Annotated in this window: 35 protein-coding genes, 1 tRNA gene and 2 riboswitches (1 of these 38 running past the window's edge); of the genes, 33 read left to right on the top strand and 3 right to left on the bottom strand. The window is 37.4% G+C overall.

Features of this window, described 5'->3' with window-relative positions; translation table 11 throughout:
• Positions 1 to 318: 318 nt before the first annotated feature.
• The gene (locus tag LD272_RS07780; RefSeq protein WP_226036037.1) at positions 319 to 3,537 is read right to left on the bottom strand and encodes a DEAD/DEAH box helicase; all 3,219 of its coding nucleotides are present in this window, start codon (positions 3,535 to 3,537) and stop codon (positions 319 to 321) included.
• 563 nt (positions 3,538 to 4,100) lie between these two features.
• On the opposite strand from LD272_RS07780, the gene LD272_RS07775 reads away from it, so the two are divergent.
• Positions 4,101 to 5,693: a peptide chain release factor 3 gene (locus LD272_RS07775; RefSeq protein ID WP_226036036.1), complete on the top strand. Its 1,593-nt coding sequence runs from the start codon at positions 4,101 to 4,103 to the stop codon at positions 5,691 to 5,693.
• Between the two features lie 71 nt (positions 5,694 to 5,764).
• Here LD272_RS07775 and LD272_RS07770 read toward each other — a convergent pair whose 3' ends face one another.
• Positions 5,765 to 6,517 carry a FixH family protein gene (locus tag LD272_RS07770; RefSeq protein ID WP_226036035.1) on the bottom strand — a complete coding sequence of 251 codons (753 nt, stop codon included), beginning with the start codon at positions 6,515 to 6,517 and terminating at the stop codon, positions 5,765 to 5,767.
• 384 nt (positions 6,518 to 6,901) lie between these two features.
• On the opposite strand from LD272_RS07770, the gene uvrB reads away from it, so the two are divergent.
• The 20 genes from uvrB (at position 6,902) to LD272_RS07670 (ending at position 26,987) form a co-directional block, all read left to right on the top strand.
• On the top strand, positions 6,902 to 8,884 hold the full coding sequence (gene uvrB / locus LD272_RS07765; protein ID WP_226036034.1) for an excinuclease ABC subunit UvrB: 1,983 nt from the start codon (positions 6,902 to 6,904) through the stop codon (positions 8,882 to 8,884).
• Between the two features lie 7 nt (positions 8,885 to 8,891).
• Positions 8,892 to 11,768: an excinuclease ABC subunit UvrA gene (gene uvrA, locus LD272_RS07760; protein ID WP_226036033.1), complete on the top strand. Its 2,877-nt coding sequence runs from the start codon at positions 8,892 to 8,894 to the stop codon at positions 11,766 to 11,768.
• Positions 11,769 to 11,909: 141 nt separating this feature from the next.
• Positions 11,910 to 12,263 carry a YojF family protein gene (locus tag LD272_RS07755; protein WP_226036045.1) on the top strand — a complete coding sequence of 118 codons (354 nt, stop codon included), beginning with the start codon at positions 11,910 to 11,912 and terminating at the stop codon, positions 12,261 to 12,263.
• A gap of 19 nt (positions 12,264 to 12,282) precedes the next feature.
• The gene (gene bshB2 / locus LD272_RS07750) at positions 12,283 to 12,939 is read left to right on the top strand and encodes a bacillithiol biosynthesis deacetylase BshB2 (protein ID WP_226036032.1); all 657 of its coding nucleotides are present in this window, start codon (positions 12,283 to 12,285) and stop codon (positions 12,937 to 12,939) included.
• 41 nt (positions 12,940 to 12,980) lie between these two features.
• Positions 12,981 to 14,069 carry a DUF4097 family beta strand repeat-containing protein gene (locus LD272_RS07745; RefSeq protein WP_226036031.1) on the top strand — a complete coding sequence of 363 codons (1,089 nt, stop codon included), beginning with the start codon at positions 12,981 to 12,983 and terminating at the stop codon, positions 14,067 to 14,069.
• Between the two features lie 16 nt (positions 14,070 to 14,085).
• Entirely contained in the window at positions 14,086 to 14,289 is a 204-nt protein-coding gene (locus tag LD272_RS07740; protein ID WP_226036030.1) for a PspC domain-containing protein, read from the top strand.
• Positions 14,286 to 14,648: a phage holin family protein gene (locus LD272_RS07735; protein ID WP_226036029.1), complete on the top strand. Its 363-nt coding sequence runs from the start codon at positions 14,286 to 14,288 to the stop codon at positions 14,646 to 14,648. Before LD272_RS07740 ends, LD272_RS07735 begins: the two co-directional genes overlap by 4 nt.
• Before the next feature lie 126 nt (positions 14,649 to 14,774).
• Positions 14,775 to 15,722, top strand: coding sequence for an HPr(Ser) kinase/phosphatase (gene hprK, locus LD272_RS07730; RefSeq protein ID WP_226036028.1), 948 nt, complete (start codon positions 14,775 to 14,777; stop codon positions 15,720 to 15,722).
• 12 nt (positions 15,723 to 15,734) lie between these two features.
• Positions 15,735 to 16,562, top strand: a complete 828-nt coding sequence (gene lgt, locus LD272_RS07725; protein ID WP_226036027.1) for a prolipoprotein diacylglyceryl transferase — start codon at positions 15,735 to 15,737, stop codon at positions 16,560 to 16,562.
• A 16-nt stretch (positions 16,563 to 16,578) separates the two neighbouring features.
• Complete coding sequence (locus LD272_RS07720; protein ID WP_226036026.1) at positions 16,579 to 17,538, top strand: nucleoside recognition domain-containing protein; 960 nt, start codon at positions 16,579 to 16,581, stop codon at positions 17,536 to 17,538.
• On the top strand, positions 17,513 to 18,151 hold the full coding sequence (gene ppaX, locus LD272_RS07715; protein WP_226036025.1) for a pyrophosphatase PpaX: 639 nt from the start codon (positions 17,513 to 17,515) through the stop codon (positions 18,149 to 18,151). Before LD272_RS07720 ends, ppaX begins: the two co-directional genes overlap by 26 nt.
• Before the next feature lie 4 nt (positions 18,152 to 18,155).
• The gene (locus LD272_RS07710; protein ID WP_226036024.1) at positions 18,156 to 18,674 is read left to right on the top strand and encodes an acyltransferase; all 519 of its coding nucleotides are present in this window, start codon (positions 18,156 to 18,158) and stop codon (positions 18,672 to 18,674) included.
• Between the two features lie 134 nt (positions 18,675 to 18,808).
• On the top strand, positions 18,809 to 20,470 hold the full coding sequence (locus LD272_RS07705; protein ID WP_226036023.1) for a glycerol-3-phosphate dehydrogenase/oxidase: 1,662 nt from the start codon (positions 18,809 to 18,811) through the stop codon (positions 20,468 to 20,470).
• A gap of 288 nt (positions 20,471 to 20,758) precedes the next feature.
• The gene (locus tag LD272_RS07700; RefSeq protein WP_226036022.1) at positions 20,759 to 21,763 is read left to right on the top strand and encodes a tetratricopeptide repeat protein; all 1,005 of its coding nucleotides are present in this window, start codon (positions 20,759 to 20,761) and stop codon (positions 21,761 to 21,763) included.
• Positions 21,764 to 21,888: 125 nt separating this feature from the next.
• Positions 21,889 to 22,848: a thioredoxin-disulfide reductase gene (gene trxB / locus LD272_RS07695; protein ID WP_226036021.1), complete on the top strand. Its 960-nt coding sequence runs from the start codon at positions 21,889 to 21,891 to the stop codon at positions 22,846 to 22,848.
• A 396-nt stretch (positions 22,849 to 23,244) separates the two neighbouring features.
• Positions 23,245 to 23,700 carry an NUDIX hydrolase gene (locus LD272_RS07690; RefSeq protein ID WP_369413948.1) on the top strand — a complete coding sequence of 152 codons (456 nt, stop codon included), beginning with the start codon at positions 23,245 to 23,247 and terminating at the stop codon, positions 23,698 to 23,700.
• Between the two features lie 16 nt (positions 23,701 to 23,716).
• Positions 23,717 to 24,601, top strand: coding sequence for an RNase adapter RapZ (gene rapZ / locus LD272_RS07685; protein WP_226036019.1), 885 nt, complete (start codon positions 23,717 to 23,719; stop codon positions 24,599 to 24,601).
• Between the two features lie 3 nt (positions 24,602 to 24,604).
• Complete coding sequence (mgfK, locus tag LD272_RS07680; protein ID WP_226036018.1) at positions 24,605 to 25,558, top strand: gluconeogenesis morphogenetic factor MgfK; 954 nt, start codon at positions 24,605 to 24,607, stop codon at positions 25,556 to 25,558.
• Between the two features lie 30 nt (positions 25,559 to 25,588).
• The gene (gene whiA, locus LD272_RS07675; protein ID WP_226036017.1) at positions 25,589 to 26,536 is read left to right on the top strand and encodes a DNA-binding protein WhiA; all 948 of its coding nucleotides are present in this window, start codon (positions 25,589 to 25,591) and stop codon (positions 26,534 to 26,536) included.
• Between the two features lie 199 nt (positions 26,537 to 26,735).
• Positions 26,736 to 26,987: an HPr family phosphocarrier protein gene (locus tag LD272_RS07670; RefSeq protein WP_226036016.1), complete on the top strand. Its 252-nt coding sequence runs from the start codon at positions 26,736 to 26,738 to the stop codon at positions 26,985 to 26,987.
• Between the two features lie 49 nt (positions 26,988 to 27,036).
• On the opposite strand, the gene clpP is transcribed toward LD272_RS07670, so the two are convergent.
• Positions 27,037 to 27,636 (bottom strand): ATP-dependent Clp endopeptidase proteolytic subunit ClpP, encoded by a 600-nt coding sequence (clpP, locus tag LD272_RS07665; RefSeq protein WP_226036015.1) that lies wholly within the window; start codon positions 27,634 to 27,636, stop codon positions 27,037 to 27,039.
• A 500-nt stretch (positions 27,637 to 28,136) separates the two neighbouring features.
• On the opposite strand from clpP, the gene LD272_RS07660 reads away from it, so the two are divergent.
• The 12 genes from LD272_RS07660 to LD272_RS07605 form a co-directional block, all read left to right on the top strand.
• A tRNA-Arg gene (locus LD272_RS07660) sits at positions 28,137 to 28,209 on the top strand.
• A gap of 567 nt (positions 28,210 to 28,776) precedes the next feature.
• Positions 28,777 to 28,886: riboswitch (SAM riboswitch) on the top strand.
• A gap of 223 nt (positions 28,887 to 29,109) precedes the next feature.
• Positions 29,110 to 30,207: a homoserine O-acetyltransferase MetX gene (metX, locus tag LD272_RS07655; protein WP_226036014.1), complete on the top strand. Its 1,098-nt coding sequence runs from the start codon at positions 29,110 to 29,112 to the stop codon at positions 30,205 to 30,207.
• Between the two features lie 80 nt (positions 30,208 to 30,287).
• A riboswitch (SAM riboswitch) is annotated at positions 30,288 to 30,400 on the top strand.
• An 80-nt stretch (positions 30,401 to 30,480) separates the two neighbouring features.
• Positions 30,481 to 32,277, top strand: a complete 1,797-nt coding sequence (locus tag LD272_RS07650) for a PLP-dependent aspartate aminotransferase family protein (protein WP_226036013.1) — start codon at positions 30,481 to 30,483, stop codon at positions 32,275 to 32,277.
• Between the two features lie 23 nt (positions 32,278 to 32,300).
• On the top strand, positions 32,301 to 33,305 hold the full coding sequence (locus LD272_RS07645) for an aliphatic sulfonate ABC transporter substrate-binding protein (protein WP_226036012.1): 1,005 nt from the start codon (positions 32,301 to 32,303) through the stop codon (positions 33,303 to 33,305).
• 39 nt (positions 33,306 to 33,344) lie between these two features.
• Entirely contained in the window at positions 33,345 to 34,190 is an 846-nt protein-coding gene (locus LD272_RS07640) for an ABC transporter permease (protein WP_439647386.1), read from the top strand.
• A gap of 12 nt (positions 34,191 to 34,202) precedes the next feature.
• Positions 34,203 to 34,946 (top strand): ABC transporter ATP-binding protein, encoded by a 744-nt coding sequence (locus LD272_RS07635; protein WP_226036011.1) that lies wholly within the window; start codon positions 34,203 to 34,205, stop codon positions 34,944 to 34,946.
• A 32-nt stretch (positions 34,947 to 34,978) separates the two neighbouring features.
• Complete coding sequence (acsA, locus tag LD272_RS07630; protein WP_226036010.1) at positions 34,979 to 36,661, top strand: acetate--CoA ligase; 1,683 nt, start codon at positions 34,979 to 34,981, stop codon at positions 36,659 to 36,661.
• 344 nt (positions 36,662 to 37,005) lie between these two features.
• Complete coding sequence (locus tag LD272_RS07625; RefSeq protein ID WP_226036009.1) at positions 37,006 to 38,205, top strand: MFS transporter; 1,200 nt, start codon at positions 37,006 to 37,008, stop codon at positions 38,203 to 38,205.
• 76 nt (positions 38,206 to 38,281) lie between these two features.
• Entirely contained in the window at positions 38,282 to 39,235 is a 954-nt protein-coding gene (locus tag LD272_RS07620) for an L-lactate dehydrogenase (protein WP_226036008.1), read from the top strand.
• Between the two features lie 174 nt (positions 39,236 to 39,409).
• The gene (gene rpoN, locus LD272_RS07615; RefSeq protein WP_226036007.1) at positions 39,410 to 40,708 is read left to right on the top strand and encodes an RNA polymerase factor sigma-54; all 1,299 of its coding nucleotides are present in this window, start codon (positions 39,410 to 39,412) and stop codon (positions 40,706 to 40,708) included.
• 450 nt (positions 40,709 to 41,158) lie between these two features.
• The gene (locus LD272_RS07610) at positions 41,159 to 41,410 is read left to right on the top strand and encodes a glutaredoxin family protein (RefSeq protein WP_226036006.1); all 252 of its coding nucleotides are present in this window, start codon (positions 41,159 to 41,161) and stop codon (positions 41,408 to 41,410) included.
• Positions 41,411 to 41,654: 244 nt separating this feature from the next.
• Positions 41,655 to 42,630 carry the 5' portion of a sugar-binding transcriptional regulator gene (locus LD272_RS07605; protein WP_226036005.1) on the top strand. Its footprint extends 53 nt past the window's final position, so 976 of the gene's 1,029 nt are visible here — the first part of the coding sequence; the start codon lies at positions 41,655 to 41,657; its stop codon lies beyond the right edge, outside the window.

Below are 42,630 nucleotides of genomic sequence, written 5' to 3'. Positions count from 1 at the left end.
CGCACTCACCCTGGATTTATTCTCACTCAGCGTCCCGGAATGCGCACTCACCCTGGATTTATTCTCACTCAGCGTCCCAGAATGCGCGCTCACCCTGGATTTATTCTCACTCAACGTCCCGGAATGCGCACTCCCCCCGGATATATTCTCACTCAGCGTCCCGGAATGCGCACTCATCCCGGATTTATTCTCACTCAGCGTCCCGGAATGCGCACTCACCCCGGATTTATTCTCACTAAGTTCTTTTAGAAAACAGCCTTAAAAAAACAAGACCATGACTGGTTGCAGTCAAGGTCTTAATACGGTTTGCGTTCTGTGCTAAGTTTTCATTTCCAGTAGTTCACGAATTTCTTTCTCAGATAGCTTTGATAGCATTGTCTCTCCTGGTTGAATGACCTGATCGACCAATTCACGTTTCTTCTGCTGCATTTCAAAGATTTTTTCTTCAATTGTACCTTCTGTAATTAGTCGAATCACCTGGACAACGTTCTTCTGTCCAATTCGGTGTGCTCTGCCTGCCGCTTGTTCTTCAACTGCTGGATTCCACCATAAGTCATATAGGATGACTGTATCAGCACCAGTTAAATTTAAACCAGTTCCGCCGGCTTTTAAGGAGATAAGGAAAACCGATTTTTCTCCGTCATTAAACTGCTCAGACATTTCCATTCGCTTTTCTGATGGGGTAGATCCGTCTAAATAAAAGGTTTCAATATTTTCATTTTGAAGTGTTTCGTTAATCATCGAGAGCATGCTTGAAAATTGCGAGAAAATAAGTGCGCGTTTTCCATTAGTTTGTAATTCATTAACTAGTTCTTTAAGCTGCTCGAGCTTACCTGATTTACCTGTGTAGTTTTCTAAAAAAAGTAATGGATGACAACAGATTTGTCTCAATCTAGTTAATCCAGCTAATATTTCAAGTTTGCCTTTTTCGAAGCCCTTTTCATTAATCGTTTCGGTAATTTGCTCTTGCATTTTCTCTACATATGCTAGATAGACTTCTTTTTGATTTTTGGTAAGATCGGAATAGTGAACAGATTCAATTTTGTCTGGTAGTTCATGTAACACATCTTTTTTAATGCGTCTCATAATAAAGGGTCGAGTTATTTTAGCAATGTACTGATGTTCAAATGCTAAAAATGACTTTTTATTTCCAAATAAACCAGGCGATATTGTGTGGAATAGCGACCACAGTTCGTCTAACGAATTTTCAATTGGTGTTCCACTTAGTGCGAATCGTCTACTTGTTTGTAGTGAACGAACAGCTTTAGCAGTCAGTGTTAAGTGGTTTTTGATTGCTTGAGCTTCGTCCAAAATTAATACATCAAAATGAGTCTGTTGGTACAAATCGATATCCTTACGTAATAATGGGTAGGAAGTAATATAGACATCTGCCTGCTGAGTGGACTCAACGATTTCTTTGCGCTGTTTCTTGTTCCCAATAATAATTTCAACGTTGATACTAGGAGCGAATTTCTCGAATTCCTTTTTCCAATTGTATAAAAGGGAAGCAGGTGCAACGACAAGACTTGAAAATGTACCTGGATTCATTTCTTTCTCTGAAACTAAATAACAGATTGTTTGTATCGTTTTTCCTAGCCCCATATCATCAGCTAGTATTCCACCAAGATGGTAATGGGAGAGCGTTTTGAGCCACTGAAAACCAGTATATTGATAATCTCTTAGTTCTGCCTCAATTGATTCTGGTACAGTGAAATTTAGCTTACTAGGATTTTTTAACTGTGCAAGTAAGTCGTTAAATGCATCACTGTATTGAAAGTAGGATGGACTAAGTACTTCTTCTACTTGAAAGCTTCGGGCAGCCGGAACATGTAACTGACCTTGTTCCAACTGTTTTTTATTTAATTGCAGTTGTTCAGTTAGGTCGCGAAACGAGTCAAAATCCTCGCCCTCTAACTCAAGTAGTGGGCCGTCTGGAATTCGGTAATAACGTTTTTTCTCAACCATTGCATATAGGACGTTCTGGACATCATGCATAGAAATTCCTTCGATGTCGAACTGGATATCAAGAATACCTCGCTTGTTGTCCAAATCTATAGTTGAAGTAAGCGTTGGTTGTTTTTCAATAATCATTGCTTTCATCTTGGATGACATAAATAGTTGTGCTTTTTCGCTTAGTAGGGTTATCCCCTCATGCAGGAAGGAATAGATTGAAGCATTTTTAAACAGTTGAAATTGTTTATTGATATGAAAGAAGCCAAAGCTATCGAGATCTCTTAATAGCTCCTTCTCTTTTAAAATATCGCGTTTTATTACCACGTTTTCAGGCTGCTCCGTTTGATAAGGATAGATGACTGCATCTCCGTAATGAAATTCTAGTTTCGCTGTCAATGTTCCATTATTCTCATCCAAGAAAATTTTTGGTTGAATGGCTTCAATTCTTATCGTTTCTTGCGTGCTTTTAGAATAGTTCACAGTCCCAATTTCTTCTAACTTAGGAATAACATTAGTAATAAAAGATTCAATTTTATCTTTAGATATTGGATGAGCTTGGCCAGTACGATAAGGCAGTAGACCATATAACTGATCCATTACTGATTGCTGCTTCGGGCTAATTCGATGAAATACACCTTGTTTAAAAAGATAGCCGTAGCTTTTAAAATACGTATAGTTGGAGAGTACAGAAACATCGATATTGAACGTTTGCTCATCATCTTTATCTAAATGGAACTGGAAATCTTCATTGCTGTCAATCACAGATATCCCTGGAACTGTTTCACCACTTTTGTTCTTGTAAAAGTTTGTCCTGTTACTAATTAACTCTAATAACTCATCAGCAAATCCAGGAGGGATAATAATTGTTCGCTTATCATGAAGTGGGTTAGAAAAAGAGCTTTCAAATAAGGACTCATTTTCATAAGCCATGATCAAATTTGAGATTATTTTCATGTCTTCTTCATGAAACAAATGAATGTCTGGTTCATATAAAAATGAAGGGTTAATTTTGTGTGATTTCTCCTTCTTGACATGGATGAGAAACTCTCGAATATTTTTAACTACGTACGATTTTTTCGTGCCAATTTTTAGTTCAATTTCTAAAAATGACTTGGAATTGTGTGGGTTAATTCTGCTGCCAACAATATATTCAACAGCTAATAACTGGTACTTACGAGATTGGTGGTGTTGATCTTTTGTAAATGCATCAATAATTCTAGTCGAAAAAGAATCATTTGGAACAGAAACTGGATTCGAAAAAGAAACATCCTGTAGTTTTTTATCACCCAACTTGTTCCAAGAGTCCTGGCCAATTGCCAGTAGAACAGCTGCAATATGTTTACATGTAAAGTGAGCTGCATATGCTGGACAATCGCAGCTGCCTTCAAGTTCGTCACTATCAAAAAAGAAAATCCGTACATTGTAAGTTTCTGTACCACGTACAACCCCGCGCCAAGAATTGATTGACGGATTATAGGTAAGTCCATGGACGCGGCCCTTTTTGAAGTAATCGTATCCTCTTTTATAAAAGCGTTCGCCTGTAATACGAACGATGTCTTGTTTATCTAAGAAAAAGGTTCTCATCGTTATCCCATCCTCGGGTTGATTTAAATACCATCCTATCATTATAACAAAAAAACGTTGATAGAGGGCGTATTTGCTTAGCGTTCTGTAATTAATTTTTGAACGAGAGACCTCAAAACAATTCATTTATTTCGATTTAATTCGAGTAGTTGACCAACTATTTAATCTCGGGTTTAATAGTAGCAAAAGTTGACTTTAACGCCATTCTCATGCTATCTTTTACTATCGAAGATCTATTTTTACACGTTAAATAATTTATAAAATTTGCAGTCGATAATCGGAGCTTAAAGTACGCTAATAATGGTTTTCGACGTAAAATTAATCAAACAAAGGAGAATTATTCCGATGTAATAAGAATCCCTTGGTCCTGAACACAAGTTGTTCTTCCACTTTCATTATTAACTTGAAGGATATTAGTATTTACGATTAGAATTTTATATAAATTAGTCAATTTCATACTACTGATTTTTTGCAATTGGGATAGAACATTCCCAAACTATGTGTGGACGACAATTACTGCATAAGGTAATTATGAAATTGATTGAAATGGAAGGGATTTTTTTATGAACTTAAATGAAGAAGTAAATAAACGGAAGACGTTTGCTATTATATCTCACCCTGATGCCGGTAAAACAACGTTAACTGAAAAACTGTTGTTATTCGGAAATCAAATCCGATCTGCTGGTACGGTAAAAGCAAAAAAATCTGGAAAGTTTGCGACATCTGACTGGATGGAAATAGAGAAACAGCGTGGAATTTCAGTAACCTCAAGTGTAATGAATTTCCCTTATCTGGACTACAAAGTTAATATTTTGGATACTCCAGGACACGAGGATTTTAGTGAGGATACGTACCGTACGTTAACAGCAGTCGATAGTGTTGTGATGATAATAGATGCAACAAAGGGAATCGAAGCACAAACAATTAAGTTATTTAAAGTATGTAAAATGCGTGGCATACCTATTTTCACATTCATTAATAAGATGGACCGTGAAGGAAGAGAGCCGTTTGAACTATTAGAGCAAATAGAAGAAGTGTTGGACATTGAAACGTATCCAATGAACTGGCCAGTAGGAATGGGAAAAAGGTTTTTAGGAATCTTTGACCGCCACAACAAGCAGTTTGTTAAATATAACGGTAATGAAGAAGAGTCCTATATACCTTATAACGAGTTAGACAGTCCTGAGCATCAGGAACTAGTCAATAATGCTACTTACCAGGAAACAAGTGACGAACTTGAATTACTTGATCAAGCGGGAGACCAGTACTCGCTTGACTCAATACTGAGTGGTGACCAGACGCCAGTATTTTTCGGAAGTGCACTAGCACCATTTGGAGTACAATCATTTTTTGATACATTTATTTCAATGGCACCAAGCCCGACACCAAGAAGAACGACAGAAGGCTTAGTCAGCCCTGACAATGATGAATTTTCAGGATTTGTATTTAAGATTCAAGCAAATATGAATCCCGCACACCGTGATCGTGTAGCATTCCTTCGTGTATGTTCAGGCAAGTTCGAACGAGGTATGACAGTTAAACTGGCGCGGACAGACAAACCAATCAAGCTTTCGCAGACACAACAATTTGTAGCTTCTGCTGGTGGTATTGTTGAAGAAGCATTTGCTGGGGATATAATTGGTATTTACGATCCGAACGCATACCGAATTGGTGATACCCTTATTGAAGGAAAGAACGCTTTTGAATATGATGAATTGCCACAATTCCCACCAGAATTATTCAAAAGAGTTACAGCAAAAAACGTAATGAAATCAAAGCAATATAAAAAAGGAATTGAGCAATTAGTTCAAGAAGGAGCAATCCAATTATTTAAAGGACACCCGATGGAATCTTATATTATTGGAGCAGTTGGCCAACTGCAATACGAGGTATTTGAATATCGAATGAAGCATGAATACAATGTTGAAGTTATGTTGGAATCAATCGGTGAGCGAATCCCGCGTTGGTTAAAAGCGGAACAAGTGGATACTTCTTTATTTGATGAACGGAACATGTTGGTCAAGGATAGAGAAGGAGATTTTCTTGTCCTGTTCAAAAACGATTTCGCCTTGAGATGGTTTCAGGATAAACATCCTAAGATTGAACTGATTGATTTGTTTGAAGTAAATAAATATGACCAAAGCTATGCTAAGTAAATAAATATAAAAGCGCCTTTTCAACGTGAAAAGGCGCTTTTATTCGTGTGCGTTTAAGTGTAACAGCGAATCTAGTTAACAGTTACGGGTACGTCATGGTGGTCGTGGATCTGGTCATTACGTACATGTATGGAAACTGTATATTTCCCTTTTTCTTCAAAGGTTGTTAAACCAGAGTAAACGCCCACTTCTTTTTCTTCTAGGTCTAACCAAGTGGCATCTGTTTCTCCCTCTAGCTTGATTTCCAATGATACATAGGCATCAGACAATGGTTTATCACCATTATTTATCTGTACAGTCAGCTTTTGTTCTGTGTCTTTAGTCAATTGTCCATCGGTATCTAGATTCACGGTTATCTCGTCATCGTGATGGTGATGTCCGTCAGCACTTTCTTCATTATCTTCTTCTTCTGGTGTATCCGAGTCTGGATTTCCCACGATTGTTTCGGCCTGCGGCATTGTGTGCATTCCCCGAGCGGTTACATGGGATTGAATATGATACACAGTTTCTTGGTCGAGTATTATTGACACTGAATAAACACCTAAACCTTCATTTTCTGATTCGAGTGTATCACTGCTTTCCTTTTTTCCTTCTTGCCATATCTCAAAAGCAACTTCATCTGCGTCTTCAACTGCTTCTCCGTCATGAGTAACAGTCGCCTTGAAAACAACCTGCTCACCTAATTCAGCAGTTTCAGGCGCTTGTAAATCGACCTCTATCGCCGCTAAAGCTACGTCATCCTGACTATTTGTTGAATCATCAGTTGTTTGACCACATCCGGTTAGAATCAAAGCAAAAGCGATTATGTATATCATTTTTCTCATTAAAACCCTACTTCCCAAACATGATAGTTAATTACTATTTTGTTTTCAATAATCAATTTCATAATACCTATTTACCACTATCAGGATACAAAATTAAACTCTTTCCACTATTTGTTATTAGAATATGGCTTGATATTGTAATTATGAAATAGACTCAATTATAATTATAAGTAATTACTAAATAAATCACAATGGGTAATGATTTAAGACAATGGAAATCTGAGTCAATCAAATTTCTACAAACTAGCATCCTTGTCATGATATGGTGTAGGATAAAGTTATCATAATCCAAGAAAACGAATATTTGTTCGCATTTAATTTATATATAAAGTATAATGTGGTAAACTACGTGAAATTAACCGGAACGGAGGTCTTTGAATCACTGTGGAAAATAAATTCGAACTAGTGTCAAACTATCAACCAGAAGGAGATCAACCTAAAGCAATTGCAGAATTAGTTGATGGCTTGAAACAAGGTAAAAGGCATCAAACACTACTTGGCGCAACTGGGACCGGGAAAACCTTTACGATGTCCAATGTTATTAAGGAAATAAACAAACCTACTTTAGTTATTGCTCATAACAAGACATTAGCAGGACAGCTATATAGTGAGTTTAAAGAATTTTTCCCAAATAACGCTGTTGAATATTTTGTGAGCTATTACGATTATTATCAACCAGAGGCCTATAAACCATCGACGGATACTTTTATTGAAAAAGATGCCAGTATCAACGATGAAATAGATAAACTTAGACACTCTGCAACGTCAGCGTTATTTGAACGAAGTGATGTACTGATTGTTGCCAGTGTATCGTGTATATATGGTCTTGGTTCGCCGGAAGAATATAAGAATATGGTGCTTTCTATTCGAGTAGGGATGGAAAAGGATCGAGATGAATTATTGCGTAATTTGGTCGATATTCAATACGCTAGAAATGATATTGATTTCCAGCGTGGAACATTTCGAGTGCGTGGAGATTCTGTAGAAATTATTCCAGCTTCAAGAGAAGAGCATTGTTTACGTGTTGAATTTTTCGGTGACGAGATCGATCGAATTCGAGAAGTAGATGCACTCACTGGAGAAATTATCGGCGACCGGGAACATATTGCGATTTTCCCAGCTTCTCACTTCGTAACCAGAGAAGAGAAATTAAAGGTAGCGATTAAAAATATTCAAAAAGAATTGCAGGATCGTTTAAAGGAATTTAACGATCAAAACAAGCTATTAGAAGCGCAGCGGATTGAGCAACGGACGAATTATGATTTAGAAATGATGGAAGAAATGGGATTCTGCTCAGGAATTGAAAACTATTCTAGGCATCTAACCCTGCGCGAGCCAGGTTCAACACCCTATACATTGATTGATTATTTTCCGGATGATTTTTTACTAGTTGTTGATGAATCACACGCTACATTGCCGCAAGTAAGAGGTATGTATAACGGAGACCAGGCAAGAAAGAGTGTACTAGTTGAGCATGGATTTCGGTTGCCATCAGCAATGGATAATCGTCCATTAACTTTTCCTGAATTTGAAAAAAAGGCAAATCAGATGGTGTTTGTTTCAGCGACACCAGGTCCTTATGAATTAGAGCATACACCAAAAATGACGGAGCAAATTATTCGTCCAACTGGTTTGCTAGATCCTGAAATTGATATCCGACCAATTGAAGGCCAAATAGATGATTTAATAGCAGAGATAAATAAACGCTCAGAGAGAAATGAGCGCGTATTAGTTACTACACTGACGAAAAGAATGTCTGAAGACTTAACCGATTATCTTAAGGAAATTGGGATAAAGGTTGCATACTTACATTCAGAAATTAAGACGCTAGAGCGGATTGAGGTTATTCGCGACCTGCGAGTTGGTAAGTATGATGTAATCGTAGGGATAAACCTACTAAGAGAAGGCCTTGATATACCAGAGGTTTCACTTGTCACCATTTTAGATGCAGACAAAGAAGGATTCCTACGTTCTGAGCGCTCGTTAATTCAAACAATGGGTCGTGCTGCTAGAAATGAGAATGGTCAAGTTATTATGTACGCAAATAAGATTACTGATTCGATGCAAAAAGCAATTGATGAAACATCGAGACGTCGAAAGAAACAACATAAATACAACGTAGAGCACGGGGTAACCCCGACGACAATTAAGAAGGAAGTACGAGATGTCATTCGGGCTACAATGGAAGCTGAAGACACAGAAGAATCAAGGCCAGACATGCCTAAGGTTTCAGAACTAAGTAAAAAGGAAAAAGATAAGATGATTGAGAAAATGGAACAAGAAATGAAAAAGGCAGCTCGCGAGTTGAACTTTGAGAAAGCTGCTGAACTTCGTGATCTAGTATTGGAACTAAAAGCGGAAGGATGATCCTAAAGTGGCTTCAAAGGCTATAACTATTAAAGGGGCAAGAGCCCATAACTTAAAAAATATTGATGTAGAAATACCAAAAGATAAGCTAGTTGTGATAACCGGTTTATCAGGATCTGGAAAATCTTCCTTAGCGTTTGATACGATATACGCCGAAGGACAGCGCCGTTATGTCGAGTCCTTATCTGCATATGCTAGGCAGTTTTTAGGGCAAATGGATAAGCCAGATGTCGATGCAATTGAGGGACTATCACCCGCTATTGCGATTGACCAGAAGACAACAAGTAAAAACCCCAGATCTACGGTAGGTACAGTTACTGAAATTTATGACTATTTGCGGTTGCTTTATGCAAGAATTGGCCACCCAACGTGCCCGAAGCATGGAGTTGAAATCACGTCGCAAACCATACAGCAAATGGTTGACCGTATTTTCAACTACCCAGAACGAACAAAATTACAGATTCTTGCTCCGGTTATCTCCGGTCGAAAAGGCGAGCATGTAAAAGTGTTGGAAAATCTCAAGCGTGAGGGGTATGTTCGAATTCGCGTTGATGGAGAAATGCGTGAAGTCACCGAAGAAATACAGTTAGAAAAAACGAAGAAGCATTCAATTGAAGTAGTAGTCGATCGGATCGTAGTAAAGGATGGTATTTCAGCACGATTAACCGATTCAATCGAAACGGCATTAAGGCTAGGTGAAGGAAAGGTAATTGTCGATGTAATTGGTGAGGAAGAGCTTCTTTTCAATGAACATCATGCTTGCCCAATTTGTGGTTTTTCAGTTGGCGAACTAGAGCCTAGACTGTTTTCCTTTAACAGTCCTTTTGGTGCATGTGGACGATGTGATGGGTTAGGAACAAAATTGGAAGTGGATTTAGATTTAGTCATTCCTGATTGGAACTTATCAATTAAAGAAGGTGCCATTGTTGCGTGGGAGCCTACCAGTTCTCAGTATTATCCTAAACTGTTAGAAAGTGTTTGCAATCACTATGGTATTGATAGGGAAGTGCCAATTAAGAATTTGGACAAAAGTCAACTGGACAAAATCTTATATGGGAGCGGAAAAGAGAAAATCTTTTTCCGTTATGAAAATGATTTCGGTATGCTACGAGAAAGCGATATACTTTTTGAAGGCGTACTTGCAAACATTACACGTCGTTATAAAGAGACAAGCTCTGACTTTATCCGTGAACAAATGGGAAAATACATGGGACAAAGACCATGTCCTAAGTGTAAAAGTTATCGATTGAAGGAAGAGGCAACCTCAGTATTAATTAATGGATTCCATGTTGGAAAAGTAACTGAGATGTCTGTGAAGGAAATAAGCAATTTTTTCAACTCGTTGATGTTATCCGAAAAAGAAGAAACAATTGCTAACATGATCTTAAAAGAAATTAACGATCGTTTGATGTTCTTAAATAACGTAGGATTAGATTACTTAACATTATCACGAGCTGCTGGGACACTGTCTGGGGGAGAAGCACAACGAATTCGTTTAGCTACCCAAATTGGTTCGGCGCTTACTGGTGTATTATATGTACTTGATGAACCATCAATCGGTCTGCACCAACGCGACAATGATCGATTAATTGGTACTTTACAGCGCATGCGTGATTTAGGTAATACACTAATCGTCGTCGAACATGATGAGGATACGATGTTAGCTGCTGACTGGCTGATTGATATTGGCCCCGGTCCTGGTGAACATGGTGGTGAGGTGGTTGCTAGTGGCCCGCCTGATATCGTGATGAAAAATAGTGAGTCGTTAACAGGGCAATATTTATCAGGTGAAAAGTTCATTCCCGTTCCATCAAAACGACGAAAGCATGATAAGCGGTTTATTGAAGTAATTGGTGCGGAAGAAAATAATCTTAAAAAAGTAAATGTAAAGATACCACTCGGAATTCTTAATGCGGTTACCGGTGTTTCTGGTTCTGGAAAGAGTACACTTATTAATGAAATTCTTCATAAAGGACTAGCCATGAAGCTGCAACGAAGTAAGCAAAAACCTGGTAAGCATAAACAAATTAAGGGAACAGAACACTTAGAAAAAGTAATTGATATTGACCAGTCACCAATCGGGAGAACACCAAGATCGAATCCTGCAACATATACTGGTGCGTTTGATGATATACGTGACGTATTTGCCCAAACAAATGAAGCAAAAGTGCGTGGCTATAAAAAAGGCAGATTCAGCTTTAATGTTAAAGGTGGGCGTTGCGAGGCTTGTCGAGGTGATGGCATCATAAAGATTGAGATGCATTTCTTACCTGATGTTTATGTACCATGCGAAGTATGCCACGGCAAACGATATAACCGTGAAACATTAGAAGTGAAATATAAAGGGAAAAATATCGCTGATGTATTAAATATGACGATTGAAGAATCGTTAGCGTTTTTTGAAAAAATTCCTAAAATCAAACGGAAGCTTCAGACTATTTTTGATGTCGGACTTGGTTATATTCGTCTTGGTCAACCAGCGACAACATTATCTGGAGGGGAAGCGCAGCGTGTAAAATTAGCTAGTGAACTGCACCGCAGATCGACCGGAAAAACATTTTATATTTTAGATGAACCGACAACAGGATTACATGTTGATGATATTTCTCGTTTACTTGATGTATTGCAGCGTTTAGTAGAAAATGGCGATACGGTACTTATCATTGAACATAATTTAGATATCATTAAAACTGCTGATAATATTATTGATTTAGGTCCAGAAGGTGGCGACGGTGGTGGACAGATTATTGCGACCGGAACACCAGAAAAAATAGCAGAACAAGCTGATTCTTATACAGGTAATTATTTGAAACCTGTTCTAGAGCGAGATCGTAAACGTATGGAAGAACGAATCAAAGACAGGGAAAAAGTAACACAAGAATAGGTAACTAAGATAGATAGGACTGCTGATAAGATTTTTGTATAACGCAGTCCCTATATCGCATACATATAGATTAATGCTTTATGCTTAGAACCTGTTCAAATATAATCAATATAGATCATGGTGGAAAGAAAGGTGAATGTTATGGAGGATATACAAATTGATCAAGCGCAATTGCAATTAGACAGGTTTGTAAGTAAAGAAGTTTATGTCCATTTAGAAACTACTAATGGTGCGTATGCTAGTCATTTTGATGATAAAGCATACAATGTTGGTGCATTTATTAGAAATGCAAAGGTTTCCTATACCCATGCCAAAATAGTAGGTAGTGGCAATGCTTACCGTGTCGGTTTAAAACTTGATATTGGCTGGATTTATGCAGAAGGGCTAAGTCAGTACGAATTGAATGAAGAAGGGCAATTATTAATGGCCGGTCATGACCGAGAAGGTAGATTAATGGTTGCATTACAAATAAGTGAAACACCCTTCAAATATTAAGGTAGGAGAAGTGATTGATGTGGAAAAACATGTAGTAGTAATTTATCCTCACCCAGATGACGAATCGTTTGGAGCATCTGGAACGATAACTAAATTTAGACAAGAGGGTGTGCCTGTTACCTACTTATGTGGAACACTTGGAGAAATGGGTAGAAACATGGGGAATCCGACATTTGCAAACCGTGAGACATTACCGGAATTCAGAAAAAACGAATTAATAGATGCGTGTAACGTTTTAGATGTGGAGTTACAAATGCTTGGTTATAGAGATAAAACGTTGGAATTTGAATCAAAAAATGAGGTTGCTGAGCATTTATTAGGCATTTTAGATGAGTTAAAGCCTAGTTTGGTTATTACACATTACCCAGAACACGCAGTTCATCCAGATCACAATGCATTAGGGGCTGCAGCTATTGAAGCTGTAGGTCGTATTGATGAAAATAGTAGACCAACCGTATGGGCTCAGGCAATAACTAGAACACATCAAGTTGATTTAGGAAAACCAGATGTGGAAATAGATATAGCACCATATTTTAAGAAAAAAATGGAGGCAATCTTGGCACATCAATCACAAGCACAAGGTGTGTTAGGAAGTATGAGTGATACCTCAGATGATATGGAGGAAATTGCTAAGGAACGCTTAGGAAATGAATTTTTCTACACATGGAAATATTAAAGGTAAGTTGATGGATCACGATCATAATGGAGGTGTTCCAGGTGAAGGAAGAACAAAGAAAAATTTTAAAAATGGTAGAGGACGGAATCATTAGTGCGGAAGAGGCTATTGAATTAATAGAGTCATTAGAAAAGGCTGAGCAAAAAAAGAGTCAAAACCAATTTGTTTCTAAAAAGGTGAACTGGGAACAGGGAGAGAATTATAAATCTAATGAAAGCAACCAGTCATCAAAAAAATCTAAATTCATTCATTTTATGGAGGAAGCATTTACAAAAATTAAAAATGTTGATTTAGATTTTAACTTTGGACCACACTATAACGTATCACACATTTTCCATAATCATCCTGCCTCTTTTTCGACAATGGATATCGATATTTCCAATGGTAACTTAACAATTGTTCCTTGGAATGAAGCGGATGTCAGAATTGAGTGTGATGCAAAGGTCTATCAAGCAGATGATCAAGATGCAGCTAGAAAGAAATTCTTAGAGGATGCTGAGTTTTTGATTGATGATGACCAATTACGTTTTTTAGTGCCATCAAAGTATATAAAGGCCGATATAAATATCAAAATACCTAATCGATTATATAAAAAAGTTGCAATTAAACTGTTTAATGGATCAATAAATGCGGAAAACTTATCTGTGGGACAACTAAAAGCAAAGACAACTAATGGAACCGTAACAATTGCCAATGTTGTAGGAACAGGAGCAGATTTAGAAACAGCTAATGGATCGATTAAGGTGGAGCAGTCATCTTTTGAGAAACTAGAAACAGAGACAATTAATGGCTCGATTCGAATGGATGGTCAATACGGTAAAATTGATTCTCAGGCAGTTAGTGGGAGTATTCACTGTGATTGGCAAGGTGAGAAGGCTCATACCGGATTTTTTAAAACGACAACAGGAAGTGTTCGGTTACGCTTGCCGACTAATGTTCGGATTGATGGACAATTAGAAACGAATATTGGAACGATTCATTGCGATTTGAGTGACTACGACATCGTTGAAGAAAAGAAAGAAATGATGAAACGATCATTACATTTTGAAGCATGTAAGCAGTATGAGCAGTTACTCCATCTTGAAGCTGAGACGAAGACTGGTTCTGTTTGGATTATTCCATCAGAATAGGAGGGATTAAAGAAAGATGAGTAAAAAACTAGTACGGTCGAATGAACAACGAATGGTTGCTGGTATTTTAGGAGGAATAGCTGAGTATTTCAATATAGATGTAACAATACTACGGTTAGCTCTCGTAATCTTTCTGGTATTATCAGGATTCTTTCCAGTAGCATTGATTTACTTTATTGCTATCTTTATCATTCCAAATGAAAGGGATGTTTACGGATGAAACGCTGGTTAGTTTCGATTTTACTCAATGCCGTTGCCTTGGTTGTTGTAGCCTATTTATTTGATTCATTTCAACTAGATGGGTTTGGTACGGCTATTTTGGCAAGTTTTATCCTGTCGATTCTCAATGTAATTGTCAGACCGATATTAGTAGTACTTACCTTACCGATAACGATTGTGTCGCTAGGGCTTTTTCTATTCATTATCAATGCGATTACGTTAATGATTACCCAAGCGGTAATTGGAAGCTCGTTTGTTATTAGCGGATTCGGGATTGCAATTCTTGCAGCAATTATTTTATCTATCTTGAATTTATTACTAAGTCAACTAGTTAAGGATACAATCAAAGTGAATAAGTAAGCATAGGGTTTAAATCCTATGCTTTTGTTTTGTTAATAATCCTTGTTGATGCCTGGGTGCTTGCAAAGGAAAAAAGTGCTACAATAAGTTACAATGAACTAGTTGGATTAGCTTGGAGGGATAGAAATGGTAAAAGTACGTACACAGGATTTACTAGACCAATTTAAAATTGAACTTGTTGCAGGTCAAGATGGTGTCCATCGGGAGATTTTCATGAGTGATATTTCCAGACCTGGTATTGAAATGACAGGTTATTTTAAATATTATCCAAAAGATAGGTTGCAATTACTAGGTAAGACAGAGCTGTCCTATTACCATGATTTGGAACCAAATGAAAGACGAGACCGCGCACGAGATTTATGTACAGATATTACTCCGGGCATTGTGATCACTAGAGGAATGGATATTCCGGAAGAATTAATAGATGCAGCAAATCAATCTGGTGTACCGCTGATGCGATCACCGTATAAAACTACTAGGGTAGTAAGTAGACTAACGAACTTTTTAGAGGCAAAGTTTGCTCCATTTACTGCTATGCACGGAGTACTTGTTGATATTTATGGCGTCGGTGTGCTTATAACTGGGCAGAGTGGCGTAGGTAAAAGTGAAACAGCGCTTGAATTAGTAAAGCGTGGTCATCGTCTTGTTGCTGATGATAGTGTCGAAATTCGTCAGGAGGACTATGATCGGTTAATAGGTAATTCTCCACCGTTAATCGAACATTTATTGGAAATTCGAGGTGTAGGGATTATTAATGTCATGACCTTATTTGGTGCAGGATCTGTAAGAACATTTAAACGAATCACCTATATTATCAATTTAGAAGCATGGGACCAGAAAAAACAGTATGATCGTCTTGGTCTAGAAGAAGAAACGATGAAAATTATCGATGTTGATGTTCCAAAAGCAACGATACCAGTTCGCCCTGGTAGAAACTTGGCAGTAATTATTGAAGTAGCCGCAATGAATTTTAGGTTGAAACGAATGGGTGTAAATGCAGCAGAGGAATTTTCAGAACGGTTAACAACAATGATTGAACAAGAAAAGAATAATCAAGACACGGATTTTGATTAAGGGGGAACGAAGATGAGTTGTAGTGCACCTGGTTTAGATCGAGTGTTTTTGGATTTAGGTCCGCTTACTGTCTACTGGTACGGTGTTATTATTGCAACAGGTGCTTTTTTAGGTTTGTGGTTAGCAACGAGAGAAGCAGACAGGCTTGGCTTGAAAAAGGATTTATTTGTTGACTTGGTCGTATTTGCTATTCCAATAGCTATTATATCTGCACGAATATATTATGTGATTTTTGAGTGGGAAAATTATGTTGGTGGACCTTGGTGGGATATTTTCGCAATTTGGGAAGGCGGTATTGCGATTCATGGCGCCTTAATCGGTTCAGTGTTAACCGCAATTATTTATACAAGAATTAAGAAAGTATCCTTCTGGCAAATCGTAGATATCGCTGCACCAAGTCTTATTTTGGGACAGGCTATTGGCCGTTGGGGAAACTTTATGAATCAAGAAGCACATGGTGGTCCTGTTTCAGAGGCTTATTACAATAACTTTATGCAATACATGCCAGACTTTATTACAAATCAAATGTGTATCGGTGGAACGATGTATCACCCAACATTCTTATATGAATCGGTATGGAATTTTCTTGGATTACTATTTTTAATTCTATTAAGGAAGTATAATCCTATCAGAGGTGAGTTGTTCTTAAGCTACGTTATTTGGTACTCTGTCGGTCGTTTCTTCATTGAAGGAATGCGTACAGATAGTTTATATATCATTGGATCCCTGAGAACTGCACAGTTTATTTCGGTCTTACTAGTTGTGATCTGTATAGCAATTATGATTTATCGTAGAAAAACTGGTCAAGTAAATAGAAGGTATAACGGGAAAAAACTATAACTGGGGGATTTGAACATTGATTGGTGTTATACAACGAGGATTAAAACAAGGGTCAATTTTAACGTGGACTTTAGGGAAAGTGATCTTTCCAATAACTTTACTAATAACTATCCTCCGCTATACACCAATATTACAATGGATAGCTGATTTTCTGGCGCCGTTTATGAAATGGCTTGGTCTTCCAGGTGAGGCGGCAGTGCCATTAGTTATTGGTAATGCTTTGAATTTGTACGCAGGAATCGGTGCAATTGTTTCGTTTGATTTTACAGTAAAAGAAGTGTTTATCATGGCAATGATGCTTTCATTTTGTCATAACCTGTTTGTAGAATCAGTTGTTGCCTCTAAAGTTGGCGTTAGCTTGTGGGTTGTTATCGTTGTCAGAGTTTCTTTAGCATTAGCGTCCGCATTTATCATTAATCTTGTATGGAAGGGCGGAGGCGAATTTGCTCAATATGGATTAATTACTAAGAGTGAACAAGTTGCAGAGGGATGGTTTACTATTTTTGTTGAAGGCGTGCAAACTGCCGCTATGGCAGTATTGCAGCTAGCACTAATTGTTATTCCATTAATGGTCTTCATGCAACTTTTCCGTGAGCTAGGTTGGATGAATAAGATGTCGGACCTGCTAACGCCATTCACTAAATTACTAGGTATGGAAAAAAATACATCAATGACTTTAGTAGCAGGACTTACGATTGGCCTTGCTTATGGAGCCGGCTTAATGATTCAAGCTGTAAAAGAAGATGGGGTATCGAAAAAAGATATCAGCCTTGCATTTATCTTTTTAGTATCGTGCCATGCAGTTGTGGAAGACACCTTAGTTTTTATTCCACTCGGGATTCCAGTATGGCCACTGTTAGTCATTAGGTTAACGACTGCAATTTTGTTAACAGCTGGGATTGCTTTTGTATGGAACAGAAGCGAACATAGAAAGAGAAGGGAGCATATACATGACCATTCATACGATTCTATTTGATTTAGATGGCACATTAATTGACACAAATGAACTTATTATTGCTTCATTTACACATACACTTAAACAATACACTGACAAGGAGTACAATCGCGAGGAGATATTAGATTTTATCGGTCCTCCTCTTATAGATAGTTTTCGGTCGATTGATTCTGATCGTGTTGATCAAATGGTCCAAACATACCGTGAACATAACCTCCATCACCATGATAGTTATGTTGTTGCTTACCCTAGAGTAGTAGAAACAGTAAATAAACTAAAACAATTGGGATATCGGTTAGGAATTGTTACAACGAAGATGAATGCGACTGCTGAACTGGGGTTAAAGGTTACTGGCATGGAGGATATGTTCGAGATTTTAATTGGCCTCGATGATGTTACCCATGCAAAACCCCATCCTGAACCTATCATGAAGGCGTTAAAAGAATTAGACGCAACGGCGCCCACCACACTTATGGTTGGCGATAATTACCACGATATTGAGGCTGGAAAAAACGCTGGAACAAAGACAGCTGGTGTGTCTTGGTCAATTAAAGGAAAAGAAACTTTAGAAGCTTATCAGCCTGACTATATGTTAGAAGAAATGAGTGATCTGTTAAAGATACTAGGGGCGTGAAGTTATGCGTAAGACAGAACGTTATCGAGTGACTAAAGCAAACTCTTTATGGCACATTTATAAAACTGTTCCTTTTTGGAAAGTAGTAAAAAACTTTATTGTCATTCAACTCGCACGCTATATGCCATTTTTGTCTATCAAAAATGGACTTTATCGAAAGTTTTTAGGCATGGAAGTTGGGACTCAAACAGCTTTTGCTTTAATGGTTATGCTCGATATCATGTTTCCAGAGAGAATAACTGTCGGTAAAAATACTGTAATTGGTTACAACACTACGATACTAGCGCATGAATATTTAATTAAAGAATATCGCTTAGGTGATGTTGTCATTGGTAGTGAAGTTATGATTGGAGCAAACAGTACGATATTACCGGGCGTTACAATTGGTGACGGGGCGATTGTGTCTGCCGGTACATTAGTCCATAAGGATGTCGATGCAGGTACATTTGTTGGCGGCAATCCAATGAAACAGATATACTCTAAAGAGGAGATGGACCAACGCAAACAGGAAGATGATTTTTAATTTCTCGAATAGTGTTGCTTGTCTCTTTAATAACTTTAAACAAGAAGTAGCGCCATCTTTATCTCCCCAAAGAGAGAGAGGCGCTTTTTATTTCAATATGCAAATTAGCAAGTCTGACAGGGAGTGTACGTTAAATGGTTAAATTTTCTAATTTATATCGGGAGAATATTTTTGATTCATTAACAGTTGACCCTTTAGATGTATTAGTGGTAGGTGGAGGAATCACGGGCGCAGGTATTGCCCTTGATGCAACGACGAGAGGGTTAAAAACGGCTCTTGTAGAAATGCAGGATTTTTCCGCAGGTACATCTAGTAGATCGACCAAATTAGTACATGGTGGACTTCGTTACTTACAACAATTTGAGGTGAGTATGGTTGCAGAAGTCGGAAGGGAACGGGCTGTTGTATATGAAAATGGACCTCATGTAACAACACCAGAATGGATGCTGTTGCCTTTTTACAAAAATGGAAACCTTGGACCTTGGGCTGCTAACGTCGGTCTTAAAGCATATGACTTTTTAGCAAGAGTGAAGAAGAATGAACGACGAATCATGCTTAATTCAAAAGAAGCAATAGAAAAGGAACCGCTCCTTAACAAGAAACAATTGAAAGGGGCAGGTTACTATGTTGAATATAAAACAGATGATGCTCGTTTAACGATTGAAGTATTAAAAAAAGCACGTGAGCATGGAGCAACTGCGATTAACTATACAAAGGTCACTGACTTTATTTATGATGCAGAAAGTAAGGTTGTTGGTGCAGTAATTGAGGATCAAATTACTGGTAAAGAGCTACAGGTTTATGCCAAAAAGGTTATTAATGCTACAGGACCATGGGTAGATGAATTGAGAGAAATGGACTCTTCTAAAAAAGGTAAGACATTGCACTTAACAAAAGGTGTTCATTTGGTGTTTGATGGAAAAAGATTTCCATTACAGCAAGCGATTTATTATGATAATCATGATGGACGGATGATTTTTGCTATCCCGAGATCTGGAAAAACATACGTTGGCACTACGGACACAAGCTATGATGGGGATATTGTCGATCCCGCCATGACTAAACTAGACCGTGATTATATTATTGATGCCATCAACTTTATGTTTCCAACAGTTGGACTCGAGATTAATGATGTTGAGTCAAGCTGGGCAGGACTTAGGCCGTTAATTGAGGAAGAAGGAAAGAAACCAGGTGAGATTTCACGACAAGATGAGATATTCATATCCAAATCTGGCTTAATCTCAATGGCCGGTGGAAAGTTAACTGGATATCGTAAAATGGCCGAGAATGTAGTCGATAAAATCGTTAAGCAATTAAAACAAGATTTGGGCATATTGTATTCGGACTCTGAAACGAAGACACTGGCTATTTCCGGTGGTGAAGTGGGTGGTCCTGATGGCTTTGAGCTGTTTAAGAAGAAAAAACTTGACGACGCAAAACTTATTGGTTTAGACGCATCAGTTGCAAGCAGTTTGATTCAAAGATATGGAGCAAATGTCGATAAAGTATTTGCTAATGTAGGGGAATTGACAAATGAGGCGTTGGAAGCAAACATCGACATAATCGTTTTTGCGCAACTTAGGTACGCAATTGATGAAGAATGTATTTATAAGCCTGCTGATTTTTTTGTCAGACGTACAGGAGCACTTTATTTTGAAATTGAATGGGTGAAAAAATATAAAGATGCTGTAACAGATTACATGGCTCAAATGTTTCACTGGAATACTGAAGAGAAAAGCTATTACACCAGAGAATTGAAGCAAATGCTTTATAATGCCGTTCATCCAGAAGAATAAGGAGAAATCTCAACCATTAAATAGGGTTGAGATTTTTTGGTGAGAAAACGATAAAATGGGTTTTCGTGGCTAATTTATTGCTAAGTTAACTAATGTCAAAAATCCCGAAGAGTAGGGAAGGGAAACACTTAGGATTACAAAGAATATGTCTATTAAAACGTGTTTTAAAGCTTTGTGTTTTCCTATATAATAATGTCTAAAAATGTGATATACTTCAAACGACTTAAAGGATTACACTGATTGTTCAAAAAGAGTTTATCTCCTTTTGAATATCATAGGGGGAGACTTATGCAAACTTTAGAGGATACCAAGACCGTTAACAAAACAGATAATGTCACCCCATTCATACCTGAGGGAGATTTTTATTTTACTAAAGGTGTCGAGGCCTTTCAAAAGAGAAAGTTTGATATAGCAATTAAATGGTTAAAAAAAGCTGTTGAAGATTCTCCGAAGGAAGCCTTATATCACTGTCAAATGTCAATCGTTTATACAGAAATTGGCGCTTATCATGCGGCCAATCAAATATTAACTGAAGTACTATCAGAAAACGGTGATAGTTATATAGATTGTTATTATCTAATTGCAAACAATTATGCGCACTTAGGACTGCTCCAAGATGCGAAAAAATACACAAAAACCTACCTAGATAAAGCACCGAATGGAGATTTTACAAAAGAGGCGGAAGACTTATTAACTGTTCTTGACATCGGAGATGATGATGACGATGATGAATGGGCGTTTGAAGAAGAAGACGAACTCCTAATCTACCAAGAAACTGCCTTTTATCATTTAGAGCGCCAAGAATGGAGTCAAGCTATAACATTATTAGAGGAAATGATGGGAGTTTTTCCTGAACATATTGCTGCTAAACATGAATTTAGCTTTGCTCTCTTTTTTAATGGTGACCAAGACGAAGCAATTAGGTTAGAAGAACAATGGCTGAAAAATGATCCGCAGTCTTTGTATTGTCATACAAATTTGGCTATATTTTATTATGAGCGTAATGACATAAATAAATGTAATCAGCACATAGTTTCTCTTCAAAATGTTTATCCTATTCATGAACAACAAAAATTAAAAATAGCTAATACTTTAGCTCGTACAGGCCATTACAAAGAGGCGTATGACCGATTTAAGATGCTATCTAAGGGTCATCTGAAAGGTCATGCTTCTTATTTCAAATGGTATAGCGCCTGCCTCTACGGGATAGGTGCTTCAACAAAAGCTCTATCCTTATGGGAAGAAGGGTGTAAAAAGTATCCGTTTTTAAACAAAGAAACAAGCCCGTGGTGACATAATTTTCTTCGATTTAATATGCTGAAATAGTAAGGCTTGAGCAGAATATTAGACCTACAGCCTGTTTCGTATGATAATGTTGGAGAAAATAAAAATTAGTATTAGTGGAGGGGCTGAATGTTATGTCCGAAGAACGTATTTACGATGTAATAATTGCAGGTGCTGGTCCGGCAGGAATGACCGCTGCAGTTTATACATCTCGCGCCAACTTAGATACACTTATGCTTGAACGTGGAATTCCGGGTGGACAGATGGCTAATACAGAAGATGTCGAAAACTATCCGGGATTTGATCATATTCTTGGACCGGATTTATCTAATAAGATGTTTGACCATTCAAAGAAATTTGGAGCCGAGTATGCATATGGTGACATTAAAGAAGTAATTGATGGCAAAGAATATAAGACAATAATTGCTGGTAAAAAAGAGTATAAAACTCGATCAATAATTATTACTACCGGTGCACAATATAAAAAAGTTGGAGTTCCTGGTGAACAAGAATTGAGTGGCCGCGGTGTCTCTTATTGTGCTGTTTGTGATGGTGCCTTTTTCAAAGAAAAAGATTTAATTGTTATTGGCGGAGGAGACTCTGCAGTAGAAGAAGGCGTGTATTTAACTCGTTTCGCTAGCAAGGTTACAATTGTCCACCGTCGTGATCAATTAAGAGCACAAAAGATTCTTCAAGATCGTGCTTTTGATAATGAAAAGGTTGATTTTATTTGGGATACGCAAATTAAATCAATTAATGGTGTTGATGGAAAAGTCGGCAGTGTAACATTAGTCGACAAGAATACTGGTGAAGAATATACTCGTAATACAGACGGTGTGTTCGTCTATGTTGGTATGATTCCGTTAAGCGAACCATTTAAATCATTGGGAGTTACAAATGAAGAGGGTTATATCCCAACTAATGAAAATATGGCGTCTAATGTACCAGGTGTATTTGCTGCAGGTGACATTCGGGATAAAGAACTTCGTCAAATTGTTACCGCAACAGGTGATGGAAGTATCGCAGCTCAATCAGCTCAGAGTTATGTAGAAAATTTAATGGATGAACTTAAAGCTGTTAAGGCTGTTAAATAGAACAATGTAACAATTAGACATGGGAACGTAAATGCTTTTTAACGCTGTTGTAACACGCGCGAAATATTTATCAGTTACAATGGGGTTAACTAATTGACCCCCTTTTAATAGATAAATATTTGAAGACACAGGTGTTTGCCACCTGTGTCATTTTTTTGGTCTATTATAATAGGACACAGGTGGCAAACGGTAGGATGTGCTAAGGGCTAATTAAATTAATGAAAAAGGAAAATAGTTCATAATATTGTTTGATGATAAATATTCATTGTATAATAAGGTAAGTGGGATAATTACCATTGTAGGGAAGTTCAAAAGTTCCAGGGTGTTTATTTCTTTTTTAAAGTTGGTGCTTTTTGAACACTCTAGATATAGAAAGAGTTGATTTTTTTGCGACGCGTGGCAAATTGTATAGTGAAGCGTAACAATCATATACTTATGTTAAAAAAACCTAGGCGTGGCTGGTATGCTATGCCTGGTGGAAAGATGGAACAAGGTGAATCGATTAAGGATGCTGTTGTTCGTGAATATAGAGAAGAAACAGGACTTAAACTGATAAGTCCAGAACTAAAAGGAGCATTTACCTTTCTTGTACGGGAAAATAACGAAACAATTCAAGAGTGGATGATGTTTACTTTTTTGTCAGAAACAGTTGAAGGAAATATGTTAGAAAAAAGTAATGAAGGTGTCCTAGAATGGGTGCCAATTGAACATGTTTTGAATAAGCCAATGGCTGAAGGGGATCGGTATATTTATAACCATATTATGGCTAGTAATCAGCTTGTATATGGCACTTTCACATATACGCCAGATTATCACTTAATTGACCTTAGTCTCGATCCGCCAAGACCATAAAAAGGGGAGAAGACAGTTGGGAATTAAAGAGCATGAAACGAAGCTAGTAATCATAACTGGAATGTCTGGCGCAGGTAAGACAGTGGCAGTTCAAAGTTTTGAAGATTTAGGTTATTACTGTGTAGATAACTTACCTCCAACGCTATTGCCAAAGTTTTTGGATTTGATGAAAGATGCGACGAATAACATTCAAAAAGTGGCTCTTGTAATGGACTTGCGTGGAAGAGAATTTTTTGACTCTTTATTCGATGCGTTAGATAAACTAGGTAAGCAAGACTGGATCCAGGAACATATCCTTTTTCTTGATGCAAAGGACGAATCACTTGTTTCCCGTTATAAAGAAACAAGGAGATCTCATCCACTTGCAGCTGACGGCCTACCTTTAGAAGGAATAAAGCAAGAACGAAGAATCTTAGACGAGCTGCGGGGTCGAGCTCAATATGTAGTCGATACTACAGACTTAAAACCAAAAGACTTACGAGAAAAAATCGTTAAAAAGTATGGTGCTAAGGATCAGGAAATCTTCTCAGTCCACACCCTATCATTCGGATTTAAGTACGGGATCCCGATTGATGCAGACTTAGTTTTTGATGTCCGGTTTCTACCAAATCCCCATTACATTGAGCAAATGAGACCATTAACAGGTCTGAATTCTGAGGTTTCATCCTATGTTTTCAAATGGACAGATACACAAATATTTCTTGAGAAGGTTACAGATTTATTAAGGTTCATGTTGCCTCAGTATAAACGGGAAGGAAAAAGTCAGTTAGTGATTGCTATTGGTTGCACTGGTGGTCAGCACCGGTCTGTAGCAATTTCGGAACACCTAGCAAAACAATTCTCTAAAGATTATGTCACACATGTGAGCCATCGTGATATAGATAAAAGAAAGGGACATTAATTTATGGAGGGCACTAAAAATCCTCATGTTGTTGTACTAGGTGGAGGGACTGGGATGCCAGTTCTCTTAAGAGGACTAAAGGATTATCCAATCGACTTATCGGCTATCGTCACAGTTGCGGACGACGGGGGAAGTTCTGGTAGATTACGAACAGAAATGGCTATACCTGCTCCCGGAGATATTAGAAATGTGATTGCAGCTTTATCAGATGTAGAGCCGATGTTGATGGATCTCTTCCAACATCGTTTTAAAAATGGAAATGGCCTGTCTGGACATTCAATGGGAAACCTCTTATTAGCTGCAATGACTTCAGTTACAGGTGATTTTTATAATGGAATAAAAGAAATATCGCGGGTACTTAATGTAAAGGGAAAAATATATCCGATAGCTAATCAGAATATGTTTCTTCATGCGGAAATGACGGATGGAACAATCATTTCTGGTGAATCAAATATACCGTTAGCTAACAAAAAAATTAGACGAGTGTTTTTAAAACCAGAGCCTGTTTTCCCTTTACCAGAAGCAGTTCAGGCTATTGAAGAAGCTGATCTGGTTGTTATTGCACCAGGTAGTCTTTATACTAGTACATTACCAAATTTAATAATGCCTCAAATCGGAGATGCATTGCAAAATACAAACAGTAAGGTTGTCTATGTTTGTAATGTTATGACTCAAGAAGGTGAAACAAGTGGATACTCTGCCGCTGATCATGTTCAGGCAATTACTGATCATATAGGTCAAGGGTGTATTCATTCGATTATCGTTAATAATAAGCCAATTCAAGGGGATGTACGGGCTATTTATGCAGAAGAGAATGCTGCACCAGTCATTTACGATACAGACCGTTTAATAGGCATGGGCCTTGAAATTATTGAAGCGGATATTGTTGATCGTCAACGAAAGATGCTACGACATGACACATCCAAGGTTGCAAAATTATTATACTCATTGCTGTGACAGCATTGTTATCACGGGGAGGTGAGGAAGTTGTCTTTTGCTTCTGATATAAAGAAAGAATTAACAAAAATTGAAAACGATACGTGCTGTACGCAGTCTGAGCTGGCTGCTTTAATTCGGATGAACGGTGCGATCTCCTTGTCGAGACAGGAATATGTGTTGGATGTTCAAACAGAAAATGCTGCGATAGCACGTCGAATCTATACATTGATTAAATCGCTATATAACTATCCTGTAGAATTGCTTGTACGTAAAAAAATGAAGCTTAAAAAAAATAATGTGTATATTGTCCGATTAAAGGAAGGTGTTCGTACATTTTTATCAGATTTACAAATACTCGAAGAACCTTTTACCTTTATTAGGTCAATCTCAGAAAAATACACAAAAAAAAGATGCTGTAAACGTGCTTATTTGAGGGGTGCTTTTTTAGCAGGTGGTTCGGTTAATAATCCTGAAACATCTTCCTATCACCTAGAAATATCTAACTTTTATAAAGAGCACAACGATTCATTGTGCGAACTCATGAATTCTTTTGATCTCCACGCTAGAATTTTAGAAAGAAAAAAGGGCTTCATTAGCTATATTAAAGAGGCAGAGAAAATTACTGAATTCTTGAACTATATTGGAGCACACCAAGCACTCCTTAAATTTGAAGACGTAAGAATTATTAGAGACATGAGAAATTCAGTTAATCGCCTAGTAAATTGTGAAACGGCAAACCTGAACAAAACAATTGGCGCAGCTTTTAGACAAGTGGAAAACATTCGATTTATTTCTAAAACAGTAGGATTAGAGGCCTTACCGGATAAGTTAAGGGAAATTGCAACATTACGTGTCCAACATCAAGATATTTCTTTAAAAGAACTTGGTGAGCTTGTTTCAACTGGAAAAATTAGTAAGTCGGGAATTAATCACAGACTTAGAAAAATTGATGAATTTGCTGAAAAGCTAAGAAGTGGGGAATCACTAGGGAATTAGTCTTTCCCTTTTCTTCTCATCATGGTATAATTTAAGAACGTTAAATCGTCTTAAGTAGCAAAAAAACATATCTATTTTAAAAATAAAAGTGATTGTATAAGGTGTTCGTGTTCTTAAGAAACTCTCTAAAAAGAGAGTTAGTTTTTTGGGTTAAATGATAGCGCTTACTTTTGTGAGTGAACGAGAGGAGAATACACCATTGGTTGAAAGAACATTTATAGTTGAACTAATCACAGGCCTTCAAGCGAGGCCAGCTGCTGAGTTTGTTCAAAAAGCGAATCGTTACTCATCAAGTCTGTTTATCGAAAAAGGTGAGAAACGTGTAAATGCGAAGAGCATCATGGGTTTAATGAGTTTAGCTATTACTGCTGGAGATGAAATCAAACTAATAGCAGAAGGACCTGATGACCAAGTAGCGGTTGATGAACTTATAGCATTTGTTTCAAAGTAAAAAGAATGGTCATTCCTGTTTTAGGAATGACCATTCTTTTTACTAATTATTAAGCTTTTTTATCTGTTTCATTTTTCTCCATTACTTTGTCAATCAAACCGTAATCTTTAGCAACGTCTGCATCCATGAAGTTGTCGCGCTCTGTATCGCGTTCAATTACCTCAAGTGGTTGCCCTGTACGCTGAGAAAGGATTTTATTTAACTTGCTACGCATCTCAATAATGCGTTTAGCATGAATTTGGATGTCTGTCGCTTGTCCTTGTGTGCCACCAAGCGGTTGGTGAATCATTACTTCACTGTTTGGTAGTGCATAACGTTTTCCAGGCTCACCAGCAGCAAGTAAGAATGCACCCATTGAAGCAGCCATACCAATACAAATAGTAGATACATTTGGCTTGATGAATTGCATCGTATCATAAATAGCCATACCAGCTGTGATGGAACCACCTGGAGAGTTGATGTATAGTGAAATATCTTTTTCAGGATCCTCAGCAGCTAAGAATAGCAATTGTGCAACAATAGTATTTGAAACATTATCGTCAATTCCGCTACCTAGCATAATAATACGGTCTTTCAAAAGTCTTGAATAAATATCATATGCACGTTCTCCACGATTTGTTTGTTCAATTACTGTAGGTATTAAGTTCATAAGAAATTTTCCTCCTTTGTCTTAGTTATTTCATCGTAGTTATCGATGACTAACTATGTCTATGTATATCTTAACTAAATGGTCAATAAAGGTCAAACGAAATACATTGGACTTTAAATGATATTTCTATTCCATGCTACTAACTTAAACGAAATATGTAAAGAAAGCAGATTTTAAGAGCTTAAATGACCAATTTATTGGCAGTCTAACTCAGATAGGTTTAACTAATTCCATGATTCCCTAAATTTTTGGAAATAAACACTTGAATGTGATCTTTAAAATAAAAAATACTAGTTAAATTGCTGTTAACTCACCATTAAATCATTCAATACGTACGCCTTTTTAATTGATACCTCAACAAGATCATTGGCATGAGCAATAGGTACTATTTGTCTAGAAAAGCTACCTTATTTGAGCATATTAATGCAAGTTATTGAAATGAACGGAAATTTAAGCTATAATATCTCTTGTCCTATTTTATATTAATCCATATAATACTTGCGCTCGTAGCTCAGGGGATAGAGCATTGGTTTCCGGTACCAAGGGTCGGGGGTTCAAATCCCTCCGGGCGCGTTATAAAACATCAAAAAGACAAGGGTTATCGCTGTTAAAGCTCCCTTGTCTTTTTTGTTTGTTTGAAATCGTCGTTTGCTAACAATCTAGAGGTTGAGGAATAATTCAGCCAGAGAATTAATGCTAGGTTCTGTGTATTAAGAGAATGAAATTATGCAAAAAAAATCCCTATAAAGGGACCTTCTATTAGAAAATAGGCAGGAACATTATGTATCAAAATTAAGCCTTGGGGAGGTCATTAATTAAGATGGTTCCTACCTATGAGGGATAGTCTAACAAATAAATAGGATTGTTGGAATCTTTTTGTCGAAAAAGTCGAAAAATAGGTCTGTAAGCCTAACGATGGTCAATCTTAAGGCTGAGTAGGTGACTTAAAATGCGACGAACGAAACAAGGGGAAATCGTTTGTTAATTAAGTGGGTTCTATAAACAGGTGGTATGAAGGTTTTTAGGTAAATATATAATTTAACCTTTTGATAATAAAATGTATTGACAGTATAAATTTACCATGCTAAACTTCTCTTTAACGATAAATGACTGAAATTACAGAATTAATAATTTAATAGTATCTTATCCAGAGAGGTGGAGGGACTGGCCCGATGAAACCCGGCAACCATTAAGTATTCGTACTTAAAAAGGTGCCAATTCCTGCTGAGCGAAAGCTTGGAAGATAAGAGGTGAACTTTGTATTTCCCAAGCCTCTCTTCTTCTAGAGAGGCTTTTTAATTTTTAAAAAGGCGCTCTGGTGTCTAGCTACAGTACCTGTCCCGTCTGAGCCCAACTAAAGATTGGCGGGAATGATTAATAAGGAAAACTCCTTAGAATAGTCATTACAGAAATAAATGATTTCCTTATTTCAATGCGCCCTAAGCTTTTCCTAGAAAGGTGGTTGTGCTTCATATGAACGTGAAAGTTGCCTCATTAAGAGAAACTGGAACAATAAATATTGGTGATCTCAAGTTGGAATCTGGAAAGACGATCTATGATGCAGAGCTAGCTTATGAACGAGTAGGATCGGTTGATGATCCAGCAATTCTAATATGTCATGCATTGACTGGCACTCAATATGCGGTAGGAAGTGATGAGGATCCTGGGTATTGGTCAAATTTAATTAAATCAGGTGGATATATCGACACTGATAAATATCAAGTAATTTCTTTTAATGTAATAGGTGGCTGTAATGGATCGACTGGTCCGTTAAGTGTAAATCCCGAAACGGGAGCTTCATATCAAACAAATTTTCCTTTCGTAACAGTACGTGACATGGTAAAAGCTCAATACCAGGGTTTAGAGAAATTTGAAATAAACCATTTGCGAGCTGTTGCTGGTGGATCACTTGGCGGAATGCAGGTATTAGAGTGGGGAATTATATATCCAAACATGATGGATGTTCTATTTCCAGTTGCAGTAACACCATACCTTAGCGATTATGCGATTGCGTTTAACAATATTGCAAGGCTAGCTATCCTACAAGACCCGAAGTGGAATAACGGAAACTATTCACAAGAAGATATTCCAGAGCATGGATTAAGCTTAGCTCGAATGGTCGGTATGATTACCTATCGTTCAGGGGAGTTGTTTAACGACCGTTTTGGAAGAGAACAGCGAGCTCCTGCTGGTATAGCTCATGAGGAAATATCTTATGAAGTAGAATCCTATCTTGATTATCAAGGCAAGAAGATAACGAAACGCTTTGATGCCAATAGCTATCTCTACCTATTAAAGTCGATGGATACCCATGATATTGGAAGAGAACGAGGTGGGTGGGAAATAGCTGCAGAATTAATTGGTGCCCCCCTTCATGCTATCGGTTATAGTGGTGACCTTTTATTTTCGACAAGTGAATTGAGTAAATTTGTAACACATTTACAAAAAATAGGTAAAAAAGCAACATTTGAACAAGTAGAGACTAGATTTGGTCACGATGGATTTTTGGTTGAATTTGAAAAATGGGGATATCTTCTTCAAGCAAAACTTAATGAATTAGAAAATTATTGATTTTAAAATATTTTGACAAATTAGAATTAACATAGTAGTTTGATATTTGTGAATTAAAAATTAAATTAAAGTATTTGGATCTCTTATCCAGAGAGGCAGAGGGACTGGCCCGATGATGCCCGGCAACCAACAAGTTTTTTTAAACTTGAAAAGGTGCTAATTCCTGCAGGAAGTATTTCCTGGCAGATAAGAGGAGGATTATTAATAAAACCCTCTTCTTATGAAGTGGGTTTTTTGTTTTTTACTAACAATTCTTATTAGGGGGAAATAAACATGGCAAATTCAAAAAATACAACATACGATCTTGAAACATTATCTTTACACGGAGGGCAATCACCGGATCCAACAACAGGATCTAGGGCAGTACCTATCTACCAAACTACTTCATATGTTTTTCATGATACTGAGCATGCTGAGCGTCTATTTTCTTTAGATGAGCCAGGTAATATTTATTCTCGTATTGGTAATCCAACGGTAGATGTTTTTGAAAAACGGATGGCGTTACTAGAGGACGGGGTGGCTTCTGTAGCAACTTCATCTGGGATGTCTGCTATTACATTATCAATTTTAAATGTTGCGAGTGCCGGGGATGAGATTGTGGCAGGTACAAATCTTTACGGTGGTACTTATAATCTTTTTGCAGTAACACTACCAAGATACGGAATAAATGTGAGATTTGTAGATCCAACAGACCCAACTAATTTTAAAGAAGCAATAACCGATAAAACAAAAGCAGTCTTCGGTGAGATTATTGGTAATCCAGGCTTGCAAGTGTTAGATGTTGAAGCAGTTTCTGAGATTGCACATGCAGCAGGTATTCCGTTAATTATTGACAATACATTTGCAACACCATATGTATGTAAACCAATTCAACTTGGTGCTGATATCGTTATTCACTCTGCTACAAAATGGATAGGAGGCCATGGTACATCAATCGGTGGTGTCATTGTTGATGGTGGTCGTTTTAATTGGAATTCGGAAAAATTCCCAACTTTTTCTGAACCGGACCCAAGTTATAACGGAATTCAATATGCAGTCGATTTTGGTACGCTAGCCTTTATTACCAAGGTACGTGTCCAATTACTAAGAGACTTTGGAGCAGCCTTAAGTCCATATAATGCATTTCAATTAATCCAAGGACTTGAAACGCTACATTTAAGAGTTGAGCGTCACAACAAAAATGCTGCAGAGCTCGCTGAATATTTAGAAAGTCATCCGGCAGTTGATTGGGTAACGTATCCTGGTCTAGAAAGCCATCCATCCCATCAGCTAGCAAAGAGAATTTTAAACAATGGCTTCGGTTCAATAATTGTTTTTGGTATTAAAGGTGGGAAAAATGCAGGAAAAGCACTAATTAATAATGTCTCGTTGTGGTCTCATGTTGCTAACGTTGGTGATGCAAAATCGTTAATTATTCATCCTGCATCAACAACACACCAACAATTATCAAAAGAAAAGTTAGAAGAAACTGGTGTGAAAGAAGAACTTGTTCGTTTATCTGTCGGCATTGAATCGGTTCGAGATATTATTAATGACCTCAATCAGGCCTTGGCAAAAGCAACTGGTATTGGTACTGATGAAGGAAATGAGATTGTCGTTAATGACGAGGGTGTTATTAAATGGGCATTAAGTTCTCCGAATGAACGAGTTGAAGAAAACGGTAAGGAAGTAACACATCAGAAAACATTAGCAGTTGTAGGGCTTAGTGGTAAGGAGGCTAGACCTAGTTATCGTCTCGCACGAAAGATGCAACGACTGGGGTATAAGATTGTCCCGGTAAATCCTCGTGAAACAGAGATTTTAGGCGAAAAGGCTTATCCAGATTTAAAGAGTATTCCGTTTCAGGTTGATGTTGTGCAAGTATTTAGAAGTCCAGAAGCAGCAATTGGAATTGCACGTGAAGCGATTGAAGTAAAACCAAAGGTATTCTGGCTGCAAGAAGGTGTCGTTTCACCAGAAGCTGCTGAAATAGCAAGAGAAGCAGGAATCCAAGTTGTCCATAACAGGTGTACGTATAAAGAGGCTCAGAGACTTAGAGGAACGATTTCAACATATGCTTGTGAAATTTAAATTTGATAAGGGGTGTGACTATTATGAAACGAATACCGATCATTGATATTAGAAGCTTTGTCGCTTTAGTAGTTATAGGTTTACTAGTTATATTAGCCACTGGATGTTCAAGTGCCAGCTCAGAAGATGGAACACCAGAAAAAATACGATTGGATTATGCTTATTACTCACCGACTAGCCTGGTTTTAAAGAAATTTGGTTGGGCGGAAGAAGAATTTGAAGAAGAAGGAATTGAAATTGAGTGGGCACTTAGTCAAGGAAGTAATAAAGCATTAGAGTTTTTAAACAGTGATAGTGTTGATTTTGGATCGACAGCTGGTGCAGCTGCATTAATGTCAAAAGCAAACGGCGCACCAATAAAAAATGTTTATGTTTATTCTAAGCCTGAATGGACTGCTTTAGTTACAGATCCCGATTCAGATATACAAACATTAGAAGACTTAGAGGGTAAAAAGGTCGCAGCGACACTTGGAACAGATCCTTATATTTTCCTTTTACGTTCATTGAATGCAGAGGGCGTCTCGCCTGATGATGTTGAAATTGTTAATCTTCAACACGGTGATGGTGCATCGGCACTTGTTTCTGGATCAGTCGATGCTTGGGCAGGGCTTGATCCTCATATGGCACGCCTTGAATTAGAATCTGATGCAGAGTTGTTTTATCGAAATGCAGATTTCAATACGTATGGATTTTTAAATGTAAGAGAAGATTTTGCTGAGCAACATCCCCAGTATGTTAATCGAGTTATTGAAGTGTATGAAAAAGCAAGGAAATGGGTGTTAGACAATCCAGAAGAAGCAGCAGAGTTACTAGCCGAGGAAGCTAGCATCAGTGTAGATGTTGCGAGAAAGCAACTGGAGCGTAATGATTTTTCTGAGCCAGTTCCTGGTGATGTACACCGTAACGCTTTAGTTGAAGCAGGACATATTTTACAAGACGGTGAAGTGATTGATGCTGATGTGGATGTTGAGGAAACAACTAATGAGTTAATCGAACCATCATTTGCTGAAGAAACGATTGGAAAATAATTTAGATTTATTAGTAGTAAATCGATAGGAGGGAAAATAATGGCGAAAAATCAAGGAGAATTAACATCCGTTCTTGTAGGTCGTAATGCTATGAGAAAGAAGAAAGCAAAATTTAAATCTTACATTTTTACGCATCCAGTAATCTTAGGAAGCCTGTTGCCAGTTGTTTTACTATCTTTATGGGAGATCCTAAGCCGAATGGAAGTTTTTCCTTCCTATCAATTACCGGCGCCAACTGTTATTTTACAAACAATTATTGAAATGGGCCAAGAAGGTACACTGGTAACACATATTGGGATTACAACCTACCGGGTATTCGCTGGTTTTATCTTAGGTACTGTGGTAGCAGTAGTGCTTGGCTCGTTAGTTGGTTTCTATAAAAATGCAGAAAAATTATTTGATCCAATGATTCAAGCGTTTCGATCAATCCCGTCGCTTGCCTGGGTTCCATTGTTCATCCTATGGATGGGGATTGGTGAATCATCAAAAATTACGATGATTGCTGTTGGTGTGTTCTTCCCTGTGTATTTAAATATAGTCAGTGGAATTCTGGGTGTCGATCGAAAGCTAATAGAAGTTGGTAAAATGTACGGTTTAAATACAATACAACTAATCATACGAATCATTCTTCCAGCTTCGCTTCCATCTTTTCTTGTTGGACTTAGAAGTGGTTTAGGACTTGGCTGGATGTTTGTCGTTGCAGCTGAATTAATGGGAGCAAGTCAAGGATTAGGCTACTTATTAGTACTTGGTCAAAATACATTGTCACCTGAAACAATTATTGCAAGTATTATTCTTTTTGCAATAATTGGGAAAATATCCGATTGGGTGCTGAAAAAAATTGAAATTCGTTCACTACATTGGCAAGATCGACTGGTTAAATAGGAGGTTTTAGAGATGAGTTTAAAACTAAAAAATGTAAGCCGAACATTTGACGGGATAACGGCTGTCAAGAATTTTTCCATTTCTGCAGAACCTGGGGAGATCATTGGTTTATTAGGAACGAGTGGTTGCGGTAAAAGTACACTATTGCGTGCTATTTCAGGTTTAGATAATGATTATGATGGAGAGATTTCGATTAATGGGAATACATCTAAGGAAGTAGATGATAGAACCGGGTTTATTTTCCAGGAACCAAGATTGTTACCATGGCTTCCTGTACTTGAAAATGTGACATTTGGTTTAAAAGGAAACAAAGAGACAAAGGTTCAACGGGCTAAAGAATTTCTTGAAAATGTAGGTTTAAGCGGAAAAGAACAGCTCTATCCTAGACAGTTATCTGGTGGTATGGCCCAACGTGTTGCCATTGCACGGGCACTAGTAACTTCACCAGAAATCTTGCTTTTAGATGAACCGTTTAGTGCGTTAGACGCATTTACCAAAATGCAGTTACAGGATTTATTACTAGATGTTTGGCATACCTATAAATCTACCGTTGTCCTTGTCACTCATGACATCGATGAAGCGTTATATTTATGTGACAGAATCGTTGTCCTCCGAGGTCAACCAGGTCAAATTGATACTGAGTTTGTGATCAAAGAAGAACGACCACGACAAAGAGGTGGTCAAAAACTTGCAGAATACAAATCTGAAATACTTGATCGACTTGATTTGAATAATACACACTCTTATACATCTTAAAAAATCATGAGCATGACAGGGGGGGCATTCGCGTGTCAGATGAAAAAAACAAAACAATTTTACCGAAATCTGGTTCATTTAATCTAACAAACTACCAGGAAACGAAAGCGTCGTTTTCATGGGATAATGCTGCGAAAGAATTAAGCTTTCATAAAACAGGTAAATTAAATGCTGCTTATGAAACAATTGATCGTCATGTTGACGAGGGTTACGGTGATAAAATAGCACTTCATTATGTCAATGATCAAGAGTATCAATCACTTACATTTAAAGAAGTTAAGGATAAAACGGACCATTATGCTAAAATTTTACTAAATCATGGTGTTACTAAGGGTGATCGAGTATTTATTTTTCTACCCAAAACACCTGAATGCTATATTTCTATTTTAGCTGTTATCAAAATTGGTGCAATTGCAGGCCCTCTTTTTGAAGCTTTTATGGAAGAGGCAGTAAAGGACCGAATCAACGATTGTAATGGAACGGTATTAATTACTGATAAGCAACTTGTTCAACGTGTACCCAAGAACGAAATTCCTTCACTTGAGACAATCCTATTCACAGAGGATATTGAAGCAACCACGTATAATAATGAACAAGAAAGTCTCGTTGAGTGGGTAAATGAAGAAGATGGATTAATTATTCATTATACAAGTGGGTCGACTGGAAAACCAAAAGGGGTACTGCATGCTCACCGAACTGTCACCCATCATTTTCAGTCAGGTAAATGGGTACTGGACATCAAAGAGGATGACGTATATTGGTGTACATCTCACCCTGGATGGGTAACTGGTAGTGTTTATGGGTTATTTGCTCCGTGGTTAAACAGAGCAACAATTGTCATTCAAGGTGGACGATTTAGTGCAGACAAATGGTATCAATTAATCCAAGATTTAAAAATAACGATATGGTATAGTGCACCGACAGCATTCCGGATGTTAATGTCAAAAGGAGATCTATATAAAGATTATGATCTTTCGTCACTTAGACATGTGCTAAGTGTTGGCGAACCATTAAACCCTGAGGTTGTTGAATGGGCTTGGAACAAGCTTAATTTAAGAATTCATGATACATGGTGGATGACAGAAACTGGTGGGCATTTAATAGTTAACTTGCCATCTGAGCCAATTAAACCTGGATCAATGGGTAGACCATTTCCAGGCATCCATGTTGGAATTTTGGACTCAGAAGGAAATGAGTTGCCATGTGGCTCTGTTGGTCAATTGGCCATCCGTGCACCGTGGCCAGGATTAATGAAAGAAATATGGGGTAACAATGATAAATTTAACTCGTATTTTCTATATGAAGGCTGGTATATTTCTGGAGATTTGGCACGACAAGATGAAGAGGGGTATGTGTTTTTTCAAGGGCGAAGTGATGACATGATCAACTCTGCTGGGGAAAGAATTGGACCTTTCGAGGTAGAAAGCAAGTTGATTGAACATCCTGCTGTAGCTGAGGCAGGAGTCATTGGAAAGCCAGATCCAATTCGCGGAGAACTTGTTAAGGCATTTATTACACTGCGTCATGGTTATATTGAATCAAAGGAATTATTAGAAGAAATTCGTATTTTTGTTAGAAAAAATTTATCCGCACACGCCGCTCCTAGAGAGATTGAAGTAGTAGAAGAACTTCCTAAAACAAAGATAAGCGGGAAAATCCTTCGAAGACAGTTAAAACAATCGGAGATTCAGAAAAACCAAGAACTTATAGTGTAAAGTATCTTTGGTTAAAATACCTGTCTAACACTCCTTTCAACCACTTCAGATACACTACAATCTTTACTTGGAAAAGAAGTAGAGATTTTAAAATGAAAGGGAAAAGAGGGATACCATTCCATTTTAATAGAGTAAAGTGGTAGTCAGCACACTTTTTCATCCATGTGTCCACTGTGGATTGTTAATGAACTGTTGTAGTTTTAGTTAGGGCAGTTTATGATAAGATTAACTCATTTTGTAGTGTTAACTAAGAAAAAAGGTAGTTATTATCCCTATATTATTCAAGGTGACACAAGAACTGTAAAATAAAAGAGAATACATAGCAAAAGTTAAGGAGATTAGACGTGAAGCGTTTACTATGGATTGGATGTTTTACCTACTTATTAATTGGACTTACTCACATAATTGTCGGTTCATTGCTGACAGAAATTCTTGACCACTATCAAAAAAGTTATACAGCTGGTGGCATGTTAATTGCCTTCCAATCTGTCGGATTTCTAACAGGCGTCATCATGTCTTCCCATCTCTTGAAATTTCTGGGACGGAGACGTATTGTAGTTGGTGCAATCGTAATGCTTGGTTTATCTCAAATAGCATTTATGTTCTTATTTCCATGGGAGTTACTACTCCTCTTTGCAATTACTTCTGGTATTGGTTTTGGGGTCATTGAACCATTAGTTGGATCACTCATAATCGACGGTGTAAAAGAGCAACAAGCAGTCGCTTTTAGTCGTTTAGAAGTCTTTTTTGGGATAGGTTCACTGTTTATGCCAATCATATCAGGATGGCTTGCTACCACAGATTTATGGCGTTTTTCGTTTCTCGTTCTATTCATGTATGCAGTATTAATTGGATTTATATGGATGAAAGTATCCTTTGGTGAATTGGAACACTTAATGATTAAATCAGTTAAAAAACAAGATAAGCAAATAGACGCTACCACTCCATTAGGAAATAGTCGTTATTTTTTAATTGGATTTATGCTGTTTTTCATGATCTATGTTGGAACCGAAGTTAGTATCATGAATTTTTTACCGTCCATCCTTATTAGTAAGTTAGAAACCGGTACTTTTGCAGCAACTATTGCTGTAACGTATTTCTGGGCAGCAATGGTTGTAGGTCGACTTGCAGCAGGATATTTAGCTGAAAGAATGAGTTACGGTCGATATCTGGCTTGGTGCTGTTTGGGTACAGTAGTGTTTGTCGCTAGCCTTGGATTTGTTACTAGCTTGTGGGTTGGTTATGTATTGATTGTTTTAATAGGTTTGATGATGGCAGGGATTTTTGGTATAGCTCTCGTTTATGCAAATCAACTACTACCTGGTAGTACTGATCGAAACACGAGTATTCTTATCGCGTCAGGAGGGGTTGGTGGCATCTTTTTACCTTTGCTTACTGGAGGTATAATGGATCACTTTCCAACTCCTATTATTTCGATTGTACTTGCAACATTATCATTGTTTTTATTCGTTTTTATTATTGTGACTGTTTTTCATAAAGCTGAATCTGAAGAATATATAGAAATAAAGGCGAATAGCTATTAAGATTTAAAAAATTCTGTTTACAGGAGCAAGAGTTGGTTAAAGTAATTAAAAAATATTTTAGTGATAGGATGGTTTAATGATTATTAGTCAATCAAAATCAAGAAAAGTAGTAATTGTCGGGACAGGTTTTGTAGGATCTAGTTATGCTTATGCATTACTAAATCAAGGGATTGTCAATGAGCTTGTATTAGTAGATGTGAACTTGGATAAGGCTAAAGGTGAAGCAGCAGACTTGAATCACGGGATGCCATTTGCCTCACCGATGAAAATTAGAGCTGGTGGGTATGAAGAGTGTAATAACGCAGATTTGGTTGTAATTACTGCAGGAGCAAATCAGGCACCAGGAGAATCACGATTAGACTTGGTTAGTAAAAATGCGAAGATATTTAAGACAATCGTTACTAATGTTATGGAATCTGGTTTCAAAGGAATTTTTGTAGTAGCGACTAATCCAGTTGATGTGTTAAGTCATGTAACACTAGAAGTGTCGGGATTACCAAAAGAGAGAGTAATTGGATCGGGTACAATTCTTGATACAGCTAGGTTTCGATATTTATTAAGTGAACATTTTCAAGTAGATTCCAGGAATGTTCATGCCTATATCATTGGAGAGCATGGTGATTCAGAGTTGCCTGTATGGAGTCACGTTCAAATTGGTGGTGTTCCTCTGAGTAGGTACGCAAAAATTAATGATGTTGAAAACGATGAAGATATGAAGAGAATTTTTGAAAATGTTCGTGATGCAGCCTACCATATTATTGAACGTAAAGGTGCTACTTATTACGGGATTGGTTTGGGACTAGTACGATTAACAAAAGCAATTTTGCACAATGAGAACTCAATCGTGACTGTATCGACTCTTCTAGAAGGAGAATACGGAATTAACGACGTTTACTTGGGAGTTCCAGCAATTGTAAATGAGTACGGGGTCCGAGAGATATTAGAATTACAAATAAACGAATCCGAACAACAAAAATTACAAAAATCTGCTTCTATTTTGAATGAAATGAAAGAAAAAGCATTTAGTTGAATTAATTCCAGTCTGAGAACGGTCTATCCCAACTTTATGTGCATGTCAATTGCAAAAAATCAGTAGTATGAAATTGACTTTAGTTAAAAAAACTTCTCTATAATCATAGAGAAGTTTTTTTCTGTGTTAAAATTGATCTATAAGCTCTTAAAAATTAGTTCATGGAGGATACCCATGAAGCAAACGTTGACACAATCTCAGAATCTATCCTGGAAAATGACTCAGTCACTTTCCCAATCAATTAAATTATTACAATATAACGGCCTAGAATTATTAGATTATATCAAGGAAATTGCAAACGAAAATCCATTAATAGAGCCTATTGACACTGTATTTGATTATACGATTAAGTCATGTTCTTTCAGCCATGTATCTGATGGTGGTATCGGATCTTTTAAAGATCGTCCACCATCACTTTATGACCAGATGAAGCTTCAACTTGGAGAAGTAAAAGTTTCGCCTGAATTAGAACCTGTTCTTTCATATGGGATCGGTTCGTTAGATGAAAATGGTTATTTAACGATTGGATTGTCCGAATGGGCTGAAGCTTGTTCTACTTCGGAAAAAGTAGTTGGACGGGCGCTTAACGTTATTCAGTCACTAGACCCATCTGGAGTTGGTGCACGTGGCTTAAGGGAATGCTTGCAACTACAATTAAAACGAAATAATCCTTCAAATGAAATTCCACAAACAATTGTCCTGGAACATTTGGACTGGGTTGCAGATGAAGCACTTGATTTAATTTGTGAAGAATATCACCTCTCTTCAGAAGAAGCAATGGAGAGTATAATAGCAATTAGAAGCTGTCATCCGAAGCCTGGGCAACTATTGTCAAATCAAAACGCTTCCTATATTGTCCCAGATGCCCAATTTTATAAAGTAGATGGATCATGGAAAATTAGAATCCATAAATGGAATTACCCAACGATTCAAGTTAGTAAAGAATATGCTTCTATTAAAACGGATGATAAGAAAACAAGTGCTTATATACAAGAAAAGCAACAGGAAGTTCAATGGTTGCAATCTACAATTAATTACCGAAAGTTAAAACTAGAAAGTGTGCTAGATTTACTATTAGTTGAACAACGCGACTTTTTTGAATATGGGCCTTTAATGCTAAAACCATTAAAATTAAGGGATTTAGCCACTAAGTTAGATGTACATTTATCAACTGTCAGTCGCATGTTCAAAAATAAATATGTCCAAACACCTCATGGTACAGTTCCGTTCAAACTATTTTTACAATCAGGAATAAGTAATAGTACAGGAAAAGAGTCTTCTATTGTTTATATCAAGCAATTAATAAAAGAGATAATTGACATAGAAGACAAACAAAAGCCAATATCGGATGAAGCTGTTCGTAAACAACTACTTAATCAGTATCAGATTGAAATCGCTCGTCGCACTGTTGCAAAATATAGGGTTGAACTAAAAATTCCTACATCAAAACTTAGAAAAAGGCTCTTTTGTTAAGTATTGTTGCTTTTAAATCATCACAGTTGATAGAAAATGCGACGTAACTTTTATTTCCACTCTAATTGAATCGAGTGCCCCTGAGTGAGAATAAATCCGGTTTGAGTGCACATTCTGGGATGCTGAATGAGAATAAATCCAGTGTGAGCGCGCATTCCGGGATGCTGAGTGAGAATAAATCCGGTTTGAGTGCGCATTCCGGGGTGCTGAGTGAGAATAAATCCGGATTGAGCGCGCATTCCAGGATGCTGAGTGAGAATAAATCCAGTGTGAGCGCGCATTCCGGGATGCTGAGTGAGAATAAACTCCGGATGAGTGCGCATTCTGGGAGGCTGAGTGAGAGTGCGCATTCTATAGTTTTTGTGTCAAAAGTAAAAAGCATTTTCGGTGAGACAAGTAACCGCAGTCCAATCCTTTTAGAAAACAGCCCAGAAAAGAGAGGTAATATACATGCTCCAAGTTAACTTTTATACAAAAAAGAACTGTCCATTATGTGAAGATGCTAAGCAATTATTATATTTACTGAAAGATGAATTCGCATTTGAACTAAACGAGATTGACATATATACAGATGATGCGTTGTTAGAAAAGTATCAATTAATGATCCCGGTCGTCCATGTTGCTGGACAGGACATTGATTACGGACAAATAAATTATGATTACATTCGCGAAGAATTTATTGAGTTGAATAAAAGTAAATAACCATCTGAGTCTTTTAAAAAGAAAGATGGTCATGATCATAATAGTAAATGTTGGCTTACATTCCTGGTAGATCACAGATGGAGGGAATGCTTCCCAAAGTTTTTGCACAAATTAGTTGTGGTAAAATCAGCCATCTGATACAATATTAGTTGTAAGAGGATATTTTTTTGCTTAATGTGGGACAAAATTTGTCTGCTAGGGACATATACTGCCCCGCCAATCGATACTTTTGAAGGAGTAATTTATGAAAGAACTTATTGACCTACAACAAAAATTATTCCCTGATCTAATTGAAGTCATGCAAAGAAGATATAAAATCATGCATTACATTCAGTTAATGGGTCCGATTGGTCGGAGAAGTTTAGCAGACAATATAGAAATGACTGAAAGACTAGTCAGAAGTGAAATTGAGTTCTTAAACCAATCTGCTTTTATCGATATAACGGCTAAGGGCATGCATTTAACAAAAAAAGGAAATGGTGTTCTTCACCAATTAACTGCGTTTATGGATGAAATTTCTGAATTTAGTGTTTTAGAACAACATATAAAGGATAAATTACAATTAGACCATGTTATTGTGATATCCGGTAATAGTGATGGGCAAGATTGGGTAAAACAAGAGATGGGAAAAGCTTGTGTCCATTTCCTACAGTCAATCTTAAAATCCAATCAAACAGTAGCAGTAACTGGTGGTACTTCAATGGCTTCCGTTGCAGAAACGATGACACCATCGATGAATGCAAAAAATTGCTTATTTGTTCCAGCAAGAGGTGGTCTTGGTGAAAGAGTAGAAAATCAAGCCAATACAATCTGTGCGGAGATGGCAAAAAAAGCGAATGGTGAATATCGACTACTACATGTTCCCGATCCATTAAGCGAAAAGTCGTACCAATCGATTATCGGTGAGCCATCTGTGAAAGAAATTCTTGAACTGATTCGAGATGCCGATGTTGTCATCCATGGAATTGGTGATGCGATAACGATGGCTAGTCGAAGGAAAACTTCCTCTTCCGTATTAGAAAAAATAAAAAATGGTAAAGCAGTAAGTGAAGCATTTGGATATTACTTTGATAATGGTGGAGAAGTAGTCCATAAAGTACGAACAGTAGGCATTCAATTGCAGGATTTATCTCAATCAAATTGTGTCATTGCTATTGCGGGCGGTAAGTCAAAAGCAAAAGCAATCGCATCTTACTTTAAGCAAGGAAAAAGTAATGTGT

Origin of the sequence: Aquibacillus saliphilus (assembly GCF_020404745.1) — a bacterium.
Taxonomy (GTDB): domain Bacteria; phylum Bacillota; class Bacilli; order Bacillales; family Amphibacillaceae; genus Aquibacillus; species Aquibacillus saliphilus.
The sequence above is the reverse complement of the archived record's forward strand: the minus strand, read 5'-3'. Positions and strand labels throughout refer to the sequence as shown.

Bases quoted from the DNA above. Each gene is read 5' to 3' on its own strand.
- LD272_RS07735 (WP_226036029.1), top strand. From the start codon at position 14,286: ATGAAACGCTGGTTAGTTTCGATTTTACTCAATGCCGTTGCCTTGGTT.
- LD272_RS07705 (WP_226036023.1), top strand. From the start codon at position 18,809: ATGGTTAAATTTTCTAATTTATATCGGGAGAATATTTTTGATTCATTA.
- rpoN (WP_226036007.1), top strand. From the start codon at position 39,410: ATGAAGCAAACGTTGACACAATCTCAGAATCTATCCTGGAAAATGACT.
- LD272_RS07640 (WP_439647386.1), top strand. From the start codon at position 33,345: ATGGCGAAAAATCAAGGAGAATTAACATCCGTTCTTGTAGGTCGTAAT.
- LD272_RS07740 (WP_226036030.1), top strand. From the start codon at position 14,086: ATGAGTAAAAAACTAGTACGGTCGAATGAACAACGAATGGTTGCTGGT.
- LD272_RS07700 (WP_226036022.1), top strand. From the start codon at position 20,759: ATGCAAACTTTAGAGGATACCAAGACCGTTAACAAAACAGATAATGTC.
- LD272_RS07635 (WP_226036011.1), top strand. From the start codon at position 34,203: ATGAGTTTAAAACTAAAAAATGTAAGCCGAACATTTGACGGGATAACG.
- metX (WP_226036014.1), top strand. From the start codon at position 29,110: ATGAACGTGAAAGTTGCCTCATTAAGAGAAACTGGAACAATAAATATT.
- trxB (WP_226036021.1), top strand. From the start codon at position 21,889: ATGTCCGAAGAACGTATTTACGATGTAATAATTGCAGGTGCTGGTCCG.
- LD272_RS07710 (WP_226036024.1), top strand. From the start codon at position 18,156: ATGCGTAAGACAGAACGTTATCGAGTGACTAAAGCAAACTCTTTATGG.
- lgt (WP_226036027.1), top strand. From the start codon at position 15,735: ATGAGTTGTAGTGCACCTGGTTTAGATCGAGTGTTTTTGGATTTAGGT.
- hprK (WP_226036028.1), top strand. From the start codon at position 14,775: ATGGTAAAAGTACGTACACAGGATTTACTAGACCAATTTAAAATTGAA.
- LD272_RS07645 (WP_226036012.1), top strand. From the start codon at position 32,301: ATGAAACGAATACCGATCATTGATATTAGAAGCTTTGTCGCTTTAGTA.
- LD272_RS07770 (WP_226036035.1), bottom strand. From the start codon at position 6,517: ATGAGAAAAATGATATACATAATCGCTTTTGCTTTGATTCTAACCGGA.
- ppaX (WP_226036025.1), top strand. From the start codon at position 17,513: ATGACCATTCATACGATTCTATTTGATTTAGATGGCACATTAATTGAC.
- LD272_RS07610 (WP_226036006.1), top strand. From the start codon at position 41,159: ATGCTCCAAGTTAACTTTTATACAAAAAAGAACTGTCCATTATGTGAA.
- clpP (WP_226036015.1), bottom strand. From the start codon at position 27,636: ATGAACTTAATACCTACAGTAATTGAACAAACAAATCGTGGAGAACGT.
- LD272_RS07755 (WP_226036045.1), top strand. From the start codon at position 11,910: ATGGAGGATATACAAATTGATCAAGCGCAATTGCAATTAGACAGGTTT.
- LD272_RS07650 (WP_226036013.1), top strand. From the start codon at position 30,481: ATGGCAAATTCAAAAAATACAACATACGATCTTGAAACATTATCTTTA.
- mgfK (WP_226036018.1), top strand. From the start codon at position 24,605: ATGGAGGGCACTAAAAATCCTCATGTTGTTGTACTAGGTGGAGGGACT.
- LD272_RS07620 (WP_226036008.1), top strand. From the start codon at position 38,282: ATGATTATTAGTCAATCAAAATCAAGAAAAGTAGTAATTGTCGGGACA.
- LD272_RS07775 (WP_226036036.1), top strand. From the start codon at position 4,101: ATGAACTTAAATGAAGAAGTAAATAAACGGAAGACGTTTGCTATTATA.
- LD272_RS07780 (WP_226036037.1), bottom strand. From the start codon at position 3,537: ATGAGAACCTTTTTCTTAGATAAACAAGACATCGTTCGTATTACAGGC.